Origin of the sequence: Clostridium drakei (genome assembly GCF_000633595.2) — a bacterium.
GTDB lineage: Bacteria > Bacillota > Clostridia > Clostridiales > Clostridiaceae > Clostridium_AM > Clostridium_AM drakei.
Genome location: NZ_JIBU02000015.1, coordinates 1 through 57,671, shown reverse-complemented (window position 1 = coordinate 57,671; position 57,671 = coordinate 1). Strand labels below are relative to the sequence as shown.

At 29.9% G+C, this 57,671-nt stretch carries 50 protein-coding genes (1 of these 50 running past the window's edge); 11 read left to right on the top strand and 39 right to left on the bottom strand.

The window, feature by feature from the left end; genetic code table 11:
- The 11 genes from EG57_RS0209235 to EG57_RS0209180 form a co-directional block, all read right to left on the bottom strand.
- Positions 1-357, bottom strand: the 5' portion of a protein-coding gene (locus EG57_RS0209235) for a TVP38/TMEM64 family protein (RefSeq protein ID WP_032076941.1). Its footprint begins 273 nt before the window's first position; only the first 357 of its 630 coding nucleotides appear in the window; it begins with the start codon at positions 355-357; its stop codon lies beyond the left edge, outside the window.
- 300 nt (positions 358-657) lie between these two features.
- Positions 658-1,215 carry a class I SAM-dependent methyltransferase gene (locus EG57_RS0209230; RefSeq protein WP_032076940.1) on the bottom strand — a complete coding sequence of 186 codons (558 nt, stop codon included), beginning with the start codon at positions 1,213-1,215 and terminating at the stop codon, positions 658-660.
- Positions 1,216-1,368: 153 nt separating this feature from the next.
- The gene (gene ppnP / locus EG57_RS0209225; protein WP_029162776.1) at positions 1,369-1,650 is read right to left on the bottom strand and encodes a pyrimidine/purine nucleoside phosphorylase; all 282 of its coding nucleotides are present in this window, start codon (positions 1,648-1,650) and stop codon (positions 1,369-1,371) included.
- 49 nt (positions 1,651-1,699) lie between these two features.
- Entirely contained in the window at positions 1,700-2,506 is an 807-nt protein-coding gene (proC, locus tag EG57_RS0209220) for a pyrroline-5-carboxylate reductase (protein ID WP_032076939.1), read from the bottom strand.
- 78 nt (positions 2,507-2,584) lie between these two features.
- Entirely contained in the window at positions 2,585-4,963 is a 2,379-nt protein-coding gene (gene hypD / locus EG57_RS0209215; protein ID WP_032076938.1) for a trans-4-hydroxy-L-proline dehydratase, read from the bottom strand.
- A gap of 6 nt (positions 4,964-4,969) precedes the next feature.
- On the bottom strand, positions 4,970-5,872 hold the full coding sequence (locus EG57_RS0209210; RefSeq protein WP_032076937.1) for a trans-4-hydroxy-L-proline dehydratase activase: 903 nt from the start codon (positions 5,870-5,872) through the stop codon (positions 4,970-4,972).
- A 40-nt stretch (positions 5,873-5,912) separates the two neighbouring features.
- Positions 5,913-6,485, bottom strand: a complete 573-nt coding sequence (locus tag EG57_RS0209205; RefSeq protein WP_032076948.1) for a helix-turn-helix domain-containing protein — start codon at positions 6,483-6,485, stop codon at positions 5,913-5,915.
- 364 nt (positions 6,486-6,849) lie between these two features.
- A complete protein-coding gene (gene carB / locus EG57_RS0209195) occupies positions 6,850-10,056 on the bottom strand; it encodes a carbamoyl-phosphate synthase large subunit (RefSeq protein ID WP_032076935.1) in 3,207 nt (1,068 codons plus the stop codon).
- A gap of 46 nt (positions 10,057-10,102) precedes the next feature.
- Complete coding sequence (locus EG57_RS0209190) at positions 10,103-11,152, bottom strand: carbamoyl phosphate synthase small subunit (RefSeq protein WP_032076934.1); 1,050 nt, start codon at positions 11,150-11,152, stop codon at positions 10,103-10,105.
- Positions 11,153-11,479: 327 nt separating this feature from the next.
- On the bottom strand, positions 11,480-12,832 hold the full coding sequence (locus tag EG57_RS0209185) for an aspartate aminotransferase family protein (protein WP_032076933.1): 1,353 nt from the start codon (positions 12,830-12,832) through the stop codon (positions 11,480-11,482).
- A gap of 182 nt (positions 12,833-13,014) precedes the next feature.
- Positions 13,015-13,566 carry a helix-turn-helix domain-containing protein gene (locus tag EG57_RS0209180; protein WP_029162768.1) on the bottom strand — a complete coding sequence of 184 codons (552 nt, stop codon included), beginning with the start codon at positions 13,564-13,566 and terminating at the stop codon, positions 13,015-13,017.
- Between the two features lie 1,031 nt (positions 13,567-14,597).
- Between EG57_RS0209180 and EG57_RS0209175 the strand changes: the two genes are divergently transcribed.
- Positions 14,598-15,797: a hypothetical protein gene (locus EG57_RS0209175; protein ID WP_032076932.1), complete on the top strand. Its 1,200-nt coding sequence runs from the start codon at positions 14,598-14,600 to the stop codon at positions 15,795-15,797.
- Between the two features lie 47 nt (positions 15,798-15,844).
- Positions 15,845-17,011 (top strand): M20 metallopeptidase family protein, encoded by a 1,167-nt coding sequence (locus EG57_RS0209170; RefSeq protein WP_084572199.1) that lies wholly within the window; start codon positions 15,845-15,847, stop codon positions 17,009-17,011.
- A gap of 67 nt (positions 17,012-17,078) precedes the next feature.
- Here EG57_RS0209170 and EG57_RS0209165 read toward each other — a convergent pair whose 3' ends face one another.
- The 8 genes from EG57_RS0209165 to EG57_RS0209130 all read right to left on the bottom strand — a co-directional run bounded on the left by EG57_RS0209165 (position 17,079) and on the right by EG57_RS0209130 (position 24,535).
- Positions 17,079-17,678, bottom strand: a complete 600-nt coding sequence (locus EG57_RS0209165; RefSeq protein WP_032076931.1) for a class I SAM-dependent DNA methyltransferase — start codon at positions 17,676-17,678, stop codon at positions 17,079-17,081.
- A gap of 25 nt (positions 17,679-17,703) precedes the next feature.
- Positions 17,704-18,555, bottom strand: a complete 852-nt coding sequence (locus EG57_RS0209160) for a hypothetical protein (RefSeq protein ID WP_032076930.1) — start codon at positions 18,553-18,555, stop codon at positions 17,704-17,706.
- A complete protein-coding gene (locus tag EG57_RS0209155) occupies positions 18,536-19,099 on the bottom strand; it encodes an RNA polymerase sigma factor (protein ID WP_032076929.1) in 564 nt (187 codons plus the stop codon). The genes EG57_RS0209160 and EG57_RS0209155 overlap by 20 nt, the downstream gene beginning before the upstream one ends.
- 166 nt (positions 19,100-19,265) lie before the next feature.
- Positions 19,266-20,252, bottom strand: coding sequence for an ABC transporter permease subunit (locus EG57_RS0209150; protein WP_032076928.1), 987 nt, complete (start codon positions 20,250-20,252; stop codon positions 19,266-19,268).
- Between the two features lie 203 nt (positions 20,253-20,455).
- Positions 20,456-21,319, bottom strand: a complete 864-nt coding sequence (locus EG57_RS0209145) for an ABC transporter ATP-binding protein (RefSeq protein ID WP_032076927.1) — start codon at positions 21,317-21,319, stop codon at positions 20,456-20,458.
- An 88-nt stretch (positions 21,320-21,407) separates the two neighbouring features.
- On the bottom strand, positions 21,408-22,898 hold the full coding sequence (locus EG57_RS0209140; protein ID WP_032076926.1) for an ABC transporter permease: 1,491 nt from the start codon (positions 22,896-22,898) through the stop codon (positions 21,408-21,410).
- A 4-nt stretch (positions 22,899-22,902) separates the two neighbouring features.
- Positions 22,903-23,640 carry a hypothetical protein gene (locus EG57_RS0209135; protein ID WP_032076925.1) on the bottom strand — a complete coding sequence of 246 codons (738 nt, stop codon included), beginning with the start codon at positions 23,638-23,640 and terminating at the stop codon, positions 22,903-22,905.
- Positions 23,633-24,535, bottom strand: a complete 903-nt coding sequence (locus EG57_RS0209130) for an ABC transporter ATP-binding protein (RefSeq protein ID WP_032076924.1) — start codon at positions 24,533-24,535, stop codon at positions 23,633-23,635. The genes EG57_RS0209135 and EG57_RS0209130 overlap by 8 nt, the downstream gene beginning before the upstream one ends.
- Before the next feature lie 177 nt (positions 24,536-24,712).
- Here EG57_RS0209130 and EG57_RS0209125 point away from each other — a divergent pair, with 177 nt between their 5' ends.
- Together EG57_RS0209125 and EG57_RS25795 are read left to right on the top strand one after the other, a co-directional pair.
- The gene (locus EG57_RS0209125) at positions 24,713-25,246 is read left to right on the top strand and encodes a sigma-70 family RNA polymerase sigma factor (RefSeq protein ID WP_200880538.1); all 534 of its coding nucleotides are present in this window, start codon (positions 24,713-24,715) and stop codon (positions 25,244-25,246) included.
- A 13-nt stretch (positions 25,247-25,259) separates the two neighbouring features.
- Complete coding sequence (locus EG57_RS25795) at positions 25,260-26,660, top strand: DUF4179 domain-containing protein (protein WP_084572198.1); 1,401 nt, start codon at positions 25,260-25,262, stop codon at positions 26,658-26,660.
- A 124-nt stretch (positions 26,661-26,784) separates the two neighbouring features.
- Here the strand turns inward: EG57_RS25795 and EG57_RS0209115 are convergent, their stop codons facing one another.
- The 6 genes from EG57_RS0209115 to EG57_RS0209090 all read right to left on the bottom strand — a co-directional run bounded on the left by EG57_RS0209115 (position 26,785) and on the right by EG57_RS0209090 (position 32,676).
- Entirely contained in the window at positions 26,785-27,711 is a 927-nt protein-coding gene (locus EG57_RS0209115) for a ketopantoate reductase family protein (protein ID WP_032076923.1), read from the bottom strand.
- A gap of 2 nt (positions 27,712-27,713) precedes the next feature.
- Positions 27,714-28,346 (bottom strand): TetR/AcrR family transcriptional regulator, encoded by a 633-nt coding sequence (locus EG57_RS0209110; protein WP_032076922.1) that lies wholly within the window; start codon positions 28,344-28,346, stop codon positions 27,714-27,716.
- Positions 28,347-29,026: 680 nt separating this feature from the next.
- On the bottom strand, positions 29,027-29,596 hold the full coding sequence (locus EG57_RS0209105; protein ID WP_032076921.1) for an ANTAR domain-containing response regulator: 570 nt from the start codon (positions 29,594-29,596) through the stop codon (positions 29,027-29,029).
- 41 nt (positions 29,597-29,637) lie between these two features.
- Positions 29,638-30,972 (bottom strand): type I glutamate--ammonia ligase, encoded by a 1,335-nt coding sequence (gene glnA, locus EG57_RS0209100; protein WP_032076920.1) that lies wholly within the window; start codon positions 30,970-30,972, stop codon positions 29,638-29,640.
- A gap of 24 nt (positions 30,973-30,996) precedes the next feature.
- Positions 30,997-31,362 carry a P-II family nitrogen regulator gene (locus EG57_RS0209095; protein ID WP_007062231.1) on the bottom strand — a complete coding sequence of 122 codons (366 nt, stop codon included), beginning with the start codon at positions 31,360-31,362 and terminating at the stop codon, positions 30,997-30,999.
- A gap of 72 nt (positions 31,363-31,434) precedes the next feature.
- Positions 31,435-32,676, bottom strand: coding sequence for an ammonium transporter (locus EG57_RS0209090; RefSeq protein ID WP_029162753.1), 1,242 nt, complete (start codon positions 32,674-32,676; stop codon positions 31,435-31,437).
- Between the two features lie 380 nt (positions 32,677-33,056).
- Between EG57_RS0209090 and EG57_RS0209085 the strand changes: the two genes are divergently transcribed.
- Positions 33,057-33,332, top strand: a complete 276-nt coding sequence (locus EG57_RS0209085; protein ID WP_032076919.1) for a DUF5661 family protein — start codon at positions 33,057-33,059, stop codon at positions 33,330-33,332.
- Positions 33,333-33,467: 135 nt separating this feature from the next.
- Here EG57_RS0209085 and EG57_RS0209080 read toward each other — a convergent pair whose 3' ends face one another.
- From EG57_RS0209080 to nudC, 7 genes are all read right to left on the bottom strand, one after another.
- On the bottom strand, positions 33,468-34,802 hold the full coding sequence (locus tag EG57_RS0209080; protein WP_242859829.1) for a RuBisCO large subunit C-terminal-like domain-containing protein: 1,335 nt from the start codon (positions 34,800-34,802) through the stop codon (positions 33,468-33,470).
- 29 nt (positions 34,803-34,831) lie between these two features.
- A complete protein-coding gene (locus EG57_RS0209075) occupies positions 34,832-35,200 on the bottom strand; it encodes a DUF1667 domain-containing protein (protein ID WP_032076917.1) in 369 nt (122 codons plus the stop codon).
- Between the two features lie 13 nt (positions 35,201-35,213).
- Entirely contained in the window at positions 35,214-36,479 is a 1,266-nt protein-coding gene (locus EG57_RS0209070; RefSeq protein WP_032076916.1) for an NAD(P)/FAD-dependent oxidoreductase, read from the bottom strand.
- Positions 36,460-37,959 carry an NAD(P)/FAD-dependent oxidoreductase gene (locus EG57_RS0209065; RefSeq protein ID WP_032076915.1) on the bottom strand — a complete coding sequence of 500 codons (1,500 nt, stop codon included), beginning with the start codon at positions 37,957-37,959 and terminating at the stop codon, positions 36,460-36,462. The genes EG57_RS0209070 and EG57_RS0209065 overlap by 20 nt, the downstream gene beginning before the upstream one ends.
- Positions 37,960-38,016: 57 nt before the next feature.
- On the bottom strand, positions 38,017-39,510 hold the full coding sequence (glpK, locus tag EG57_RS0209060; RefSeq protein ID WP_032076914.1) for a glycerol kinase GlpK: 1,494 nt from the start codon (positions 39,508-39,510) through the stop codon (positions 38,017-38,019).
- 96 nt (positions 39,511-39,606) lie between these two features.
- Positions 39,607-40,605, bottom strand: a complete 999-nt coding sequence (locus tag EG57_RS0209055) for a sugar-binding transcriptional regulator (protein WP_032076913.1) — start codon at positions 40,603-40,605, stop codon at positions 39,607-39,609.
- 241 nt (positions 40,606-40,846) lie between these two features.
- Positions 40,847-41,689, bottom strand: coding sequence for an NAD(+) diphosphatase (gene nudC, locus EG57_RS0209050; protein WP_032076912.1), 843 nt, complete (start codon positions 41,687-41,689; stop codon positions 40,847-40,849).
- Positions 41,690-41,956: 267 nt separating this feature from the next.
- Here nudC and EG57_RS0209045 point away from each other — a divergent pair, with 267 nt between their 5' ends.
- Positions 41,957-43,705 carry a methyl-accepting chemotaxis protein gene (locus tag EG57_RS0209045; protein WP_032076911.1) on the top strand — a complete coding sequence of 583 codons (1,749 nt, stop codon included), beginning with the start codon at positions 41,957-41,959 and terminating at the stop codon, positions 43,703-43,705.
- 60 nt (positions 43,706-43,765) lie between these two features.
- Here the strand turns inward: EG57_RS0209045 and EG57_RS0209040 are convergent, their stop codons facing one another.
- Positions 43,766-44,473, bottom strand: a complete 708-nt coding sequence (locus EG57_RS0209040; protein ID WP_029162743.1) for a histidine phosphatase family protein — start codon at positions 44,471-44,473, stop codon at positions 43,766-43,768.
- 233 nt (positions 44,474-44,706) lie between these two features.
- Here EG57_RS0209040 and EG57_RS0209035 point away from each other — a divergent pair, with 233 nt between their 5' ends.
- The gene (locus EG57_RS0209035) at positions 44,707-46,635 is read left to right on the top strand and encodes an FUSC family protein (protein ID WP_029162742.1); all 1,929 of its coding nucleotides are present in this window, start codon (positions 44,707-44,709) and stop codon (positions 46,633-46,635) included.
- Between the two features lie 50 nt (positions 46,636-46,685).
- Here EG57_RS0209035 and EG57_RS0209030 read toward each other — a convergent pair whose 3' ends face one another.
- A complete protein-coding gene (locus EG57_RS0209030) occupies positions 46,686-48,692 on the bottom strand; it encodes a methyl-accepting chemotaxis protein (protein WP_052037811.1) in 2,007 nt (668 codons plus the stop codon).
- A 102-nt stretch (positions 48,693-48,794) separates the two neighbouring features.
- Positions 48,795-49,679 carry a LysR family transcriptional regulator gene (locus tag EG57_RS0209025; RefSeq protein ID WP_032076910.1) on the bottom strand — a complete coding sequence of 295 codons (885 nt, stop codon included), beginning with the start codon at positions 49,677-49,679 and terminating at the stop codon, positions 48,795-48,797.
- Between the two features lie 200 nt (positions 49,680-49,879).
- On the opposite strand from EG57_RS0209025, the gene EG57_RS0209020 reads away from it, so the two are divergent.
- Together EG57_RS0209020 and EG57_RS0209015 are read left to right on the top strand one after the other, a co-directional pair.
- Positions 49,880-50,290, top strand: coding sequence for a C-GCAxxG-C-C family protein (locus EG57_RS0209020; protein ID WP_032076909.1), 411 nt, complete (start codon positions 49,880-49,882; stop codon positions 50,288-50,290).
- A 66-nt stretch (positions 50,291-50,356) separates the two neighbouring features.
- Positions 50,357-51,025: an epoxyqueuosine reductase gene (locus tag EG57_RS0209015; RefSeq protein WP_032076908.1), complete on the top strand. Its 669-nt coding sequence runs from the start codon at positions 50,357-50,359 to the stop codon at positions 51,023-51,025.
- A gap of 62 nt (positions 51,026-51,087) precedes the next feature.
- Here the strand turns inward: EG57_RS0209015 and EG57_RS0209010 are convergent, their stop codons facing one another.
- The 3 genes from EG57_RS0209010 to EG57_RS0209000 form a co-directional block, all read right to left on the bottom strand.
- Positions 51,088-52,182 carry a protease complex subunit PrcB family protein gene (locus tag EG57_RS0209010; RefSeq protein ID WP_032076907.1) on the bottom strand — a complete coding sequence of 365 codons (1,095 nt, stop codon included), beginning with the start codon at positions 52,180-52,182 and terminating at the stop codon, positions 51,088-51,090.
- Positions 52,183-52,289: 107 nt separating this feature from the next.
- A complete protein-coding gene (locus EG57_RS0209005) occupies positions 52,290-53,228 on the bottom strand; it encodes a DUF4367 domain-containing protein (protein WP_032076906.1) in 939 nt (312 codons plus the stop codon).
- Positions 53,218-53,733 (bottom strand): sigma-70 family RNA polymerase sigma factor, encoded by a 516-nt coding sequence (locus EG57_RS0209000; protein WP_032076905.1) that lies wholly within the window; start codon positions 53,731-53,733, stop codon positions 53,218-53,220. The genes EG57_RS0209005 and EG57_RS0209000 overlap by 11 nt, the downstream gene beginning before the upstream one ends.
- A gap of 253 nt (positions 53,734-53,986) precedes the next feature.
- On the opposite strand from EG57_RS0209000, the gene EG57_RS0208995 reads away from it, so the two are divergent.
- Complete coding sequence (locus tag EG57_RS0208995; protein WP_032076904.1) at positions 53,987-54,658, top strand: cyclase family protein; 672 nt, start codon at positions 53,987-53,989, stop codon at positions 54,656-54,658.
- An 845-nt stretch (positions 54,659-55,503) separates the two neighbouring features.
- On the opposite strand, the gene EG57_RS0208990 is transcribed toward EG57_RS0208995, so the two are convergent.
- Positions 55,504-56,718: a Bcr/CflA family efflux MFS transporter gene (locus EG57_RS0208990; protein WP_032076903.1), complete on the bottom strand. Its 1,215-nt coding sequence runs from the start codon at positions 56,716-56,718 to the stop codon at positions 55,504-55,506.
- A gap of 362 nt (positions 56,719-57,080) precedes the next feature.
- On the opposite strand from EG57_RS0208990, the gene EG57_RS0208985 reads away from it, so the two are divergent.
- Positions 57,081-57,551 carry a methylated-DNA--[protein]-cysteine S-methyltransferase gene (locus tag EG57_RS0208985; RefSeq protein ID WP_032076943.1) on the top strand — a complete coding sequence of 157 codons (471 nt, stop codon included), beginning with the start codon at positions 57,081-57,083 and terminating at the stop codon, positions 57,549-57,551.
- Positions 57,552-57,671 lie beyond the last annotated feature (120 nt).

Genomic DNA, 57,671 nt, shown 5'->3' with positions numbered 1-57,671 from the left:
TAATGAATATATTTTGGGATATTTATTAATTATCTTTTCTTGATAACCCATACCAATTGTAGCCTTAACAAATAGAAACAAGAAAATCTCACTTAATAAATTTGCTATAGTAACTAAAATAAATGCTTCTAAAGGATTAAATAATATTCCAGCACTGATGATAAAAACAGTACAAGGCACAAGCGTAAAAATTCTAAATGAAGCAATTATTAAAAATAATAAAGCACTGTACTTAGGATATGCTTGTAATAATTTAGTGATTTTGTTTCCTCCATCAATATACAATTGATATTTGAAAAATACAGCTAAAATTGCTATCCAACATAAAAAAATTATACCTTTAAATAACTTATTCATTATTCCCACCTCTATTTTTGTATTTAAAAATTTATATATTTCTTTTTTCTAACTATGAAATTTATTATATATACTATTTATTAAATAAAGGTAAGGAAAAACATTAAGAATTATTAAGATTTTTCTTAGGCAATTCAATATTAAAACTAATTATATTACCACTACACTCTGCCCAAATTCTTCCTCCATGGAGCTCTATAATTTTCTTTGAAATCTCATTATAATATATCTTAATCTTATGATGCAAATGCCGCTAAACGCTCTCTATTCTCAAAATTGAAAAAACAAAAATACTTTTGTCTAATTTTTACACTTTAAAACATAAGCTGGTGGCAAATTTAAAAGTACCTTTTTTATTTTGATTTTATCAAAATATGTTCTAAAGAGCTTCATTTTAAATAAAGTATATTGAAAAGTTATAAACTCTCCTTTGTCTTTTAATATTTCTTTTGTAACTGATAATATTTTTTTGCTCATATCATATGGTAAGCTTGCAAATGGAAGACCTGAAACTATATAGTCAACCTTATCAATACTATACTTATCTAAACATTCTTTCAAGTTCTCTGCTGAATCATTTATAAGTATGAAATTTGTTTTATCTTTAAATTTATCTTTTAGAATTTTATAAAAATCTATATTATATTCTATAGCTATAAATATAGTGCTATCCTTTTTTCTATTTAATATTTTTTCTGTAAAAACCCCTGTTCCTGGTCCATATTCAACAATGCAGGAAGCATTTAAAAAATCAATGTCCTCAACCATCCTATATGCTAATTTCTCCGAGCTCGGTGCTATAGCCCCCACTGTTTTAGGATTTTTTATATATTGTTTTATAAAATTACTAATTTCCATTTTATCTTCACCCCTATGTTAATATGAGACAAGTATAAAATGGAAACATTAAGCTTTTACGCAGAAAAATATTAAGAATTCTTAAGAATTTTAGATTTCTACTAATAAAAAGAGACACTAACTATAAGTGTCTCTAAATAAACTTTCCTATTTTTATTTGTATAAGCAAAGATATGCTGTTTCTTCTTCTACTTTTACCCCAAATTTTTTATTTGCTGCTACAGTAAAAGTTTCATTTTGTTTAAATTGCTTCCACTCTTCACTTTCTGGAAGCTTTATACACATACTCCCACTGGTTACTGTCATAATTTCTATAGTTGAAGTTCCAAATTCATATTCTCCTATTGCCATAACTCCTATAGTTGCAGGACCTTCTGCTGTATTAAATGCTATGGACTTCACTTTTCCCTCAAAGTATTCATTTGTTTTAAACATAAGCATTCTCCTCTACATGTCAAAAATATTTAAATCCAATTTATAAATTTTACTTTGACATTTCCTTAGATTTTTTTGTACAGCTCTTCATAGCAGCCATAACTGCAGCTCTTAAGCCTTTTTCTTCCAATACTTCTACTGCTTCTATTGTAGTTCCTCCTGGAGAGCAAACCATATCTTTTAGTGCTCCTGGATGCATTCCTGTTTCCAAAACCATTTTTGCTGAACCAAGCACTGATTGTGCTGCAAATTTATAAGCTTGAGCTCTTGGCATACCATCTAACACAGCGGCATCTGCCATAGCCTCAATGAACATATATACATAAGCTGGTGACGAACCACTTACTGATGTTACAGCATCCATTAATTTTTCTGGTACTATTTCCGCTTTACCAAAGCTTTCAAAAATACTAACTATTTCTCCTATTTCTTCTTTAGTTACCACTTCATTGGGACATAATGCAGCCATTCCTTCTCCTACTAAAGCTGGAGTATTTGGCATTACTCTAACTACCTTTAGCTTTCTTCCAAAAGCTTCTTCAGTGCCACTTATAGCTTTTCCTGCTGCAATGGTCACTATTATTACATTTTCCTTTACCTTATCTTTTATTTGTTCAATTATCACTGGATATAAATTGGGTTTTATTGACAAAATCAAAATATCAGAAGCTCTAGCTACATCATTATTATCTGTAGTTGTTTTTATCCCATACTTTTCAGCACATGCTTCCAAATTTTTTTCATTTAAGTCTCCTACCATTATATTGTCTGGGGAAGATAAACCTGCTTTAATTATTCCCCCTATCATTGCTCCTCCCATATTTCCACAACCTATAAAACCTATAACTTTATTCATAACTTATTTTTAGTAAGAAAGCATAATATAAATATCAATTCCTTACTAAAATTCACTTCCTTTCCTAACTATATTAAACTAGCAAACAGCGCATCCATCAAAGGATTGTTCAGTTCTCTCTATTATTTCTCCTTGTAATACCTTATCAAGATTATTAAAGTAATCACTATATCCTGCAACACGAACTATAAGATCTCTATAGTCATCAGGATTTTTTTGAGCTGCCAAAAGAGTTTCTCTACTTACTATATTAAACTGAATATGATGTCCATCTAGTGTAAAATACGACCTTACTAGGCTTGCTAAATTATTTAGTCCTTCTTCTCCTTGTACTACACTTGGATCAAATTTCTGATTTAATAAAGTTCCTCCAGTCCTCAAATGATCCATCTTGGATGCTGATTTAACTACTGCTGTAGGTCCATTTACATCTGCACCCTTTTCAGGTGAAATACCTTCTGAAACTGGAACATGAGCTTTTCTTCCATTAGCACTAGCTCCCATAACTGAACCAAAGTAAACATGACACGTAGTTGGAAGCATATCTATTCTATGAACTCCACCTCTTCCATTTTTTCTTCCATTTACTTCATTATAGTAAGCATCAAATATTGTTCTCATTACAGCATCTGCATAATCATCATCATTACCATATTTAGGAGTCTTATTTTTCACTAAATTTAAAATATCTTCATGTCCTTCAAAGTTGTCTTTTAAAGCTCCCATTAATTCCTTCATAGTTATATTCTTTTTATCAAACACCTGACATTTTATAGATGATAAACTGTCAGTAATAGTTCCTATACCAACCCCTTGAATGTAGCTGGTATTATATCTTGCACCACCCGCATTATAATCTTTTCCCTTTGAAATACAATCATCTGTTACTATAGAAAGGAATGGAACTGGCATTAATGTAGCGTATAACTTTTCAATTACCCTATTACCTTTAACCTTTATATCAACAAAGTGCTTAAGTTGTTTCTTAAAAGCGTCAAATACTTGTTCATAACTTTCAAATTTTGTAACATCTCCCGTTTCAACTCCAAGTTTTTTACCTGTCATTATATCAATACCATTGTTTAATGTTATTTCAAGTATCTTTGGAAGATTAAAATATCCAGTTAAAATGTAAGCTTCTTTACCAAAGGCTCCTGCTTCAACACATCCGCTAGTTCCTCCAGATCTAGCATCCTCTATAGTTTTACCTGCTCTAACTAGCTCTTGAACTACAGCATCAGCATTAAACATTGATGGTTGACCCCATCCTTTTCTTGAAACTTCACAAGCTCTCTTTACAAATTTTTGTGGACTCTTTTTACTTATCTGTACATTAGAACTTGGTTGTAATAATCTCATTTCATCTATTACATCAAGTAAAAGATAGCTTACATCATTAACTCCATCCAAACCATCTGGTCTTACTCCACCTACATTAATATTAGCAAAATCCGTATAAGTTCCACTTTCCTTTAAAGTTACTCCAACCTTAGGAGGTGCTGGTTGATTATTAAATTTAACCCAGAAGCACTGTAACAATTCTTCTGCTTTTTCATGAGTTAAAGCACCTTCTTCCACTTCCTTTTCATAAAATGGAATTAAATGTTGATCTAATCTTCCTGGATTATAAGCATCCCATGGATTTAATTCTGATATAACACATAAATGAACAAACCAATACATTTGAAGAGCTTCTCTAAAGTTTTTTGGAGCATTTGCTGGTACATTACTACATACTTCTGAAATCTCCAAAAGTTCTTTTTTTCTTTGCTCATCCTTTTCATTTTGTGCTAACTCCTTAGCATACTCTGAATATCGCTTACCTAAAATCATTATTGCATCACAAGCTATGCTCATAGCTTCCAATTGATTTTTTTTATCTAAAGCTCCATCATCTTCATAATAATCAAGCTTTGAAATAGCTTCTTCAATATCCTTTTTAAAATCTAAAAATCCCTTTTTATATATCTTTCCATCTCCTGCAGTATGTCCTGGACCTCTTTGTTCCATGAATTCTGTAAATAATCCTGCTGCATAGCAATCCTTCCATTCTTCAGACATGCTGTTTAAAATTTTATATCTCATAGATCTTTCTTTCCAATATGGAATTATAACTTCATCCTGTATTTTTTTAGCTTCTTCATCTACCTTGAAGGATATCTTTTCTCTCACATCCATTATGTCAAAATCCTCTAAAGTATGGCAACAAAGTTCTGGATAAGTTGAAGTTGCTGCAGGTTCTTCTCCTCTTTCTCCAACTATTAATTCTCCATCATTAACATAAAGCTTTTTCTTGCTCATTAGTTCTTTTAAAACCAATGCTCTAAGTACTGGGATAGACACTTTACCTTCATATTTTTTGTAAACTTCGCTTTCGATTTGTGCTCTCTCCATAGAAATACGTGGAACTGCATTTAAACTCTGCTGTCTTAATTTTTTTACTCTTTCAGTGATCATAATTAATTATCCCCCTATCTTAATTTTTATTCCAGATTTTTTGAATTTATTTGATATTTCCTCCATGACTTTGTCAGATGGCTTTTCCATGCCAGATAACTCATAAGTCATTTTAAGTCTTCTATATTTATCCATACCCATTTTATGATATGGTAATAAATTGACCTGTTCTGCATTTATATGTGATAAAAATTCAATAGCTGAATCTATATGATAGGCATCATCATTAACTCCTGCAACGATTGGCATTCTAACAAATATTCTACATCCCCTATCTGAAAGCTTTTTTAAGTTTTCAAGAATATTAGTATTTTCTGAGCCAATGTATTTAATATGTTTTTCATTATCCATAATTTTCACATCATACAAGAATAAATCTACTTTATCTAATATTTTCTCCAAGCTTTCCCAAGGCACACATCCACTGGTATCCACTGTAGTATGAATTCCTTTTTCCTTACACTTTTTCAAAACCTCATTTAAAAAATCTATATGTATCAGTGGTTCTCCTCCTGAAAATGTAACACCTCCACCAGATTCATCATAAAATACTTCATCTTTCATTATTTCCTTCATGAGTTCTGATACTGTAATATCCTTGCCTACATACTCTCTTGCAGTATTTGGGCAAAAATCAGTACACTTTCCACAAAGTACACACTTTTCTTCATCAACAACAGAATAACCTTCCTTAATTGAAATGGCATTTTCAGGACATCTTTTTGCACAAATACCACATCCTGTGCATCTTTCTTCGAAGAACATTATTTCATGCTTTGGATTTTGAGTTTCAGGATTATGACACCACCAACATTTGAGTGGACATCCTTTAAAAAAGACTGTAGTTCTAATACCTGGACCATCATGAATAGAGTATTTTTGAATATTTATTATAGTACTTGAGTTCACATCCATCCCCCCTAGTATATTACATTAACTTTATAAAAAACTATTCTTTAGTTTCCTTTTTAAACATATTCGGAGTGTGTACTGTAAGCAGCTTAACTGTTTTACTTGTGTAATTTGCCCAATTATGAACAAGATTTGAGTCATAATGAGCACTATCTCCAGGAAACAATTCTTGCTGTTCATTATTGATAAGCAGTGTGAGAATCCCTTCTAAAACATAAACAAATTCCTCACCTTCATGTTGATATGAAGTTAACGGTTCTTTACTACTGGTTGGAAGTATTTCTATTAATCTTGGTAGAAGATTTTTATTTTCTATATCATTAGTTAAATGATAATGTATGAATTGATTATTTTCTACTTGAAATACTTCTTTTTCATAACTTCTAAGTATAATTTTCTTATTGTGATTTGATTCATTAATGAAGTATGATAAATTAACATCTAAAGCCTTTGCAATATTGTTCAAAGAATCTATAGCTACTGCTGTAAGCCCTCTCTCCAATTGTGATAAAAATCCAATAGATAAATTAGTTTTCGCACTTAATTCCTTTAAGGTCAAATTTTTATTAGTTCTAAGTTCTTTTATTTTTTTACCTACATCTTCTGTCATAACTTTGCCTCGTTTCCTTATTAAAAACAAAAAATAAACATGTAATTTAATCTTGTTATATATCATAATTTTCTTAATATTTATAATAATATTATAGTATATATTTGTTAAAAAGTCTACTATATTTTTTAATATATTAAAAAATATTTCATATTTATAAATATATACAGAAGTATATGACATATATATTTATTCACATTAAATTTTTTTGCTTTTAATTTCATATATATGAAATTAAAAAATAAAATTTTCACACAAACTAAACCATATAATAACTTTTTTATAGGAGAATTTTCCTTTATCCTATAATACAAAAAAGTGATGATAGTTTTAACCATCATCACTTTCCATATTAAACTAAATCTTATTTTGCTAAATCAAATACTTCTAGGTTTTCATCTTTTATTCCTTTGATTTTAACATCTACCATTGCTTTAAGAGTATCTAACGCTGTTACTACTCCTATATTCCTTTCAATAGCAGCTCTTCTTATATGGAATCCGTCTCTTTTTGAATCATTTCCTTTAGTTGGAGTATTTACTACTAAATCCACTTCTCCGCTTTTTACAGCATCTATTATATTAGGATGCTGTTCTGAAAGCTTTCTAACTTCTCTAACCTTTAAACCTGCATTTCTCAAAAGTTTTGCTGTATTTTTAGTTGCTACAAATTTAATTCCTAATTTATGCATTTCTTTTGCTATGGCTAAGAACTCCTTCTTATCATGATCATTTATAGTAGCAAGTACAGTAATCTTTTCTTCTTTAGCAAGCATATTAGCTGCCTCAAACCCTTTATATAAAGCCTCTTCTATTGTCCTTCCAACTCCTAAAACCTCTCCTGTAGATCTCATTTCAGGTCCTAAACAAACTTCAACATTTGGAAGTTTTTGAGTTGAAAATACTGGAACCTTTACAGATATAATTTCTGGTTCCTTATAAATATCCACACCATAACCTAAATCCTTCAATTGTTCTCCAAGCATTACTCTAGTTGCCAAATCCACTATAGGAACTTTACTTACCTTACTTATATATGGTACAGTTCTTGATGCCCTAGGGTTAACTTCTATTACATAAAGATTTCCTTCGAATTCTATAAATTGTATATTTATCATACCCTTAATGCCTATTTCCAAAGCAATTTTTTTAGTATAATCAAGTATTTTTTCTTTCATTTCAGCAGTTATATTTTGACTTGGATACATAGTTATACTATCTCCAGAATGAACTCCTGCTCTCTCCAAATGTTCCATTACACCTGGTATTAATACATCTTTACCATCTGATATAGCGTCTACTTCTATTTCTCTTCCCATTAAATATTTATCAATAAGTATTGGATTTTTCTTATCTTTTTCAAAAGCACTTGATAAATAGTATACGAGCTCTTTTTCATCATGAGTTATTTCCATACCCTGACCCCCAATTACATAGGAAGGTCTTACAAGTACAGGGAATCCTAATTTTTTAGCTTCTTCTAATCCTTCTTCAGTGTTCCAAATTCCCTTTCCCTTAGGTCTTGATATTCCTAACTTCTCAAGTAATTCATCAAATCTTTCTCTATCCTCTGCCATATCTATTTGATCTGCAGTAGTTCCAAGAGTTAGTATATTCTTTTCCTTTAAAAACTTGGCAAGCTTAATAGCTGTTTGTCCACCGAACTGTAGAATTACACCATTTGGATTTTCCTTTTCTATTATATTTAAAACATCTTCTTCTGTAAGTGGTTCAAAGTATAGCTTATCAGACACATTAAAATCTGTACTAACAGTTTCAGGGTTATTATTTACTATTATTGTTTCTATTCCTAACTTTTTAAGTGCCATTACACAGTGTACTGAAGCATAATCAAATTCTATACCCTGTCCTATTCTTATTGGTCCTGATCCTATAACCATTACCTTCTTTTCATAGGAAACTTTTACTTCATCATAAGTGTCATAAGTTGAATAATAATATGGTGATCGAGCTTCAAACTCTCCCCCACAAGTATCTACCATTTTATAAACTGGTTTTATTCCCCATACACTTCTAAGTTTATATATATCATCTGGGCTTACTTTAAGCATATCTGCTATGCCCTTATCAGAAAAGCCTTTTTTCTTTAATTTGTGAAACCATTCTTTATCCAAATCACCTATTTTACTAAGCTTTAATCTTTGTTCTTCTTCAACGATCCATTTAAATTTTTCAATAAAGAATTTATCTATACCTGTTATTTGAACAATCATATCTACCCTATATTCACGTCTAAGCATTTCTGCTAAGGCAAATATTCTTTCATCATCAGGCGACATAACTCTTTCCTTTAGTTCTGACATGCTAAATTCTTTAAATTTTTTATGATCCAATGAGTATTTTCCTATTTCTAAGGATCTTATTCCCTTTAAAAATGCTGCTTCAAAATTGCTTCCTATAGCCATAATTTCACCAGTAGCCATCATTTTAGTTCCAAGCACTCTATCTGCTCCCTGGAATTTGTCAAAAGGCCACTTTGGAATTTTAACTACTACATAATCTAGCGATGGTTCAAAGCAAGCATATGTCATTTGAGTAACTGCATTTAATATTTCATCCAACCCATATCCTAAAGCTATCTTTGCTGCTACTTTAGCTATTGGATAACCAGTTGCCTTGGAAGCTAGTGCTGAAGAACGGCTTACTCTTGGATTTATTTCTATTACTGCATATTCAAAGGAATGTGGATTAAGTGCAAGCTGAACATTACATCCACCTTCTATACCTACAGCATTTATTATATCTATAGATGCAGATCTAAGCATCTGATATTCTTTATCTGATAGAGTTTGACTTGGCGCTACTACTATACTGTCACCTGTATGAATACCTACTGGATCTATATTTTCCATGTTACATACTGTAATGCAGTTTCCAAAGCTGTCTCTCATTACTTCATACTCTATTTCCTTCCATCCTTTAACACTTTTTTCAAGAAGTACTTGACCTATAGAGCTCAATTGAAGTCCAGATTCTAATATTTCTTCTAATTCTTCTTCATTTTCTGCTATTCCACCGCCAGTACCGCCTAAAGTATAGGCTGGTCTAACTATAACTGGATATCCTATTTTACTTGCAAAAGCCATACCGCTTTCCATATCAGTTATTATTTCACTTTGAATAACTGGCTGACCTATTCTATTCATCATATTTCTAAAGAGTTCTCTATCTTCACCCTCTTTTATTGATTCTATGGATGTACCAATTACCTTTACATTATATTTATCAAGTATTCCTTTATCATAAAGTTCTACTGCTAAATTTAATCCTGTCTGTCCTCCCATACCTGCAAGCAAACTGTCTGGTCTTTCTTCTTTTATAACCTTTTCCACAAATTCCAATGTTAATGGCTCTAAATAAACTTTATCCGCTGTTTCCTTATCTGTCATTATCGTAGCTGGATTACTGTTTATTAATACAACCTCTATTCCTTCTTCCTTCAATGCTTCACAAGCTTGAGTTCCAGAATAGTCAAATTCCGCTGCTTGTCCTATAACTATTGGACCTGAACCTATAACTAAAACTTTTTTTATATTTTTATTTAATGGCATATCTGCTACCTCCCAAAATTACGTATTTAAATACTACCTATACTTTTTATTCTGCGTACTTCATAAATCTATCAAATATATAATCGCTGTCCTTAGGTCCTGGACATGCTTCTGGATGGAATTGTACTGAGAATATACGTAAGCTTTTGTGTTTCATTCCTTCTATAGTTCCATCATTAACACTTATATGAGTTACTTCCATATCTTCTGGAAGCATGTCTACATAATACCCATGATTTTGAGAAGTTATATGAACTTTATTTTCTTCTAAATCCTTAACTGGATGATTACAGCCTCTATGTCCAAATTTAAGCTTGCCTGTTTTTCCACCAAAGCTTAAAGCTAAAAGTTGATGTCCTAAACATATTCCTACAATTGGCTTTTTGCCTACAAGCTGCTTTATATTTTCTATAACATCTTTTAAATCCTGAGGGTCTCCAGGTCCATTAGATAGAAAAATCAAATCAGGATTTAATTTTAAAATTTCTTCTGCCTTTGTATTGGAAGGTAAAACCGTTACTTTACAGCCTCTTTTTACAAAGGATCTCACTATATTTTGCTTTATTCCAAAATCCATAATAGCAACATGCTTGCCTTTTCCTTCTATTACATACTTTTCTTTAACAGTTACACTTTGAACCGCTCCCTTATTAGAAAAAGCTTTTATCTTGCTTTTAATTTCACCATATTCAACATCTTCTAGTGTAATTATGCCTTTCATAGTTCCACTATCTCTTAAAATTTTAGTTAAAGCTCTTGTATCTATTCCTTCTAACCCTATAATATTATTTTGTTTTAAATAATCCTCTAATTCTAATTCAGATCTAAAATTGCTTGAAGCATTGCATTTTTCTCTAACTATAAACCCCTTAACCTTTGGTGTTTTAGATTCCATATCTTCTAAATTTATACCATAGTTACCTATAAGCGGATATGTCATTGTTACAATTTGACCATAATAAGATGGATCTGTAAGAATTTCTTGATATCCTGTCATTCCAGTATTAAATACAACTTCTCCAACACTATCCTTTAAGCATCCAAATGCGCTACCATAAAATGTTGTTCCATTTTCTAATATAAGCTTTGCTTTCATATAATAGACCTCCCTTAATTTTTGTCTCGTAAAAATACACTTTTGAATAAAATATTCTTTGGTGAAGGCCTTACAACCCCTTTTAAACAAAAAGGGCAATAAAAAGATTACACACTAAAATACAATCTCCCTATTACCCTTATACATACTATTTAAATATAAATTTATCCAATTTTTTTCTGCACAATAAAAACACATTATTATACCTCTTTCTGGCCTCTCTGGACCAATTTAAAGTGTATTTTTTTACTCTAATTCTTTTTCACTCATAATTCTAATTTATAATTTTAAATATGTCAAGGATAAAATTAAGCATTTCTAATCTTTCTACCAGCCTTTAGCTACTTCAAGTACCTCATCTGGAATATCGCCTCTTAAATATTCAACTATTGAAGCTTCAATAATATCAAGTGCTTTATCCATTTGTTCTCTGGTTATTACAAGAGGCGGTTGAACACGAAGCACATTATTTGCAAAGAAAGTAAGCAATACACCCTTTTCCCAACATCTGTAACAAATCTTTGCAGCTGCTTCTTTATCTCTCTCTTTTGTATTTATATTTTTGACTAAATCAACCCCAATATTTAGACCAATGCCTCTCACATCTCCAATTAAAGGATACTTGTTCTTCATTTTGTTAAAACATTCCTTGGTATACTCGCCTAACTTTGTGCTATATTCCAGAAGTCCCTCTTCTTTTATAACCTTAATTGTTGCAAGTGCTGCTTTGCAACATATTGGATTCCCCATAGTTGTAAAAGTATGTGCAGGAGGACCTAAGCTTTCCATAATTTCTGCTCTTGCTATAATTGCACTCATTGGCATTCCAGATGCTATTGATTTTCCAACAACTATTATGTCTGGTTCCACATTAAAATTTTCTATACCAAACCACTTCCCTGTTCTTCCAAAGCCTTGCTGCACTTCATCAACGGCAAACAAAATTCCTTTATCTTTACATATGCTATATAACTTTTCAACATACTTTCGAGGCGGCACAATAAGTCCTGCATCTCCTTGTATAGCCTCCATTACTACTACTGCTACTTCTTCTTCAGGTATATAATTTTTGAAGCTTTCCTCCAATTCTTCAATACATTCTAAATTACAGCTTTCTTCCTTCTTACCAAATTTGCAGCGATAACAATGAGGATAATTTATATAGTGAACATCAGAAACTAATGGTCCAATCTTACGACGCATATTCAAACTTATAGCAGAAATTGAAAGAGCTCCATAAGTAGAACCATGATATGCTCCAACAAAGGAAATTATTTTACTTCTACCTGTATAAGCTCTAGCCAATTTTATCATCCCATCATTGGAATCAGAACCTGTAAGACCAAATATAACCTTCTTTTTAAAATTTCCAGGTGTGATTTCTGTTAATTCTTTAGCCAACTCAACAAGAGACTCGTGATATGTGTAAACTGGAGTATAATGTATAATTTCCTTAGCTTGTTCCGTTATAGCCTCTACAACCTTTGGATGACAGTGCCCTATATTAGTTGCTGCTGCACTTGACAACATATCTATATACTCATTGCCATCCTCATCTTCAATTATTGCTCCCCTGCCACGCTTTATAACCAATGGATAATAAGGAACTCTACAAGCAGCCCCAACTACTTCATTATCTTGTTTCACAATATTCTTACAATTTTCTATATTTGCCCCCATAGTACCCCCTCCTAAAAAAATATTAATTATTTGTTATTTTTTTAAGTATTACTTAATAGCCATTTACTAACTATTCTATTATATGCTGAGTAGACTTTCAAGTATTTATTAAATTTTTAAGTTATACTTACTTTCTATAAAAATAAAAAAACTGTACTCTTTTTCAAGAATACAGCTTTTAATCAATATATTGGCGGACACATACTACTAATTCCTATAATCCTTTTAGACGTTGGATTATAAAATTTATGCGGTATATTTTCCTGTATATAAATACTATCACCTTTATTTAGAGTATACTTCTCTTGTGCTAAATATAATTCTATGGTACCTTCAATTATGAATATGCATTCATCTGCTGGATGTATCATAAATTCATCACTACTCCAACTGCAAGGTTCCAATTGAAAGTGTATAATCTCCATTTTTGAATTTATTTCCTTATCCGATGCCATAGGTGTAACAAATTCATATATAATACTTGAATTGGGGAGCTCTAATTTTTTTCTTTTATCACTTTTAATAAGCACACTTTGCTTCTTTTCATCAGTTAAAAATGTATAAATTGGTACTTCCAGTGACAAAGAAATCTTTCTTAAGGATGAAAGAGAAGGATCAATAATATTTCTTTCAATTTGAGAAAGATAGCTAGCTGTAAGTCCTGTTTTATCAGCTAGTTCATTTAAGGTTAATCCTTTTTCTTGTCTTATTTCTCTAATTTTAGGTCCTAACAAAAGTAACTCCTCCCTGTCTATTTAGCGTACTTTTTTATAGTAATTAAACTTTCTAAGTTTTTTAACACATCAAGTTCATTATACTTTATTTTATATTATTTTTTTGTAATAGTAAATAAATTTAAGTTTTAATTTGTCTTTACAACTTCATAATCATAAATAGGCTTTTCTATAAAACTGATACTATAATTGTTTCAATATATACTTTCAGCATTTACTTTTGAAATTCTACTATAATTTTTCATTCTATTATTGCTTTATTCACCAAACCGTTTTACATTATTAGATAATTTATGTAAAATAATTCTAACAATTTTCCAAATAAAGTATTATAAAATTTTCATATGAATGACTAAAACCTGCAAATTGAGTAAAAAACATTCATAAAATATAGTGATTATTTGTTTTTTCAGATAAACTCACCTATAAATAGAATTAATTCTATCATTAATAATTTAAAATTTATATAAAACTCCAGAAGTATTTTCCCAAATTTTTCATAGTATTATGTTTATTTGAAAATTAATTTTTATAAAAACGTTTTAAAATAAATATATCAATTAGTAATGACTATTATATGAATAAAAATATTCATTAATTTATATTTTTCAAAATCAGTTTCATGTAAATATGTAATTATTTATATAAAATATACTTTTTTTAATAAAAATTGAATAATTTCATGATTTAATATTCATTTTTTGAAATAATTAATGTTATTTTTATATTTTTGACATAATATAAAATCTTGTTTCAAAAATCGTGAATTTTTCAATATTATAGATATACTACTAGCTTATTTTCATTCATCAAATTATTTTTATCACATTTAACGTTTAAAAATAATTTAATTTTCATTATTCTAACTTAAGCATTATTTTTACTAATGTTATGTATACTATAAATAATTTATTAAAAATCGTTTGTTAATATGGGGCTTTAACATTCATTTTTATAAATCCTATCATTAGTAAAAAATACAAGCTTGTACTTTTGATATTAAATTTAGAAATAAGTAAGGGGGCAATTTAATGAAATTTAACGTAATTCAATGTTTTTTTGTTGTAATGTTAATTATGGTTATAGGAGAAATAGCATCTAATAAAACAAAAGCTTTTATTCCTTCCGTATTTGTATCAGCAGTTTTATTTATTATAGGTTTTTGGACAATCTTACCTAAAGATATAGTTGCACAAGCATCCTTTGGTCCAAGCTTTGTTTCAGTAGCTATGAGCTTACTGTTAGTTCATCTTGGAACATTAATGAGCTTAAGAAAGTTAGTTGATCAATGGAAATCAGTTACAGTATCTATAGCTGGTGTGTGTGGCATAATGCTTTTAACTATGACTATAGGTAGAGCTTTATTTGGATGGCATACTGTTGTAGCAGCAACTCCTCCGTTAACAGGCGGAATTGTAGCAGCTTTACTAATGTCAGAAGCTGTTAAAGCAAAAGGTTTGATGGATCTAGCCGTACTTCCTATAGCAATGTATATAATGCATGGCTTTATAGGATATCCTCTCACTTCTTATTGTTTGAAAAAAGAAAGCAACAGGCTTTTGAGTGACTTCAGAAAAAATGGGGTTAATGAAGATTTATTGAAAAGCAGCAATGAAGTTGCAGTTGCACACGAGGAAACTCAGAGAAAAAAACTTATTCCTCCATTACCTGAAAAATATCAGACAACATATATTATACTTTTAAAGATTATGTTAGTTGCACTACTTGCAAACTTTGTTTCAAACTTAACTAATCAAGCTGTAAATCAGTATATAATATGCTTAATTTTTGGTGTTGCATTCTGCGAACTAGGCTTCTTAGAGGAAACTGCACTAGTTAAAGCTGGAGTTTTTGGATGGCTTATAACTGGATTAATGGCATATATTTTCTCTGGACTTTCATCTGTTACTCCTCAGGCACTTTCAAAAATGATATTACCTTTAATAACATTAATCATATTAGGTGTACTAGGAATGTTTATAATGTCAATGATTGTTGGAAAATTTATGGGATTTACCAAGGAAATGGGTTTTGCCTGTGCCTTAACAGCATTGTTTGGCTTCCCTGCAGATTATATTTTAACTAATGAAGCATGTAAATCAGTATGTAAAACTGATGCTGAAAAAAATTATATATTAGATATCATTCTTCCTAGAATGTTGGTTGGTGGATTTACCACTGTATCTATAGCTTCAGTAGTTATAGCTGGCATATTTGTAAAATTGTTGTAATATAATTATCTGAATTTTTCGATTATAAATATAGAGGAGGACTTTTGATGAATACATTAGAAAAAGCAAAAAATATACAAGATTGGGTTTTAAAATTTAGAAGAGATTTTCATAGACACCCTGAACCATCCTTTAAAGAATTTAGAACTTCTAAAATTATTGCAGAAGAATTAGCTAACCTTGGAATAGAAGTATCTCACATAGGCGAAACCGGTGTTTTAGGTACATTAAATGGAGAAAAAAAAGGAAATGTTATAGCATTACGTGCTGACATGGATGGATTATCTGTTACTGAGGATACAGGTCTTCCATTTACTTCAGAAAATCCAGGGTTTATGCATGGATGTGGACATGACTGCCATGTTTCAATGCTTCTTGGAGCAGCTAAACTTTTATCTGAAATGAAAGCTGAGTTAAAAGGAACTGTTAAGTTTATATTTCAGCCTGCAGAAGAAGTCGCTGATGGAGCTAACCAAATGATCAAAGGTGGGGTTTTAAAAAATCCTGATGTGGATTTTATATTTGGAATGCATATATGGTCAGATGTACCTGTAGGAAAAGTTTCCATTAAAGAAGGTCCAATGATGGCTTCTGGAGACATATGGAATCTTACTATAAAAGGTAAATCATGTCACGGTTCATCTCCATGGCAGGGAGTAGACGCAGTAACTTGTGCTGCAGCTGTAATACAAGGTGTTCAAACCTTAGTAAGTAGATTTAATGATGTTAGATCACCTATTGTAATCAACATTGGCACTATAAAAGGAGGAGAGCGTTTTAATGTAACTCCTGGTACTGTAGAGATGACTGGAATGAATAGGGCTTTTAGTGCTGATAACCGCAAAAAAATGCCTAAATGGATTGAAGATATGGTTAAGAACATATGCAAAGGCTATAATTGTGATTATGAATTTAGCTATGATTTTATCTGCGCACCTACAATAAATGATGTAAAATCAGCAAGATTGGTTAAAAACTCTTTAACTAAATTAGTAGGAGAAGAAAATATTCCTGAATTTGAAAAAGTTATGGGATCAGAAGATTTCTCTGCATACCTTGAACAAGTTCCTGGAGCTCTATTACTTCTAGGATGTCGTAATGAAGCTAAGGACTGCTGTTATTCACATCATTCTAACCATTTTAAAGTTGATGAGGATGCTTTACCTATAGGTGTTGCTGCTTATGTTCAAGTAGCATTAGATTATTTAAAATAGATTAAAAATAGCTCTGCACCAATGAGCTTAAGTGCAGAGCTATTTTACATATCAAGTGATTCTTTTACTAATATAGTTCCTTTGATTTTTCGCCAATACATATATAATATTCGCTATTATCCTCAGTATATATTATATTAAATCCATGTTCATTCATAATTTTAGAAGTTTCATTTACCTCCACAAGGTCATTAGAATGAATATGATCTTCTATTCCATTATGTCTGCTGTTTATTTTTTCCCTACTTTCAATATGAGCAATAACTGCTTTTCCACCTTTCTTAAGAATAAAATTTGCTTTTTTAAAAAAAGCTTCCCTATCATTAAAATGAGGATAACATGAATAAGCTATTATACAATCATATTTTTCCAAAGGGTTATAAGAATTAAAATCTCCTACATAAAAACTCAAATTTTTATAATCATTCTTTTTCTTGGATACTTCTATCATTTTTTCAGACAAATCTAAAGCTACTAGTTTTCCACTTTCACCAATTTCTTTCTCAATATAAGGTATAATTATGCCTGTACCACTTCCTATATCAAGAACATGATTTCCTTTTTCTAATTTAATTTTATCAAAAACATGATTAACTTTTTCTCCTGGATGACAACACATGCTGTCCCACTTTTCTGCTAGGTTGTTGAAAAATTCCCTATTATCCATAATACCCTCCCCTTCTTAAGTGATTTTATCCATAGGTTTTTTTCATACTTTTCAATATATTATAAAGCATAATCCCTGAAATTAAAATCAATATTAAGTTTACAATAACATAATTTAAATTATTATGCATTTGGATTACTTTTTCAAGATCTCCACTACTATAATTAATTTTCGAAAATCCCTTAAGCATTATGCTATAAATGAACCAAACACTTACATTTGCTATAACACTATGAATTGTTCCTTTTTTATAGAAAAAGTAAAGTGCAATACAATAAGATATTAAAAGTGGAGAAAGCCAAGTTAAAATTAAAAAAGTCCACATATTAACCTGCCACATTATATAATTAATAACTGTCATAGCAGTTACAAAAGCTATATTATATACAAGTATTATAACAGTTCTTGCTAATGTAATTTCATACAGTGAATATTTACAGGCCATTTCCATTTCAAGCATATTATAATAACTACCTCTGTACAAATAATATATGGATAGAATAGAAACTATAGGTGCTATGAGCATAAAACTGAATCCTTCAGGATTTCTTAAAATTATATATCCTAATGCCAATATAATAAATGAAGCTAGCCAAAATCTTTCATCAAAAAGTGAAATTTGATGCGTTATATTAAGCAGCAATTTTTTTATGCTGCTACATGCATTTTCCTTGCCATATGTCTCTTGAACGTTTTCTTCCTCATACTTAAGCTCCACTGCCCCCATTATATTATTAAACAAGTTTTTTGGTGTTTCTATTTCAGGCTGTTTACTAAAAAAAGCTTCAATGTCATCAATATCCTGTAAACTTATTTCTTCATCTGCATTTTCATGCTCTATATCTTTTAAAATATTTTTATTGAGATTTTGCTTCATCTAGACCACCTCCTACTTTATTCAGTCTGCTCTTTATTAACTTTATACCTTGATATAACCTGCTTTTTACTGTATTTATGTTACTATCAGTAATAATAGCAATATCCTCAATGGATAGCTGTTCACAAAATCTAAGCTTTACTACTTCCTTTTGAGCATCACTAAGTCCTTCAAGCATATCATCTATATTATTATTAAAAAGCTTATACTCAATAACATTAGTTTTTTCTTTTATATTCTCATCTAAAACCGTAACTTTATTTCTATTTCTATAAGTTTTTCCTCTAGTATAATCAATAATGGAATTATATGCAATTTTATATAACCAAGGCTTAAATAAATATTCTTTCGAATAACTTTTTCTTTTTTCATAAATCTTGCAGAACACTTCCTGACACAAATCTTGTGCCATATGATAATCATTTATCTTATTATATATATATCTAAAAATAATTTTATAATAACGTGCTACAATAGATTCCATATTTTGATTTTTGCCTTCTTTAATTTCTTCAAATAGCTCTTCATCACTTATAGAATCCATAATTTATTTTTAGTGATTCATCCAAATACCAGAACTTCACTAAAATTCACTTCCTTTCTTTTTATGTTCTTTCTTATTTACATACTAACCCCCATTTAATTTAAACTCCATACATGTACTCTTGTGTTTTAGTCCAATGGCATCATAAAACTTATGAGCTTCCTCATTAATTTCCACCTGATTCTATACTCTTATAAATATGAATTCCTAATAAATATAAAATAACATTTTGAATAAAAAAAGTAGCTAGTCCAATTTTTATATTATAAGTAGGCTCTCCTCTTATGTACGACTCACTTACATAATAAAATGAAATAAAAAAATATTTAGAAAAACCTATTCCATTTTCTATGGTGAAATAGAAAGGAGCTGCATTAACTACCATTAGTGCTCCTATTATATAAGAAGTTACAACATCTCTAGCAACTGTTGAAATAAAAATAAACATTACTGCTGCTGATACACAAATTATAAATGCAAAAGCAATTTTTAATAATAATAATTCCTTTATACTTCTCTCTACCACCGCATCCCCATATTCTAATATAGATCTCATTGAACCAGATAAATCTGAAAACCCCATTAAGCACCCACTGAAAATAAAAGAAAATAATAAATTAGAAAGAAATATCAAACCCATAGCTGTTAATATAGCCATATATTTTGAACGATATAAAGTACCCCTACTCACATATGAAGAAAACTGCATTTCTATAATATTTCTTTTTCTTTCAATGCATACAATATCACAACAAAATAAAAACATTATAGGAAGCCAGTAATAATAGTCAAAAATACACTTATATAAAGAGCAGGAAAAATTTTTTTTAGGTGATGGGATTTTATGATTTTCATAAAACTGTAAATAAAACTTATCTATATACTTCTCTGTTTTCAGTTCATTAGGCGTAGCATTATCATAAAACGCTGAATGAACTCCATTGTTTAATTCCTCTAAATTTTTTCTATAGCCATCAATTTTAGTACTATATGATTTCTTATTAGCCTCATATATAGAGTTATAATTTGGAAACTTTCTATACTCACTTAAAATATTATAGGCTGATAAAATAAGTATTGCTATTAAAGCCAATTTGAATCTGTAGGATGTTACTATTTTATAAAGTTCAGCTTTATATACATTTAAAAACATTACATTTCTCCTAATTAAAACTATTTATCTAACCGCTACCATTTCCAATTTCCCCATCTTCTCAAGTATGTGATAGCTACTTTACACCACTTATAAGTTCTTCTAAGACTCATATGTAGAGAGGCATTTCTCACAGGCAAACTTCACTTGAGTCTAGGAATCACTTGATCTAATGAAGTTTATTTATCATATAATTACCTTCTTCAAGACTTTATTTGATAATAATAAGTATAAACATCTTCTAAATTTGGCTCTACCATTGTTGACTTTTCTTCTGGCTTATCACCTAATATTCTAACTGCTATACCACTTTTTTTATTCATGCTGTGACTTACAATATATTTCTTTTTTAGCTTAGGTACCATTTCCAAACTTGTCAATACTTCATAAACTTTGCCTTCTAATTCTGATAAAGCTTCTTCAGGTGATATATGCGAAATAACCTGTCCTTCTCTCATAAATACTATATCTGTAGCTGCTGCTTCTAAATCTGATACAATATGAGTTGATAAAATAACCAACCTGCTTTTGCTTATTGTAATTAAAAAATCTCTAAATTTTATTCTCTCATCTGGATCTAGAGAAGCTGTAGGCTCATCCAAAATTAATATTTTAGGATCATTTAAAAGCGCTTGTGCAATTCCTATTCTCTTTTTCATACCTCCTGAAAATGTCTTTAATTTCTTTTTCTTTACATGCGAAAGAGATACAATGTCCAAAATTTCATCTATTTTATAATCTATTTTTTCTTTACTTATTCCCTTTAAAACAGAAAAATACCTTAGAAACTTCTCTGCAGTTTGATTAGGATATACCCCAAAATCCTGAGGTAAATATCCTATAATGTCTCTATAACCTTTTCCCATTTCAAATATATCTTTTCCATTAAAATATATATTTCCACTGTTTGGAGCACTTATAGTAGCTAAAATTCTAAGAAGTGTAGTTTTACCAGCTCCATTAGGTGCTAAAATTCCTATAATGCCATTTTTTAATGTTAAGGATATATTATTTAAAGCAACATTTTTACCATAATTCTTATTAAGATTTTTTGTTTCAAATTTCAACATATCACTTCCTATACCTTTGTACACTTATTTGATTTATTTTTTGTAAAAAAGTTGAGTTAACTAATTGTATTATTGACTTCCTATATTAATCCCCCTCTACTACTCCTCTGTTATTATAATACTTTTGATGATAAATTTTAACTTCATTATAAATTTTTAGAACTTCATCTACAGAATTACTCTTATAATACTTTTTTATAATATTTTCTATATCATCATAAGAAACACTTCTTTCACTGTGCTGTATATCTTTTAGAAGCTTTATCATGTTTTCGTGATTTTCTTTATCTAGTTTATACAATAAAACCTTGGATATAGTATCTAAACTATACAGCCCATGTTTTTCTTTTTCGCTTTCCTTAAAACTTTTCAAATCCTCTTCCAATTGTTTTTCATACTCTTCTTTAGTTAAATATATAGGTTGAACAATCATAGTATTTTCCTTCAATTTACCTTCTATATTAGGGCTTATATACAAACTATAAATGTAATTTTCCCATGCATCTTTTAATATTTCATTTTCCTTAGTGTTTTTAACATTTTTAAATATTGGTTCCATTAAAATTTTCCCTATACTTTCATACCAATACTCTCCTTCATAATCAACATTATTAAAGGATTTCAAAGATTTTATAGGCATTATATATGCATTATTCATATAACTTTTTTCCAATGAGTTTTTTTGTTTTAAATTAAATGTATAAAATTCACTTAAGCATATATTTTCATGAAACATATTTTCAAGACTTGCTGCTTCTGCATTACATGTTCTAAATAATTCTTCTCCACGCTTGTTATCCAAATTTTTATAGTGCAAATTGATATTTTCTCCCTGTAAAACCTTCCAATTGTTATCCTTCCAAAACTCCATTTTTGAAAAAAAGTAATTGTATGAAAATAAGCAAATTAAAGAGATTATAATTACAGCTGATGTACCTTTATATATAAGACTTTTTCTTAAATGCTCACCTTTACTTATAAGAAAAAGATTTAAAATCATAAATATAACTATTAATACAGTCATAAATAATATATTTGACCAAACTTGAACTGACTTTTCCAGTAAATTTATATTAAGTGCTAATAGTGGATGACTTTCATGCCAGTTAATATTTAACATCATCTCTAAAGACCATAAACTTAAAGCTGCACCATACCCAATTAAAGTTTTTCCTGTAATATTACTAAACAGAAGTGCTATTAAACTTAATATAGTTGAATATAACATTAATGCTATAAAACCAAAGAAAGATTTTTCAAAGCCCATAATCACAGCAGAGGTATATATACCAGCAAGTACAATTTCGGATACTACCCAAGTTGATATATATTTTTGTATCAATATCTTATATTTAGGAGTCCTTGATGTAAAAATGAGAAAATCCGTTCCATTTTCAATTTCACTAGAAAAAATATTTCCAGAAAAAAATACAGGTAAAAGAGCTATTATAGAATCCATCACATACCATTCTTTAACCATATTACACAGATTAAATACTAAAACTATTAGCATAAATGTTGCTGCAAGCCCAAACATAATCCTGGACTGCTGCTTTAAATGATATTTTAAAATCATGAGATCACCTTCTATTCATTAATTTTTCAGTAGAAAATTTTAATATGGAAATTATAATTAATACAAAAGCCAAAATTGTTATAAAAGTTCTGTTTATCATAATGATATTTATAGTTTCTGGTGAAAGAGCCTTTCCTATATACAAATTGTCCATATAAATTCCAGATATCATTAAACTAATTTTAGGAGTATTGTCACCGCTTAAACATAAAAATAAAATCATGGGAATAAATATGGTTAAAGGCTTAATATTAAACATAATGTCAATGAAATACGCAAAGGCTGCCATTGCCAAATACGAAGCTGCTGAATAAAGTATAAAATACTTAAAAAATGGAATTGGTGAATACGGTGTTTGCTTAAAATATAAAGGCATTAACATCCATATTGCATTTTCTAAAATACAGAAAAATAAGCAATAGCAGTAGGCACCTAAAAATTTACCTACAGCATATATTTTCCCTGTAATATGCTGAGAAAAAATTATTACTGGCATTTCTGTTATTTCATCCTTATAGTAAACTGACATAACTATAATAGGTATAACCATAACACCTAAAATAACTAATGCATGATTACACTGATATGCAGCATATAGAACATTCCATTGTTCATTCCTTTCAATAGGACTATATACAAAAATAGGTGCTATTAATAATGTAATAATGCAAATAATTGTAATCCAATTTTTCAAAAGACTTTTGAATTCCTGTTTTGCTATTACAAAAATCTGTTTAAACATAATTCTTTTCCCCTTTTCCATATTTCATAAAATACATATAAGCATCTTCTAAATTGGGCTCCATATCCATTCCATAACCTTCCTCTTGAAAATCCCCCCCCACAACCCTTAAAAACTTTCCAGAGGATGTCCTTTTTACAGAAATAACTTCATATTTATCCTTTAATTTTAGTATTTCTTCATCACTTAAAACTTTAAATTCGCTTACTTTTCCCTTAGCTTTTAGAATAAAATCTATTGGAGATCCTAAATATTCTATACTACCTTTATTAAGAAGTCCTATTCTTTCACAAGAACTTGATATATCCTCAACAATATGAGTTGATAAAATAACACATTTTTGTTTACTCAACTCCACAAGAAGCATTCTAAAACGAACTCTTTCCTCAGGATCAAGACCTGCAGTTGGTTCATCTACAATCAAAATTTTAGGATCTTTTAATATAGCATTGGCAATACCAAGTCTTCTCTTCATTCCACCTGAAAAACCTCCAACCTTTTTATTTCTTGCCTCCCAAAGATTTACCTTATTCAATACTTCTTCTATCTTTCTATTTCTAGTTTTCCTGCTGCCTATATTATTAATTTGACCCATATAATCTAAAAATTCCAATGCAGTTAAATTAGGATATATTGAAAAATCTTGCGGCAAGTATCCTACTATATCTCTAACCTCCAGCGAATGAGTCCTTGTGTCATAACCATCCACCATTACCCTGCCTTTATCTGGTATAATAAGTGTAATAAGACTTTTCATAAGGGTACTTTTTCCTGCACCATTAGGACCTAAAAGTCCAAACATTCCTTCTCCAATTTTTAAATTTACATTATTTAATGCATAAAACTTTTTGTTGTATATTTTACATACATTTTCAAAGGCAATTATATCTTTCATTTACTATATCCTCCTAAATCAAATAATTTTTTGTATCTCAATTATTTAATACGAAAAAAATAAGCTAAAAGTTTTTAAAAAAAATTTTTCTTTTTTTGCGAACATTTAGTATGTTTCATTCATCTAATAAGTGTAAAGTTCCTTAGCTAAGGGAAACAGACAAAAGGAGGTACAGGCGTGGAATTAGTTTCAAAAATGGATTCTAGTAAAAATATAAAAGCGTATATAAAGCTGGCTAAAAAAGGTGATAGGGATGCTTTTATACGAATAATAGAAAATAGTAAGGCATCTATGTATAGAATAGCTGTAGGTATTCTAAATAGCCCACAGGATGTAGAAGATGCTTTTCAAAATACTATAATAAAATCCTATGAAGGCATAATTCATTTAAAGAAAAATGAATATTTTAAAACGTGGCTTATAAGAATTTTAATAAATGAATGTAATGCCATATTAAGATCTAACCATAAGATCATTCCTATAGAAGAAGTTCAGGATAATGCTAAAGTTACAAATGAATTTTCTAAATTAGAACTTACTAGTGCTGTTAACTCCCTTTCTGAGGATTTAAGAATTGTAACAACCCTGTTTTATTTTGAAGATATTCCTCAAAAGGATATAGCAAAAATTTTAGATATTCCTGAAGGAACAGTTCGTTCCAGGCTTTCAAGAGCACGAAATAAACTTTATGAAATGTTGAAAGAATATTAGGAGGTATTTTGAAATGGACAAGAATTCAATTTTTGATGATATATTAAAAGAAAAAGCAAAAAATGAAGATTTTATATTACCAGAAAACTTAAATTTAAAAATAAAAAATACTTTAGATAATTTACCTAAAAGAAAGAATAAAACTTTAAAGAAAAGTGCAATTGCAGCAGCAATTATGCTGTTGTGCGGAATAGGTATTACTGCAGCAAATCCTGCTCTTGCACGAAATTTACCTGTAGTAAGTTCAGTTTTTCAATTTTTAAGTGACAATAATATTATTGATAAAGATTATGTAACATACAGTTCTGAACTAAATATGAGTAAAACCTCTAACGATACAACTGTGACAATAAACAGCATAGTTTATGATGGTATAGATTTAAACATTGGATATACCATTCAAAGTGAAAATGAAATTAAGGAAATCCCCGTCATAATGAGTGAAACAAGTATGAAAATTAATGGAAAAGACATAGGTTTTGGCGGAGGAGACACTGGTAAATTCAAAGATAAAAAAACTTATGTCGGAGTAGCCAGTGTTAATATGGTAAAGGATTATCTTCCAAAAGAACACCGTAATTTCATAGTAGGCGGAAATGTTACTATACCAGACAATTTCACTATGGATCTTAATATAAAAAGTATAAAGATGCTTTCTAAAGATATTGCAGGAAACTGGGATTTCAAATTTAAAGTATCCAATGAAAAAATTAAGACTAATGTAAAATCCATAAAACCTAATATAGATTTATCTTCTTTAAGACCAGGACTAAAAGTAAATGAAATTTTAATAACCCCAATAAATACGGCCTTAAGAACTTCAGAAACAAAAGATAATGATTTTAACGACTGCTATCTGGTTTTTGATGACAAAGGAAGATCTTTGACGGCTAAAGGCAGCAACACAAGTGGTTCAGCAAATACTCATACTTATTATTCACAAATTCTTTTTAGAAATGCATATGAAGACAGCAAAACTTTAACTTTTATTCCCTATGTTGTCAGTTCACAAGAATTTTTAAAATGGAAAAATAGTCATAGCAAGGCAATGTTTCATTTTACCACTAAAGAAACTCCATTAAATTTAAATGGCACTACTACTCTATCTGAAGGAAAAATAGGTGAATATAAAATAACTGGAATAGAATTTTTAAATGACAAAACATTACTTCACTATGAATGTACTAATCTTCTTTCTGCAATGTCCCCTTACGAAATGGACATAATAGATTCTAATAGTAAAGAGTATAATTTAACTAAGGATATTGTAAAAGAAACAGATCCTTTGAATCATAAATATACAGCACAATTGCCTGTTTTGAATAAAAATGACCAATTTAAATTAAAAGCTGTTGATCTTGAAAAGAAATATACAATTAAAGAAGATATGAAGTTTACTATTAAAATTAAATAGTATAAAAATTATGCAACACAATTTAAATTGCAGTAGAAGTTTGAATTTTAACTTTTATTCCATGATATATGGTAAGTGTTTAATCACTACATAAAAGTTAAAATTCAAACTAAAACTAAAAAAATTAAATCAATTTATTTAATTTTTCCATATTAGGCATATTCACTCCTAATTCTTTTCCTGTATTAAATATTTGTTTAAAATTGCTCTTCATTTCATCAATCGCCAGTACTGCATGAGCTGTATATCGCTGCATAATAGGGTTATTTTCAAAATTATGCTTAAACATTCTGTAAAGAATAAAAAATGGTATTTTAGTCATTTTAGTTTCTGAAAAATCTTTAAGATTAACCCCACGTTTTTCACATATTTTGTAACTTTCAGCCATTGCCTTAAAGCAAATGCTAACAAGTTTTTTATCCCTAATACATTCGTTAAGACTGTTATATTGTGAAAGTCCAACTCCTAAAGGAGCTGATCCAACATTGTGTATCCACAACCAGTGCAATACATTTTTCGGAATTTCAGGTATAATGCCACACTCTTTAAACATTATAGTGGTGCTGTTAAGAAGTTGTTTCTGATTTTCATATACAGAGCCTAGCATAACATCATTTCCTATATTTCCAAAGAGCAGTTCTCCTTTAAAAGTACCTCCACCCCCTGAATATCCCATAATATAATTCTCTTTGTTTAAAATATTATCAATTTTTCTAGTTCCTTCCCAGTTCAATGTAAAAATCAAATAGTTTTCATTAGGTGCTTCTTTTGTAAGGGCTTTAAGAGTTTCATACAATTGATAGGTATTTACTGGAACAATTATCAAATCGTAATGGCAATCTATTTTATCTACACATCTATAAGTGTATTCTCCTTTTGTGTACATATTTTTTTTATCTTCACGTTCGTCAATAATATCAAAAGGTATTGTTTTATTATTTATATCATTAAGCTTATTTTTACGTACAAAATGAATAACCTCATTTTTATTTGAAAGAGCTTGTGCATATAACGTTCCAATTACACCTGTTCCAATAATTAATATTTTCATTACTAATCCTCCATTTTAATTATTCTACTTATAAAATTAAAGGTATTTTTATCAGCACCTAAGATTTTTTCAAGAATATTTTCAAAAGCCATAACTTTTAAAACTGATGACTTTTCATCCCATTTAAACAAATCTTTATCTAAATAAAAATTTGAAAGAGTTAAAATCATTTCTGCTGTCTCAAGAGGATACTTTACATTAAAAACTCCTTCACTGATTCCCTGAATAATTATTTCTGCATAAAGAGGTGCAAATTTTTTAGTAATACTCACCATTAGCTTTTCATGAAATATTGTATTAGATGGAGAATTAATTTTTTTATATTGCTCATCATTACTACTACTTGTTTCAATTCCAATTAAGATTAACTGTTTCAGTTTATCCTTAGCTTTCAATCCTTCTGGAAGTTTTTCCTTTATCTCATTAAGCCAAAGATTAGTGTGCATTTCTATGGTTGCATCTGCACATTCTTCTTTCGAAGAAAAATAATGATAAAAAGAACCTTTAGATGTATTCAGTGTTTTAATAATAAATGAAAGAGTCGTATTTTCATAACCATTTATAATAAATATATTCCATAATTTTTCAAGCAGTTCGTTTCTTTTATTATTAAAATTTTTATTTGTCCTTGTCATATATACCTCCTATCATAATTAGACTGTCGGTCTAATTATAAATATAAATATAATTTTTGTCAATAAAGGTATCTTATTTCAGGAATACATATTGATTATAAATCAAATAAAATATTACAATTAATAAAAAAATTTAGTATCCCTTTTTCCTTAACTTGCTTAGAAATTGATTTAATTTGTTACATAAAAAAGGCTAACACATTAGCCTATTTTTTATGCTAATATGCCAGCCCTTTTAACTCTATAAATTATTTATTTTTTATATAATCCATTTATTATTACCCATATATATTTTTAAATTATACTAATTTGTTTAAAACTATCCCTCTTTTATGATTCCCCTGATTTTTTAAATTACTTTACTCAACTTTCGCAATTTTAAAATAACACAGTACAATTTAGTTGGCAGTTAACAAATTGACAGTTGATAGTTAAATTTGATTTTTCCCAGCTAAACTGTAAGAAATCTAAAATAATATAAAGATCTATAAACTTAAGTCAGTTTATCTTATATCCAAATTAAGATTCTTTTATGTCAGCACAAAATCTGCATTTACTATCAATTTTTCACTGCGAATTGTCAATTACTTTCATATTGTATTATTTTTATATAAACTTAAAATTTTGCATATGCGAAAGTTAAATTATTTTACTCTTTATGATTATCCCACTTTCATTATTTATCCATACTTTTTTATAACCTTCTCCGCCAGTACATCCATAGATATACAATAATCCATACTTTTTTTTCTTAAATATTTATAAGCTTCATTTTCTGAAATTTTCAATTTCTCCATGACTATTCCCTTAGCTCTATCTATCTTTTTTCTATTTACTAATTCAGTTTCTAAATGCTGAATTTTTTCTTGAAGACTATTAACCTTATCAATGTTATTTATACTAAATTCTACAGTTTGATATAATTGTTCTGAATTTATAGGTCTAACTATATATGCAAAAATATTCATTGTTTTCAATTTTTCATAAAATGCAGAATCAATATTACTTGTAGAAAATATAACACTGGATATTCTATCTTCTTCTATTATTTTAGCTGTTTTATATCCATTAATCCCTAGTAAGTTAATATCCATAATTACTAAATGCGGATATATTCTTCTACTAAGCCTTAAAGCTTCACCACCATCGCCTGCTTGATAAACATTGTATCCTCTCTTTTTTAGAAGTTCACTAATAAGCTTTCTACACGTACTATCACTATCAGCAACTACTATCTTATAATTATTCATAATATCACTCCGAAAAGAACTAATCTATTATGATAGCCAATTTAAAATTTTCTTAAATATCTATCAAGCTCCCATTGGGATACATATTTAGAATATTCATTCCATTCATATAATGCTGCTTCAGCAAATCTCTTATAAGCATACTGTCCAAGTGAGGATTTTATTACTTCATCTTGAGACAAAGCCTTTATAGCTTCATGTAAATTAGCAGGTAATAATTCTATGCCTCTTTCTTTAATTTCTTCATTTTCCATTTCATAAGCATTGCTAGTGACTTGCTCTGGTGGCTCTATTTTATTTTTTATTCCATCTAATCCTGATTTCAAAGTAGCAGCTAAAGCTAAATATGGATTAGCACAAGGATCAGGGCTTCTAAGTTCAATTCTTGTACCTTCTCCTCTTTCTGCTGGTATCCTAATTAGTGGACTTCTATTACTTGCAGACCAAGCAATTATTACTGGTGCTTCATACCCCGGAACTAATCTTTTATAGGAATTTACTGTAGGATTAGTTAAAGCCGTAAAAGCTTTAGCATGTTTCATTAATCCACCTAAAAAATAATAAGCACTATTTGAAAGTTCCAACTTATTCTTCTCATCGTAAAAAGCATTTTTAGAATCCAGTGTAGATAGAGACATATTAAGATGCATACCTGAACCACTAATACCATACTTAGGCTTTGGCATAAATGTAGCATGAAGTCCATGTCTTTGAGCTATAATTCTAACCACCATTTTAAAAGTCATTATATTATCTGCTGTTACTAGTGCATCATCATACTTAAAATCTATTTCATGCTGTCCTGGTGCCACCTCATGATGAGATGTTTCAATTTTAAAGCCCATTTCTTGAAGTGCCATAGTAATCTCATTTCTTGCATTTCCTCCTAAGTCTATAGGCGCAAGATCAAAATACCCTGCATCATCATGAGTTTCAAGTGATGGATTTCCTTTTTCATCCGTATGGAATAAGAAAAACTCACATTCCGGCCCAACCTGCATTTTATATCCCATATCTTTAGCTTCTCTTATCAATTTCTTTAATACATTTCTAGGACATCCTTCAAAAGGAGTACCATCAATATTGTATATATCACATATTAATCGCGCCTCCTTATGGATATTAGTCCATGGAAAAATAGTAAAAGTTGATAAATCAGGACTAAGATACATATCTGACTCTTCAATTCTTACAAAACCATCTATTGAAGATCCATCAAACATCACCTTATTATTTAATGCTTTTTCCAGTTGATCTGATGTAATAGATACATTTTTCATGGCGCCCATTATATCTGTAAACTGCAAATGTATAAATTTTACATCAAGTTCTTCAACTTTTCTTAAAAGTTCTTCTCTTTCAGATTGCTTATTCAAGGTTTTTCTCCTTCCTTCTCATTCCTAATCTTCATTATACTGTAGAGCATCTCTTCCTTCCGCTCCATTGCTTATACGTATAACATTTGCTACATCATAAATAAATATTTTTCCATCCCCAAAATTACCTGTATGAAGTACTTTTTTTGCAGTTTCAACTACAGTCTCCACTGGAACTTCACAAACTACAATTTCTATTTTTATTTTTTGTAGTAAATTAATATCTACAGTTCTTCCCCTATAAAATTCTTTATGACCCTTTTGCATTCCACAGCCTAATACATTAGAAACTGTCATACCTGCAATGCCTATTTTGCTTAATTCTTCTTTTAAATCTTCGAACTTGCTTGGAGAAGTAATAATATCAATTTTAGTTAACTTTTTATCCAATTCATATTCCTCCTCTTTTTTATTATTATATCATATACTTAAGCTAAAAATTAATGTATAAAAATTATAGGACTAAAATTGTGAACTTACAGAACCATAAGCTTCCTCTCCATGTATTGAAACATCCAAACCACTCTTTTCATCTTCTTCACTTACTCTTATATTTAAGAACTTATCTATTACCTTCAATATTACAAATGTCATAACTGCAGCATATGCAATAGTGGCTGCAATTGCTATTAACTGAATTAATAATAACTTTGGATTTCCATGCAACAATCCATTTGCTCCAGCTGGGTTTATTCCTGTTGTAGCAAATATTCCAGTAGCTATTCCACCCCAGATTCCTCCAACTCCATGGCAGCCAAAAGCATCTAATGAATCATCATATTTAAATTTCTGTTTAATAAATGTTACAGCACAGAAACATACACATCCTCCTACTGCTCCTATTAATATTGAAGCTAATGGAGTTACAAAGCCTGCTCCTGGAGTTATAGCTACAAGTCCTGCTACAGCTCCACTTACAAGTCCCAGTGATGTTATTTTCTTTCTGTACAAATATTCACAAAAACTCCAACATACAGCTGATGCTGCTGCAGAGGTATTAGTAGTTACAAAAGCATTTAATGCTATATCATTAACTGATAATGCACTACCTACATTAAATCCAAACCAACCAAACCAAAGAAGTGCAGCTCCTAAAATGGTCATCGGTATATGATGAGGTGTAATACTTTCTAACTTTCTTCTCCTTCCAAGCATTATAGCTGCAACTAATGCTGATACACCTGAACTAATATGAACAACATCTCCTCCTGCAAAATCTAAAGCACCTAAGTTTCTTATCCAGCCACCGACTCCCCATACCCAGTGTGCAAGTGGATCATAAACCAAGGTTGACCATGCTAAAAGGAATATTACAAATGCAGAAAATTTCATTCTTTCAGCAATTGCCCCTGATATTAAAGCAGGTGTTATTATTGCAAACATAAGCTGGAACATCATAAACAATTGATGTGGTATAGTAGCAGAATAATCTGCATTAGGACTAAATCCTACGCCCTTTAATCCTGCCCATTGGAAATTTCCTAAAAGTCCTCCAATGTCACCTCCAAAGCTCAAACTGTATCCAATTAGTATCCATTGTATCGATATTATTGCAATGGCTGCATAGCTTTGCATTGTTGTACTTAAAACATTTTTTCTTCTAACCATACCCCCATAAAATAAGGCCAGTCCTGGTGTCATTAACATAACTAACGTAGTTGCAAAAATCATAAAACCTGTATCTGCTGCGCTTATATTGTTCATTGCCAAGCCCCCTTTAAATTTTTTAGAATTAATTTAAGTTTTGTAAAAATTAAGCTAAATAGTAAGTAAAACTAAAAGGCGTCTACAAATAAGAGAACTTAAAATTCTCATTATTTAAGACGCCATTGCCTTTCAAACTATTAACTTTTATATTTGTATTTTATGATTATATTACCTTTATTGATAAATGTCAATATGTTTTTTTGATAATTTTAAAATTAAACCATTACAAAAATGATAAATTCGCAAAACGCTTTAAAAAGCTAATTGTTTTATTTTAGTCAAATTTCTGTAGCATTTTAATTAAGCTCGAATAAAATGTATTAACAGTATAAAAATCAAATATCAAAATATGAAGATAATAAAAGGAGAAGCATATTATGAGTGATGAATTACACTTTAGTAAAAAGCGTGCTAGAAAAGTAGGTAAAATATTAGGGATAGATTGGAAAAAAATAGATTTTACACAGTTTTATATGGGAATAAATGTTGAATTAGAGCATGGCTCAAGATTTGGATGTGCAACTAATGTATCCAGCGATAGCCCTGTAATATCAGGAAGAATTGCTCTTGCTCATTTACTTGAAATACCAGATTATTATACCAGATTGGATGCTATGGAAGAAGAAGCAATGAAAGAAATGAATAAAATTTAAAAAAGACACAAATAGCAAGCTGCCTTCAACAGGCTGTGAAAAATATAACCACTTGTAAATAACCATTCAAAGTATTTGCAAGTGGTTTATTATATATATATTAGTAAAATCTTAAAACATGATAATTTGTCCTATCTATATTGCATAATTGTCCTTGAGGTTTTCTTTGCCATACATACCCCATGTTTCAAGTGAAACACGTAATTCTTCATGATCTTTAGCTGCTTCTTTTAAAGGAATATTATTCATACATGCATCAATTATATACCTGAATGCCTTTGCTCCTGCTTGAGGTCCCATTTTATGACCATGTATGCCAGCTCCTACTCCAAGCAAAATATCATAACCTGCATCATCTAAAATTTTTGGTATTATTCCTGGTATAACTCCACCTCCCACAAATGGAAGAGTTGGTTTTATATCATACAGCTTACCAGTACAAGTAGTAATACTCTTTCTATATTTAAATGGAACTATATCAAATTTTCCATAAGGCAACTCTATAAGCAATGTATCCGCTCCACACATTCTCGTTAATTTAGTAAGTACTGTAGAACTTACTCCTTGATATGGTGAAACAGTCCAAGAAGCACCAAAACAACAATGGGATAATATAGGTACATTTATCTTAGGATCTTCTGCTAAGTATCTAAGAGCAGATAATCCAATTCCAAAAGTATCAACCATTAAACAATTAGCTCCTGCATTTATTGCTTTCATGGCATTATCTTTAAGCCTGGATATTTCATCAGTTATATTTACAGCATAAAGAGTTTTTTCACCTTTTATCTTATCAGCTTTTGCTGCTGCAGCCATGTTCTTTTCTACACGTTCTTCAAGATTATTAAATACTCTACTTCCTCCTATCAATTCGTCATCTTTTATAATATCCACTCCACCAACTGCTGCTTCATAAAATAATTTAGCTCCAACATCAGGTGTATAACCTGTACAAGGTTTAATCATATTATTAAGAAGAGGTCTTTCCTTAACTCCTAAAATATCTCTTATTCCTTGAATACCAAACTTTGGCCCCTGGAACTTACATGCAAAGCTTTTAGGGAAATCAATATCCAGTATTCTTAAATTTGGCATAGCAGTTACATTGCCAAGAATTGTTGCAAAGAGTAATGGAATGTTATCATCAATGTTTGCAACTGGAAAACCTATTCTTACGACATAAAATCTAGTTCCATCATCAGGTACATTTTGATTTACATTAAACTGATTTTCATAATCAGGAACCTCATATATGCCAATTATTTTTGAAGCATATTTAGCTCTAACTTCATCTGTTTCTGCAGGAACATCTATCCATGAACCCGTTGTCTGTTCAATACCTATACTTGATGCTTTAATAATAGGATCCTCATCTTTAGAAGTACCAATCAAATAAGTTGCTACAACTAGATCATCAATATTTACGCCTTCATAATTTGGATTTAACATAGGACTATAAAATCTGTTCATAAATATTACCTCCATTTTGTACTTAATTTTTATATTCTACTTATTGGTTCTGTAGTAATAAGAGCTACCCCTGTTTGCGCTATATTATCTTTTATAATAGTTCCTATCTTTAGAGGAGCTTCTACTTCCAGTTCATTTATTTCATGCATACATTCAAATATTTTATTTTTAGGAATAGGATCTTTTGTTTTAACAGAAACAACAAGTAATTCACCAAACTTAACTTTAACAGTACTAGTCAGTATCCTTTTAGGTGCTGTAAATTCATTTTTTGCATATTCAAGACCATTTTTGCAGCTATATCCCTCAATAGCTTTAATGCTACTTTTATCATGACTTATACTTATGCTGCATCCTTTTGGACAACCAATGCAAACTATTTTTGTCTCTTTACTCACTTTTCTCACCCCCCTATTTGGAAATAGAAACTTCAATTATATCTAAATCATCTGAGAAAAGCTTTACAGGTACAGAAAGTGTTATCATTGAACCAGGAGTTACTATTTCTTTCTTGAAGTTTGCAATTATACTATGATTATTGTCTTTTAACACCACACCTATATTGTCATCAGGTTGTCTTACACGCATATATAGCTTAATATTTTTCTGCTTTAAATCATCAAATTCTATAAATTGTGGAACGACATAAGCAATATTATTACCATGCTTAACTTCTATCTTTTTTTGTCTAACTTTTAGCTGACTATTTATATATTCTGCAGCTGCTCTACCTGCAATTTCACCTTCAGCAGTGACATTATCAACTAAATCATGAACATGGAGTACATTTCCACAGGCAAACACCCAAGAGACATTGGTTCTGCGTTTTTCATTTACCATTGCTCCCTTTGTTACAGGGTCAAAGTTAATATCTATTTTCTTAGACAATTCATTTTCAGGTACTAAGCCAACTGAAAGTAACAAGGTGTCACAATTTATATATTTTTCTGTTTCTCTAATTGGTTTTAAATGATTGTCAACTTTAGCAATTGTTACTCCTTCTAATCTTTCCTTGCCATGAATTTCAGTAACAGTATGATTTAAGAGTAATGGTATATTAAAATCATCTAAACACTGTACTTTGTTACGAACTAATCCAGTTGAATAAGGCATTATTTCAAGAACGCCTTTAACATTAGCACCTTCTAAAGTTAGTCTTCTGGCCATTATAAGTCCGATATCACCAGAACCTAATATAACAACTTCCCTACCAGGCATAAAGCCTTCCACATTTACATATCTTTGAGCTGTTCCAGCAGCCATAATCCCTGATGGTCGTTCTCCAGGTATAGTTAAAGCTTCACGAGTCCTTTCCCTACATCCCATAGCTAAGATAAGAGCTTTAGTCTCAACCTCAAATAATCCATCAATGCTGTTTACTGCAGCTATTTTTTTATCTTCAAATATGTCAATAACCATTGTATTAAGTTTTATATCAATATCTGTTTTCTGTATATTATCTATAAACCGCTGAGCATATTCAGGACCAGTGAGCTCTTCTTTAAAGTATTGGAGTCCAAAACCATTATGAATACATTGTTTCAAAATGCCACCTAAATGAGAACCTCTCTCACAAATTAATATTTTTTCTACTCCATTTTTTTTGGACTCTAATGCTGCCGATAGACCAGCTGGACCTCCTCCAATTATTACAAGATCATAATCTAATCTTTTCATAACTTTTTTCCCCCTTAGGCAAGGATAATTCTTTACTCTTTGAAATTAACACATAGGATCCTTTTCCCTTTTTTGTTACCTCAAGAGGTGATATATCTAATTCTTGGCTCAAAATATTTAATACTCTTGGACCACAAAACCCTCCTTGACAGCGTCCCATACCAGCCCTTGTTCTGCGTTTTATTGCATCTATGCTGGCAGCAGGAATTGGACGATGAATTGCATCTATTATTTCACCCTTACTAACTGTTTCACATCTACAAATAATTGTTCCATAATCAGGATTCTTTTTTATTAGCTCACTTCTTTCCTCATAAGGAAGATCTCTTAGTATAATTGGCTTATGACGATCTTTTCTATAATTCTTTTTTTCTGTGAAGTCCAAATCATAATCTAATCCTCTTACTAAATCCTCAACCATACTTGCTATAGCAGGTGAAGAGGATAATCCTGGTGATTGTATTCCAGCTACATTTATAAAGCCTTTTATCGTTTTAGCATATCCGATGATAAAATCTTCAGAGGTCGCTGCTGCCCTTAAACCTGAAAATGTGGTAATTACATCCCCCATTCGAGGCAAATTTGGAAAAATATGATGTATTGTATTATTATATATCTCTTCAAAACCCTCATATGTGGTAGCAAGATTTTCTTTATCATCAATTGTTTGAGCATTAGAACCTCCCAGAATATTCCCCTCTGTTGTAGGCAAGATTATCATTCCTTTGGAAATTTTGCTAGGTGCAGAGTATATGGCATGTTTAACAAGATAATTCCATTTCTTATCATATAAAAAATATTGACCTTTCCTAGGCTTAATTTCAAAATCAATGTCTTCAACCATGCTTGCAATTTTATCTGCATACAAACCAGCAGCATTTATTACCACCTTAGCTTCAATTACACCCTGACTTGTTTTAACTACCTCTACTTTTTTATCTTTAATAATAATATCCTGAACTTCAGTATTTAATAAAACTTTCACTCCATTTATTACAGCATTCTCAGCTAAAGCTATTGTCAATTCAAAAGGGTTAATTATTCCTGTATTGGGATTTAACAATCCAAATTTTACTTTTGGATTAATATATGGTTCTAATTCTAGAAGTTCATCTCTCCCAATAATCTTTAAACTCTTTATTCCATTTTTATTTCCATTTTCTAATTGTTCTTTCATTACCTTCATATCTTCATCTTCAAATCCAACAACAATTGAACCAAGCTTTTTTGTATATTGTACATACAAATCACTACATAATTTTTCAAAATAAGGATTAGCTTTTAAAACCAATTTTCCTTTTAACTTATTAACATCTACATTGTAACCATCATGTATCATTGATGAATTTGCCTTACTTGCCCCCATGCAAATATCACTTTCTTTTTCAACCAGTACTATATCTAAATTATACTTTGCCAATTGATGTGCAATTGCTGTCCCAATGACACCACCACCAATTATTAGTACATCAGTTTTCATTATTCACTCCCCTTTTCACTTCAAAGGCATATTTGTCAATAACTATTGCATCTTGATTTACCTGTCTTTACTCCATACTAATGCTGCATTAACTGCTCGTTTCCATCCTTTATAAAGTTTAGAACGTTCATTTTCATCAATTATAGGTTTAAATACTTTCTCAATTTTTCTATGACAAGCAATATCTTCTTCACTTTCCCAATATCCAACTGCTAGTCCAGCTAGATATGCGGCACCAGCAGCTGTTGTTTCAACATTCTCAGGTCTTTCAACAGGAATACCTATAATATCTGAAGTGAATTGCGTAATAAGATTATTTCTGCAAGCTCCTCCATCTACTTTTAAAACTTGTACCTTTTCACCCATATCTTCATTTAAGGCATCAATCAAGTCTCTTGTTTGATAGCCTAATGATTCAGATGTGGCACGAACAATATTATTTTTGTTAGTTCCTCTGGTAATTCCAACAATAACACCTCTTGCATATGGATCCCAATATGGAGCAGCAAATCCCGTAAAGGCTGGAACTACATATAATTCTTCGGAAGTATGAACCTTTTCAGCAAAATGTTCAGAATCAGAAGATTCTTCGATAAATCCCATTTCATCACGTAACCATTGAATAGAAGATCCTGCATTATAAACAGTACCTTCAAATAAATAATCTACTTTTCCATCTAATCCCCATCCAATAGTAGTTAATAATCCATTTTTTGATATCTTCGGTTTATTACCTATGTTTAATGTCAATACACCTGCAGTACCAAAAGTAATTTTAGACATTCCTTTTTTAAAACAGCATTGTCCAAAAGTAGCTGCTTGTTGATCTCCTGCAACTCCTGTAATTGGTATTACCTTACTAAAAATATTTGTAGCCGTAGCAAAATATCCGCTGCTAGGCTTAACTTCTGGCAGCATAGATGCAGGTATATTTAGCATTTTTAACAATTCATCATCCCATTTTAACTCATTTATATTAAATAATAACGTTCTAGAAGCATTGCTGTAATCGGTTACATGGGTTTTGCCATTAGTAAGATTCCATATTATCCAGCCGTCAATATTAGAAAAATAGAGTTCACCATTTTCTGCTTTAGCTTGAGCACCTTCCACATTGTCTAATATCCATCTTACCTTTGTTCCAGAAAAATATGGATCTAACAATAGACCTGTTTTTTCTTTAACCATTGATTCAAAGCCTTTGCTCTTTAAATCAGCACAATATTCTGCAGTTCTTCTATCTGCCCAAACAATAGCATTATAAAGAGGTTTTCCCGTATTCTTATCCCAAACAACAGTTGTTTCTCTCTGATTAGTTATACCAATAGCTTTAATTTCTGAATCAGAAATATTTCCACTCTGTAAAGCTTTTTTTATAACCTCTATTGTTGTAGTCCATATTTCATTAGCATCATGTTCTAGCCATCCTGATTTAGGATAGTACTGATTAAATTCTTTATCTGCTATACTAATGCATTCACCTTCATGGTTTAATACAATTGCTCTTGCACTGGTTGTCCCTTCGTCAATAGTCAAAATATATTCGCCCATTTTACTAGACACTCCCCTTTACTCATTTTAAATAATATAAAACATGATTTTGTATTTTAAGCACAAACTGTTAATAAACACATTTTAAATATGTTACTAACTTGCTTTACCTACTAATTTCATAATTGAATTTCCAAGTGAGTAGTCTATTATAAGTACATCAATTAAATTACCCTTTAATGCTGATAAGATAGTATAAGCTTTGTTATCATCTGCCGCTATAGTTATTTTTGTTTCTATTTTCTTAAAGCTTTCCAAATCTATAGCTATTGTTCTTTCTTTTAAGTCAGTTTTACATTCCTTCCCATTTGCATCAAAAAATCTAAGCGCTATATCGCCAACTACATTCTTATTTTTCAATTTTTCCAGTTCAGACTCATTTATATATTCTTTTTTTGATAGCTTTGAATCCAAATTTGGATAGAATGAACCAATCCCATTAATTGAAATATTAACTTTATCAAACATATTAAATACTTTTGCAATACTTTTCTCTTTTTTCATATATTCTGCAATGGCCCTATTGCTCATAAGACCTTCAGCTAATATATAGTATTTTTTCCCACTAAATGCTTTTGCCATCCTGGATACAAGAGTCCTTACATCTAACTCATTTTCACAGCAAGATATACTTCCATGAAGTGTTACAAATGTTGCATCTACTTTTTGACATGGATTTAAGTAGTTTATCAAGTAGTACATTGTACTTCCCCATGAAACCCCTAAAACATCATCCTTCTTTATAATCCTTTGTAAATATCTTGCACCTTCTAAAGCTACTAATTTTTTTCTATTTTCTGCATTAAATTTTTCATTTTCTACATGACTAACTGCAGGGTCTGGAGCTATTATTACATCTTTTAAGCCAAAAGTTTCTTTAAGCTTTTCTTCCAAATGTATGCATTCAATATATGGATCTTTGATAACAAATTCAATGATTTTTTCATCTTTTGCTTTCTTAATGAAACGTGATACTGTAGTAATGGACACTTGTAATTTATCTGATATTTCGTTTTGAGACAAACCTTTTATGTAATAAAGATACGCTGCTTTTAAAATTATAAAGGTTGACTGGTTGTATTCCCTAAGCAACATGTTGTCCCTCCCCATTTTTTATGGTAATTAAACATATTATGAATATATAACTTTGTACTCAATATTTGTTATATAATCCTTACAACTTAAGATGTTACCTATTTGAATTAATACCCTTTATCAGTTTTATTTTACATCTATTTTGAATATATACAATATTGAAAATATTTTCTATATAGATAATTTTTTACACAACAGAAAACACCACAAAATTCAAATTGAATAATGTGGTGCATTAATTTTACTTTGAACAATACTTTTCTCTATACCAATCTATAATTTCTCTTGCTATGCTCATTTTAGATGGTAATTCAATGGTATCAAGCTCCTTAAACCAGTCTGCTTTGGTTATTTCCTCACCATCAACGCATATTTCTCCACTTTCATATTCAGCCACGAAGCCTATCATTAAAGAATTTGGGAAAGGCCAAGGCTGACTTGAAAAGTATTTTATATTTTTGACTTTTATCCCTACTTCTTCAGATATTTCTCTTCTAACACATTCTTCAAGAGTTTCACCAGGTTCTACAAAGCCGGCAATAATACTGTGTCTGTTTCCTGGAAAAGACTTGTTATGTGCCATAAGTATTTGTCCATCTTTTATTACTGCTGTTATTACTGCTGGCGAAATACGAGGATAACTTATAAAACCACATTTAGGACAAATTTTACCATATTCACCTTCAATTGTATCTGTAAGGCTTCCACATCTTCCACAGTATTTGTGAGTTTCGTCCCATTTAATAATCTGAAGTGCTTTTCCTGATAATAAGAATATATCTTCATCTAAATAGTCATATAAGGATCTTAGTGGTTTAAAATTCATGCTGTTATCCTGTAATTCAATAGAGCTTGTATTTACAGCATAACAATTATGTTCATTTAAAATCCCCATGTAATGCACACTTTTGAAAGGAACATTCAATTCTTCTATACTTATTGCAGTAGGTATGATAACTTGATTATCTATTATCTTTACTAAAAGTTTATCAGAATTAAATATAAACCAATATGTATTATCATCATTTTCTCTAACTTGTTCATATTTAGGTACATATCTTTTGTAAATACTTTCTCTTTTCATTATTTGTTACAATTCCACCTTTCTTAAACTATATAATTCAACTTTGGAATGTGTAAAGTTTCCATCTAGTTTCAACATTTTTCATTAGTTGATCATTTTTATTTTTCTATGTAAAAGTCACAACATATTTATTATATTAAACAAATTTTTCATAAAAAGCAAATATAACTAAATAATTAACAATTTAATCTCTAGATTCTATAGCTTTAAATTCCAATTCATTGTAAAATTGTTATTATAGAATAGAAAAGCGGAGGAATGTTACTTATGAAAAAATGGAAGTTAAGCAATATTAAGTTGAGTGTAAAGATGATATTTAGTCTAATAATCCCTATTGCCTCACTAATATTAATCTCATGTATTTCTATAAAATACATAAACCAAATTCACAATGGATTAATTAAAAATATATATGAAGAAACACATATGAGCGAATATTGGCTGCTTAATGCTGATAGGGACTTTTATCAAGCATTAACTGATCAAATGGAAATGGAAAGTACCTCAGATCCAAAAACTTTAAAAGATGCAAAGGCTTCTTATTTAGAAAACCAAAAACAAACTATTGATAGAGTACATAAAGCAAGGGATATAATATATAGCGACAAAGCTAAATTTGAAAATCTGAAAAATAAGGATTCAAATTTAACATTAATTCAGTTATTTGATTCCTTCGATAAAGATTTTTCCAATTGGTCAAAGCTTTTTGATCCTGATAAAAATATATTAATTAGCAAGGCAGAGTATCTTAAAAATTTTGATCTAGCTAGAGAAAGAATCAATCAAATTGAAGGAATAATGGATGACTATAATTCCAGTGTAATTAGTGAAAGTCGTTCTTTAGTAAACTCCATTATAAATATAATTCTTATTGTTTCATTGTGTACAATTTTCCTTTCAATTTTGCTAGGATCATATTTGATTATCAACATAAAGAAAAGAACCAATGTATCCATAGCATTGATGAAAAAAACAGCAAAATTTGATCTAAAATATGATAAAAGCTATGAGCAATACTTATCAGAAAAAGATGAATTTGCAGAAATTATCAATGCAGAATCAAATATAAGAAATGAATTCAGAAGTATTATAAAAAAAGTTGTTGAAGAAACTATAGTTTTAAAAGATGCTATTAAGACAGTAAATGAAAATATATTTTCTCTTAAAGATGAAATAGAAGATATATCCTCTACCACAGAAGAATTATCTGCTGGTATGGAAGAAACTGCAGCATCTACCCAAGAGACAACAGCTGCTAGTTCTGAGATAGAGAAACATATTGAAGCTATTTCTAGCAAAGCTGCCTTAGGTTCAAAATCAGTTGAAAGTATAAATGAAAGAGCTTCTAAATTAAAGAATGATTTTTCAATATCACACAATAATACCTCTGAAATGCTTAATACGGTAAAAGAAAAATTAAAGAACTCTTTGGCACAATCTAAATCTGTAAATCAAATTAATGAATTATCAGATTCTATATTAGAAATAACTGCACAAACAAATCTACTAGCACTTAATGCTTCTATAGAAGCTGCAAGGGCTGGTGAAGCAGGAAAAGGATTTGCTGTTGTTGCTGATGAAATAAGAAACCTTGCAGAAACTTCAAGGACATCGGTTAGTGAAATTCAAAAAATAACAAAAGTAGTTATTGACTGTGTAGAAAATTTAACCAATAATTCAAATGAGCTGCTTAAATTTGTAGAAAATGATGTTACTTGTGACTACCAAACAATGTTAGATGCTACAGATCAATATAAACTTGATGCTGACCTTGTTAATGATTTAGTAAATAACTTTAGTTCAACTTCTAAAGAACTAGTATCTTCTGTTGAAAATATAGTACTAACTATGAATGGTATAGCTGAAGCCACAAATGAAGGTGCACTTGGTACAAGCAATATTGCTGAAAAGGTATCCTCAGTAGTGAGCAAAGCAAATGAAATAAAAGAAAGCATTAATTCCACTGAAGAAGGTTTTAATGCTCTCAATAATATGATTTCAAAATTTAATGTATAAGTAAAATTCATATACTATAATAACCAACTACAAAATAGCAGTGTTCATAATTGAACACTGCTATTTTATCTTCATAGCCTTGCCTTTTTCACTATACCTAGTATCATTTACAGATTCAACCTTAAAAGTTCCATTTTCATATACAACTTTAGATATACTAGAATTATCCAAAGCTCTCAAAACAAAGCTCTTGTCCAAGTAATCAATGATCAATCTAATTACTCCTCCATGAGCTACTACAAGTACATTTCCTCCATTATCTTTTGAATTTTCTTCACATATATCCTTTAAGTTATTCATTACCCTTTTTATTATAATGTCATAACTTTCAGCTTCTTTTGTTTCATCTAAAGCAGCACAAGCATTGCAATATTCTTTTTGGAAATCATATTTTGCTTCTGCTTCTTTAATTGAAGTTACATTAAGATAATTAAGTATATCATTAAACATTATATCTTGAAATTCTCCTTCATATTTTCCAAAATACACTTCTCTTAAACCTTCAATTTCTTTCAATTTCAAATTTGTACTTGACTTATTTTCACTTATAACAATTTTGGCAGTTTTTATTGCTCTACCTAAATCACTGCTGTAAGCTGCTTTAAAATTCACATCACTAAGTCCCAATCCAGTATTTACAGCAACCTCTATGCCTTCTTTGGTAAGAACACCATCACACCAACCTTGAGTTCTCTCAGCCTTATTTAAAATAGTTTGTCCATGTCTCATTAAATATAAAGTAACTTTTCCTTTATTCTTATCTGTCATATTTTCCTCCACAATCATACATGAAATTTGTGCCAATATATTCGATTATGATTATTATAACCCATATCTAATATCATTTCATCCTATAACCATATGAATTTAAAAGTTTTACAAAACATATACAATTTCACAAATTTTTATATGGTATTGACAGTGTACTTAATATAAGGTATTTTAAATAATGGATTCTTACAATTAACTTTAAAATCAATTTATAGTAGAGAAGGTGAAAGATGTTTAAAAAGAGTAAACAAAATTTATCTAATGATAACTCTTTTCTAACAATATTAAAACAATCATTTCAAATTAGAAAAGGCCCTTTTCCCTGGAACAAGGCTGTAGGTGCTGCTATATCTGCAGGATTTCCAGTTATCATAGGCTTAATATTTGGTCAACTTCATTTAGGTTTATTAGGTGCCATAGGAAGTTTTTCATATTTATATACTTTTAATGAACCCTATGCTCAACGTGCAAAAAAAATATTTTTTGTTGTAATTGGAATAAGTCTTTCAGTTGCTTTAGGTACATTACTATCTCCTTATCCTATCTTAATCATTTTTACAGTAGGTTTAATTGGAGCAGCTGCAACTTTCATATTTGGTGTACTTAAGATACCAGGTCCAGCAGCAATATTCTTCGTATTAAGTTTTTTAATGACGACAGGAATGACTATTGATCCATCATCAGCACCTATACGTACTACTGTAGTCTTTGCAAGCGGATGTTTTGCATGGATAGTTAGTATGATAGGCTGGTTTCGTAATCCACATAATCCTGAAATAAAAACACTTAAGGAAGTATATTTATCTTTAGCAGAATTTAGTGAAGCTATTGGTAATGATAATATTAATAACGCCAGGCAGCGTGCTGTCAATGCTTTAAAAGAATCAGAAGAAACCATTTTAACAGGTTATATTCCATGGAAAAATTCATTCTTTTTTAATAGATTAGTTCTTCTAAATGAACAAGCTAATAAATTATTTTTAGAAATGCTTGAATTATGCTCTAATAAAAATACTAAATTACCAAAGGAATTTGGTGAACTAATAAGAACCCTATATACAGGAATTGAATTGGTAGATAGCGATGTTATTAAACTAAATCCAATATCTAGCGAACTAGATAAAAATTATCATAAATTTTTGGAAATAATTTATGATATAGAGGCTATTATTAATATACCATTAGAATATATTGGACATAGTATCAAAATTTCAAAACCTTCGTTAAAAATGAAACTTATTAAAGCTTGTAATAGAGATTCAATGGTATTTGTCAATGCAGTTAGATTTGGATTTATTCTTTCAATATCAACTATTATAGCTTTTAAATTTTCATTTACAAGACCTTATTGGATTACATTATCCTGTGCCTCTGTAATGCTTGGTTCAACCATTTTATCTACCTTCCACAGATCAATTCAGCGTTCCTGTGGTACTATTGCTGGCATAATCATAGCCCTTGTTATTTTTAAACTTCAGCCACAAGGTTTTATGATAGTTATAATTAATATGTGTTTGACAGCATTGACAGAACTTTTTATTGCTAAAAATTATGCTTTAGCTGCAATATTCATAACACCAAATGCACTGCTTATAGCAGAAACCTCAACTCAGATACATAATGTTTCTTATTTCGCAGCAGCACGTATTACAGACATATTTATTGGATCTGTAATTGGGCTTATTGGTACTTACATTATTGGACGTCGTTCAGCTTCCAGCAGACTACCAGATTTGATGGTAAAGTTAATACGAAGTCAAGCTAGAGTATTGGTTCGTTTAGCATCTAAAGCTAAAGAAAACAATGATAATACAGAGTGGATAAAGGAAAAAATGAAAATAAATCTTATGAATTTTAAAATGGCATATAACACAGCATTAGGTGAAATTCCTAACGATGAAAAAATGCTTCAAATGATGTGGCCTGCAGTTTTTTCATTGGAACATATAAGTTATATACTGGAATATGGATACATAGCAAATGGGTCTTTAAAAATATCAGATGAGAATTTAGCACAATTACTTCTTGTATTTGAAACAATGGCAACAGCTATTGAACAAAGACTACCTGTACAACCTAAAAAAGTTCCTATTATGGAGGAACTTCCAAAAATTTGCAAGGAGATTAATATACTTCAAGAAGCACTAAGTATTAAATAATTTTATTTTCAGAGGACAATTGTCCTCTGAAAAATTGTTCCATAATATATTTATACTTTGAACTTTGAAACTGTATTCGCTAAAGAATCAGATTTTTCTTTTGCCTTTTCAGTTAATTCTACAACATGACCTGACATTTTAGTTATCTGAGAAGTTTCACCTGCAATATTTTGAGCTCCAGTTGCTTGTTCATTTCCACTATCAGATATTTCCTGCATCAATTTTGATACATTTTGAACTGATGTAAGGAGTTTATGGGAAGTATTACTAAAATCTCTTACCATGTTACTTATATCTGAAAAATTCTCACTGGATTTTTCATGAGATACTACAATTTCATTATAATCAGGTAAAATCTTCTTATCTATAAATTCCAATATTTCATAAGCACCAGAGGACAAGTTTTCTACGGCTTCTAAAATATTTTTAGTAACTTCCTGTATTCTGGTTACAGTGTCTTTAGAATCATCAGAAAGGCTCCTTATTTCATCTGCTACAACAGCAAATCCTTTACCCGCCTCTCCTGCTCTTGCGGCTTCAATAGATGCATTTAGTGCTAGTAAATTAGTATTTTCCATAATGGCAAGAATTGCTGAAGACAATTCATTGATCTTGGAAACCTCTTTTGAATCTTTAATAGCATTTTCCAAACTTTCTTTTGTATTTTTGTATATGCTCATTATACTCTCTCTAGATTTTATGGCCTTTTGCTTCATTTCTTCTGACATATTAGTTGCTTTTAAAACACTTTCAGAACTATGTTCAGCTTTTTGTGATATAGATTCTGCATCCTTTTCTATTGTATTTGATATGTCATTTATTTCTTCAGCAGATTCAGCAGTCTTCTCTGTTGTATCCGATAGCTGTTCTGTAGTTGCTGATATTTCTTCTATGCTTTTATTGAGATTTTCCATTTCCATATTAATTTGTTTCATATTTTCAGTTACATTTGAAGATTGCTCTATTATATTTCTAATTACATTTCCCTGAATCTCCTGCATATCCTTTACTGCAGAAGCAAGTATACCAGATTCATCTTCCATTTTCAATAGCTTTTCAGGTACTGGTACTGTAAAATCACCAGATGCTACTATTTTTAAATGCTTTGTAATTGCATTTATAGGTTTTGCTATAAATGAAGTAATAAAAAATGCTATTAATACTCCTATTAATACAAACATGATAGTAGTAAATGCCTCCAATTTTTCATTTTTTGTAAGGCTTTCCATAACTTCAGCTTTAGGCACAGATATACCTAATGACCAATTTGTACCTTTAACAGGTGCATATCCAATATATTTTTTTGTTCCATCCCTATATGTATAACCAGCTGCACCACTCTTACCTTCCATCATATAAGTTTCAAACTTCATAAGTTCCTGCAAGCTTGGATCATTTTTACTTTTTTCAATTACATTCTCCATTTTACGTACAAGAGATATATCCTTATTTGCTACTGTATGTCCATTTTTGCTTATCATAAAAGTTGTTCCAGTTTTCCCATACTTGATATTGCTAGTTAATTTGCTCAATTCACTTCCATCACGAGTAGCAATTAAAACTCCTTTAACTTTTCCATCCTCCTTAATTGGAACAGCGTAAGACATAACAAGTCTGTTATCTGCCTTACCCAAAACAGGATCTGAAACTGAGCTCTTGCCTTGAAGTGCTTGTTTATAGTTTTCCCTATCATATAAATTTGCTTTCACTCCATCTGTAAATATAACATTACCACTAGCGTCACCTATACCCATACTTATATGACCACTTCTCTTAACCTCATCTTTTAAAATATTTAGTTTTTGATCTGTAGATAGTGTATCACTCTTTATGTAATAATTTCCTGCCAAGCCTTCCATTACATCCAATTGACCTTCAACTTTAGTCTCAACAAACTTTGCAGACTGCTCTGCCATTTGGAGTAAAGATTCAGTAGCATTAGAAGCTAATGTATTATAAGATTCTATAAAAGATACTGTACCAAGTCCTATACAAATAATTAAAATCAATACTCCAAAAGAGATTGCCATTTTTGTCTTAATACTTTTAAACTTCAAATTAATTCCTCCCCTTCCTCTCGTTATCATTTTATTGAAATTATATATCAAATGATAACTATTGTTATTTATATTTTACACTATATTAATTATTTTTCAACATTAATTATTTTTTAACAATACAATATTCTTTAAAGCCTCCATAGGTGCTGACATCCACTTATCTACATGATATATCAGTTTAGCATGTATATTAATATCATCAATTTCCACTGGAAGCGCTACAAGCTCACCATTTTCAATTTCCTTCTTTACTACTATTCTTGGCAAAAGAGTGATACCAAGTCCTTTTTTTACACACTGTTTTATAGCTTCTATACTGCCAAGCTCCATAATAGTATCTACCTTTATATTTAGTTTTTTAAGCAAATTTTTCAATTCCATACTATATCCACTTTCTGATTCAGTAAGGATAAAAGCTTGGTCCTCAAGTTCATGCATGCTAATTTTTTTCAAAGCAGCAAGTGGACAATCTGGTGCTGAAACAAAAACAGTAGAATCATCAAATATATCAATTTGAGAAAGATATTTTCTTTTAGACTCATCATGAAGACTAAACGCAACATCAACAAAGTTTTTCTCTAACAATTCAGGAAATTCAAGACAATCTGCCATTTTCAATATTATACGCACCTGAGGATAAATTTTGGTGTATTCCTTGAGCAATGGTGGAAGCCAAAACACACATAAGGTTTCTGCCGCACCTATTCTTAAAGTACCGTGAATCTTTTCTCCTTTATTAAACAGTTCATGAATTTCCTCATCATCTTGAATTATCTTTTCAGCTGGTGAAATTAGCTTTTTTCCTTCCTCATTTAAAAACACCTTTCTTCCAAGCCTTTCAAAAAGCTTTACTCCAAGTTCCTGTTCCAAATTGCGTATATGATCTGAAACAGTAGATTGAGAATAGTTAAGTTCTTCAGCAGCTGCTCTAAAATTCAACAATCTGGCTACTACCATAAAAGTTTGAAGTTGTTTTATATCCAATATACCACATCCAATCGTAAAAATAGATTAAATTGATTAAAATAATCGACTTATCAATTTATATATTTTATGATACACTGATAAAAAATACAAGTTAAATTTTATAAAATCAAAGTATAAGAACGTCATGTCAAAACTAAAAAAATTGTGTCATATTATGCTCAATTAGTGTATTAATTAGAAAGAGAGGATTAAATAAAATGATAGCTAAAATAAAAGAAAGTGTACATCACTTTTATTGGGATTTAGATATTAATTGTGCAAGAACTACATTATATTGTTTAAGTGAATTGATGAGTATACCAGTTAACAAACAGACAATTCAGTCTGCTATTGGACTACATGGAGCAGGTGGCTACAGATCACAATGTGGTCTAGTAGAAGGTTCTCTTATGTTTATAGGCATTTTCTTTTCTCAAAATGGGAAAAACGATGATGAAATATCTGATATATGTTATAAATTTGCAGAAAGATTTACTAAAGAATTCTCATCATTAACATGTTACCATTTACGACCAAATGGATTTCAGGAAAATGATCCACCGCATGCTTGTGAAGAATTAACTGTAAAGGCTATTGAATTCACCTATAACTTTATAAAATCAGCATAATTAAAGAAAGGAAGTGAATTTTGGTGAGAATTTAGTTATTATAATATATACTCTCACTAAAAATTTATGGATAATAATTATATAAAAAAATTAGCTTACTCATTTGGTGCCGATGTATGTGGAATTGGAAGTATAGACAGATTTAAAGATGCTCCAAAGGGTTTTCATCCTCTAGATATTTATTCTGAAGCAAAATCAGTTATATCAATTGGTAAACACTTTCCTGCAAGCTTATTTGCTGCAAGCACTAAAGCTCCTTATACTCTTGTAAAAAATAAATCAATTCAATTGTTAGATGACATTGCCATTAAACTAACTTTTCATATTGAGGAGCAAGGTTACAAGGCAATTCCAATTCCATGTGATGAACCTTATGAATATTGGGATTCAGAAAACAAACATGGAAGAGGAATATTGTCACTAAAGCATGCAGCTCAAGCTTGTGGTATAGGATGTATTGGTAAAAATACATTATTACTAAATGAAAAATACGGAAACAGACTTTATCTTGGAGCAGTGATTACAAATATAGAATTAGCTTCAGATGCTTTATCACGTAATTTGTGTATTGAAAGCTGTAATCTTTGTTTAAAATGCTGTCCTCAATCTGCACTAGATGGCACTACAATAATTCAAAAGAAATGTAGACAATCCTGTATATCCTCAACTCCTGGTGGTGGATTTATATATTCCTGCTGTACTTGCAGAGAAGTATGTCCTTTTTCAAAAATATAACAAAGTCCCATTAAAGCTTATATTTTAAAGCTTTAATGGAACTCTATTTTCATTTCAGTTTTCTATTTTATAATAAAGCTATCCATTATTTGAAAGTTCATTCTAAAACCTTTTAAAGCAGAATTATCAGTACCATTTATTTTATTTGTTATAAAAATGTAATAATTTTTTCCCAGTTCATAAGGTTTATATGGAGTTATGCTTATAGATTTTTTATCTTCCAACAAACGTACTGCTGTTGGAATTATATTTCCATTGCTATCTGTCACATATACATTTAAATCATTTACATTTTCTTCTTTAAGTTGTTGATTAAAACATATTGTCCACTGCTTATTTTGAGAAACATTTGAGTAACTCTTTAAATCCTGCCAGTTTTTATCCTTTAAACAATTTATATCTACAGGTAAATTTATTTTACTTAAAGGAAATGCGGATTTTTCATTATATTTTTGCGGAGTTCCCAGTGCATATTGTACACTTACATTACTATTTAATTTTAAATCCTTTATTTTGTTTTTCCATTCATCATTGTTATTAACATAAAAAAGCTCTGATTCATTATTTTCATTTTGAATTTCTAAAAATATAAAATCATTTGTTTTATATATATTTTTTAATTGACCTAAGATGAAAGAAGAACCTATTATTAAATTTCCATCACCTTTTTTATCACCTATCAAATCATAAACTTTTCCTGAAGAATTTTTTACACTTACGTTTGGAGACGATACTTGAGTCTTTATTATAGTATAGGGATAAGTTACCATCTGATTTACTAATGCATTTTTATCTGGGTTTGTTTCTTTTACCAATATATTTGCTTTTCCATCTGCATCCTTTACAGAATCCACTTTAATACTGTAACCACCAGTAGGTTTTTCTCCTGACATAACAGCCACATACAGATTATTTGAAGTACTGTCTAAATAATAAACAAATCCTTCAGTCCCCTTATATGTGTCTATGACTTTTGTTAAAGCTTCTGGAGCACTATTATCTGTTATCACTTCAAACTTAATATTATCATAAATCTGTGGCTGCTGACTAACATAGTTTGTATCTGTAATTATGCCAGCTCCTTTTACTGAAATAGGCATAGATACTGCACATACAGCTAATGCAATACAGATAGGTATTAATTTTTTTCTAATCATTTATAAATCTCCTTCCAAATCAATATAGTTTTTACTATTTCTCACTATTGATTTCACTATTTTGACGTATATAAGAGAATTTACGCTCCATATCTTTTCATCAATAATTATTTTATGGATTTGGCTATATCTATCAAGGAGTTTTCAGGTAAATTACCACTTAAAGTATATTGTATATTACTATTTATCCAGCTGATTTTCCTATTTGTGTTATTTTCATCTTTAACAGAAGTTTCATACCCCTTATTGTTTCCAACATATATAATTTTATCTTCTTGCATATTGGACAAGCTTTTACTTTGCAATATTTCGAAATAGAAGGCATCAGAACTATAACTCAACTTAACACATTTTTCATTATTATCTGGAATAGATATATTAGTAAGAGCAAATCCTTTTGGAACATAAGAAGGAAGTAAAATTTTACCTTCAAAATATTCTTCAGCAGCTTCTATATCTAAAGGTCTTTCCACACAACTCAAATTAACTCCTTGTGGAGCAGTTTTGTCAGCATCTTTATCAATATCATTTTTAGCATTTTTTAAATTATCTTCAGAGGGATTTAAAGATTTATTATTAGTATTATTTGAATTTTGTGAAGGTGTATCCACCTTTTTAATTGCTGTATCAGTATTTTTAATATCAACTGGTAATTTGGTATTTTCAATTATTGTATTAGAATTTATTTTTTTATTTTTCGTTTCAGAATCATACTTTTCTTCATCATTTAAAGTTGAATCTTTAGAATGATCCTCTTTCTTATTTTCTACAATTTTGGGAAGTTCTTTATCTTTTTTTATATTATTTTCATCTTCATGCTTTACTGAATTATAAGCAACATTAGTATTATGTGAAAAATGATTATATAGTCCAAAAGTAACTATTAAAGCAGCAATTGAAATAGTAGAAACAATTAATGGGTTTAATTTAAAAAATCTCTTATTATTGCATTTTTCCAAGGTTTTTCTTTCTAATTCATCAGTTACACAAATATCTTCAAGAATTTCATCTGATATTTGTTTAAAATTCTCCAACTTATCCTTCATATTCAATCTTCCCACCTATATTAGATTTTAACACAGTTCTAGCTCGAAAAAGCCGGCTGCGTACAGTTCCTTCTGGTATTTTCAACATGCTGCTTATATCCCCAGTGGACAATCCTTCATAATAATAAAGAATTATAATTTCCTTATGTTTACGAGGTAAATTCATAACTTCCTTTAACAATTTTTCATTTTCAATCTTAGTTATAACTTTAGTATCTACATTTTCACAAACATCTGACATTGAATCATCACTAATGTCCTTAAACATAACAACTTTTTTAAACCAGGAAACTCTAAGTATGTCTTTGCAGGTATTCATAGTAATAGATATAATCCATGTTTTTTCACTACTTTGATTTTTGAATTTATCAAAATTTTTATAAACCTTGATAAATACCTCCTGAAAAGCATCTTCTGCTAGATACCTATCTTTTAAATATATATAAGCAATTCGCAGCACATCGTTTCCATAGCTGCGCATTAACCTTTTTATTTCTTCATTCATATTTCAACAACATCCATTCAAGATATTTTTTCTTTTAGCCGATCGCTACCATCTCTAATCCTCCTACTTGAGTCTAAGAATCACTTGATAAATAGTTCTCAAGCTTAAATAAACTTTCTTAAATTAGACGTATAGAATTTTAATTACGCTTCATAAATAGATAAAAAAATATATCATTTTTTACAAACACTAAATAAGGATTTTTTATTTACAAAATATGTTATAATTGCTATAAAGAAAGTGAGGGCTTTTTATGAATATAATCGATTTGACACATACTATTTCAGAAAATATGCCTGTCTATCCAGGTACAGAAAGACCTAAATTAGAAGTTGCAAGTACATATGAACAAAATGGCTTTAAAGAAACTTTAATTACAATGTTTTCTCACACAGGAACTCACATGGACTCACCTGCACATTTATTTTTCCAAGGAACTACTCTAGACTCGTTTTCTTCAAAACAGTTTGTAGGAAAAGGTTTAGTTATTGATTGTAGTGATTTAAGACATGGAGAAAAAATCACCATGAAATATATTGAAGCTGTAAAAGAAAAGGCAGAAAAAGCAGAATTTATTCTTTTCCATACTGGCTGGGATAAATATTGGAATACAAGCTCCTATTTTGGAGAATATCCTTATATCTCAGAAGAAATTGCTGAATATTTATTGAACAGCAGCAAGAAAGGCGTAGGTCTAGATGTTATAGGTATTGACCCTATTTCAGACGAAAATTTGACTATCCACAAAAAACTTTTATCCAAAAATAATATAGTTATCATTGAAAACTTAACCAATTTGGACGAGATTGGGGATGATTTATTTACCTTTTGTGCACTCCCATTAAAATTCAAGAACTCTGACGGAGCACCTGTTAGAGCAATTGCCATTTTGGATGATAACAAACAAAACTTTAACTTGATATAATAAGCATAATGCGATGCAAGAGTGCAGTGGAAGTTTGGATTTTAATTTTTACTCCATGATATATGATAAGTGTGTCATCACGGCTAAATGTTTTAATTATTCTAAAGCTCGAAGTTTTTGAAAGTCTAAGAACTTTGTCAAACTCGGTTCCCTCAGACAGGACTAAAGTTCTAAGACTTTCAAAAACTTCAAGCTAAGAATAATACTAAAACAATTTAGCTAATGTGATAACACACTTATCATATATCACTGCATAAAAGTTAAAATTCAAACTAGTACCTTCAAATGTACGCACCTAATTGCATTGTTATAGGTAATTTTAGTAAGCAAAAATTATATTCACAATCATAACTTATAATGTTAAAAAATTAATGCAAAGTATGATATTGTACTAATGTATTTAGTAAAAATATACTTGCTTTCTACTTTATAAAAACACCTTAAAAGAGATTGATCATTTAGGTTGTTGAAAAAATATATAAATATTTCAAATACAGGTAATAAGTATTATGTGTACACGTAATGCACTAAGAAGTAACTTTCAACTGTATGTAGACTGATATATGCTGTGAAGGAAGATTCGAACGAATTTTAAAAGTTCTTTGCTTGAGATATTGAAAAATATCGTAATTTTTGCCAGGAAGGCAAAAGCTCCGAAAGCGACAGGACGTGGCATTTGAGGAGGTAGATATTTTTCAATATCTCAAGCATTAGAACTTTAAAATGAAGTGAGTTTTCCTTTACAGCATATATCAGCCGGAATACAGTTGAAAGTTACTTCGCTTACATGCGCTTATGTAACATTATACTTAAACTATGAAAGTTGAGTTCTTTGTTATTTTAATTTAAATTCCTTTTACCTCAATTTTAGATTTTCCTAAAGCTATCCAGCCAATTAATGCAATTAAGGTAGCTCCAATTAAAATAATTCCCATACCTACTACTACGTTACTCCAACCTAGGGTACCAAGTAACATACCTCCACTTCCAAAAATTGTACCTACAGCATTTATTAATGAGCTAGCAGAGCCTGTATCCTTTTTTTGCTGCTCTAATAAAATACTCGTACTTAATGGACGGATAGCACCTTCAATAAGCGTAAAAGGTAAAAATGAAATTAAGAACAACCATGGAGAATATGTTCCCACCATTATTAAAGAAATTCCGCTAACTAACGTTATCAAAAAACATACATTAGAAAACTTTTTTACTGTAGTTTTACATGCTATTTTTAAGTAAACAACAGGTCCTAGCATAGCAAAGAAAGAATTAGCAGCAAAAAAATAACTATAAACCTGCTCATTTAAGTGGAAATACTTAACGTACACATAGGATGATACTGATATGTAAGCCATATATGGTGCCATAAATAGTGAAAAAATGATTAATACACTTATAAAGCCTGGATTTTTTCCCACTACAAACAAACGAGTTATAGATCCTTTTATACTTCCATTATAACGCTCACTTTTTGGTAAAGTTTCTTCAAATAATATTGCTGCAATTAAATTTAAAATTCCTATAATCATCAATACCAAAAATGTATCTCTCCAATTACCAAATTTCAATATAATTGCTCCTATTATAGGTGCAGCCATTGGTGCTATAACAGACATACCTTGAACCACAGCTAATATAGTGTCCCTAGTTTCTCCATTGAAACAATCTTTAATTAGTGCCATTGAAACCACTATAATACTTCCTGCTCCTAAGGCTTGGACGATACGAAATGCGATTAATTGATAAATGGTGCTTGACACAGCACAAAGCCCACTAGCAATAGTGTAAATTAAAATTCCAATAATTAATATAGGTTTTCGACCATACTTGTCGCTAAAAGGTCCAAAAATGAAAATACCTACTGCAAAGAAAAAGAAAAAACAAACCAATGTTAAATTTACAATAGAAGATGATGCATTAAAATATTCCCCCATAGTAGGTAATGATGGTAAATATAAATCAATTGATAGAGGAATAAACATATTCATAACTGCAATAAATATAATAAGTCCTTTAACTCCCAAATACTTCTGTGTTCCACGAATAACTGTTTTCGCCATTTATCTTCCCCCTTATATAAAAAAACCGGATAAGAAATTAAATCTCTTATCCGGTTACATAAACCCTCCGAGTTATATTGAATATAACATTTTCACAAATAGTTGTCAATCTTTGCCTCTATCTATACTAATCATTTATTTTCTCAATTCGAAAAACATTTATTACATCCACATCTGGACAACAAAAACGAAAATCTCCATCTTTGCATCAAAAATATTTAATTTCAATAAGAATCCACTGATTTATGCTCATTATTAATGGAAATTTTTTATATATGTTAAAAAAATATTTTGAAAGACAACAGCATTTTAATATAGTAAAATATATCTATGGAATAACCATAGATATGGAGGTATTACTTATGAAAAATATGTTCTGCTATGAAACAAAAATCGGTAAAATAAGCATTGTTGAAAATGGCTCATCTATTACTCATATGCATCTTGGAGAAATTACTTTTCCTGATGCAACTGTACTTGAAACCCCATTAATAAAAAAAGCATTTAAACAACTCCAAGAATATCTAAATGGAACTAGAAAAATTTTTGATTTGCCCCTAGCACCTGAAGGAACAGAATTTCAACAAAAAGTATGGAATGCATTGCAGCAAATTCCATATGGTAAAACCTGCAGTTACAAGGACATAGCAAAAAATATAGGTAATATAAATGCTTGTCGTGCAGTTGGCATGGCTAATAATAAAAATCCCATTGCTATTTTTATTCCCTGCCATCGTGTTATTGGCTCCAATGGTAATTTAATTGGTTATGCAGGTGGTTTAGAGATGAAAGAGCAACTTTTAAACTTAGAAAAACAAAATATGGACAAGTAATCTTTTGAATTAATGAATAGTATAAAAATATTACGACGTAAGCATATGTAAGCGAAGTAACTTTCAACTGTATTCCGGCTGATATATGCTGTGAAGGAAAACTCACTTCATTAAGAAGTT

What these genes read in the sequence shown, in the direction of transcription:
- EG57_RS0209230 (WP_032076940.1), bottom strand. Translation starts at nt 1,215, where the DNA reads ATGGAAATTAGTAATTTTATAAAACAATATATAAAAAATCCTAAAACA.
- ppnP (WP_029162776.1), bottom strand. Translation starts at nt 1,650, where the DNA reads ATGTTTAAAACAAATGAATACTTTGAGGGAAAAGTGAAGTCCATAGCA.
- proC (WP_032076939.1), bottom strand. Translation starts at nt 2,506, where the DNA reads ATGAATAAAGTTATAGGTTTTATAGGTTGTGGAAATATGGGAGGAGCA.
- hypD (WP_032076938.1), bottom strand. Translation starts at nt 4,963, where the DNA reads ATGATCACTGAAAGAGTAAAAAAATTAAGACAGCAGAGTTTAAATGCA.
- EG57_RS0209205 (WP_032076948.1), bottom strand. Translation starts at nt 6,485, where the DNA reads ATGACAGAAGATGTAGGTAAAAAAATAAAAGAACTTAGAACTAATAAA.
- carB (WP_032076935.1), bottom strand. Translation starts at nt 10,056, where the DNA reads ATGCCATTAAATAAAAATATAAAAAAAGTTTTAGTTATAGGTTCAGGT.
- EG57_RS0209190 (WP_032076934.1), bottom strand. Translation starts at nt 11,152, where the DNA reads ATGAAAGCAAAGCTTATATTAGAAAATGGAACAACATTTTATGGTAGC.
- EG57_RS0209185 (WP_032076933.1), bottom strand. Translation starts at nt 12,832, where the DNA reads ATGGGGGCAAATATAGAAAATTGTAAGAATATTGTGAAACAAGATAAT.
- EG57_RS0209175 (WP_032076932.1), top strand. Translation starts at nt 14,598, where the DNA reads ATGAAATTTAACGTAATTCAATGTTTTTTTGTTGTAATGTTAATTATG.
- EG57_RS0209170 (WP_084572199.1), top strand. Translation starts at nt 15,845, where the DNA reads ATGAATACATTAGAAAAAGCAAAAAATATACAAGATTGGGTTTTAAAA.
- EG57_RS0209165 (WP_032076931.1), bottom strand. Translation starts at nt 17,678, where the DNA reads ATGGATAATAGGGAATTTTTCAACAACCTAGCAGAAAAGTGGGACAGC.
- EG57_RS0209160 (WP_032076930.1), bottom strand. Translation starts at nt 18,555, where the DNA reads ATGAAGCAAAATCTCAATAAAAATATTTTAAAAGATATAGAGCATGAA.
- EG57_RS0209155 (WP_032076929.1), bottom strand. Translation starts at nt 19,099, where the DNA reads ATGGATTCTATAAGTGATGAAGAGCTATTTGAAGAAATTAAAGAAGGC.
- EG57_RS0209150 (WP_032076928.1), bottom strand. Translation starts at nt 20,252, where the DNA reads ATGTTTTTAAATGTATATAAAGCTGAACTTTATAAAATAGTAACATCC.
- EG57_RS0209140 (WP_032076926.1), bottom strand. Translation starts at nt 22,898, where the DNA reads ATGATTTTAAAATATCATTTAAAGCAGCAGTCCAGGATTATGTTTGGG.
- EG57_RS0209135 (WP_032076925.1), bottom strand. Translation starts at nt 23,640, where the DNA reads ATGTTTAAACAGATTTTTGTAATAGCAAAACAGGAATTCAAAAGTCTT.
- EG57_RS0209130 (WP_032076924.1), bottom strand. Translation starts at nt 24,535, where the DNA reads ATGAAAGATATAATTGCCTTTGAAAATGTATGTAAAATATACAACAAA.
- EG57_RS25795 (WP_084572198.1), top strand. Translation starts at nt 25,260, where the DNA reads ATGGACAAGAATTCAATTTTTGATGATATATTAAAAGAAAAAGCAAAA.
- EG57_RS0209115 (WP_032076923.1), bottom strand. Translation starts at nt 27,711, where the DNA reads ATGAAAATATTAATTATTGGAACAGGTGTAATTGGAACGTTATATGCA.
- EG57_RS0209110 (WP_032076922.1), bottom strand. Translation starts at nt 28,346, where the DNA reads ATGACAAGGACAAATAAAAATTTTAATAATAAAAGAAACGAACTGCTT.
- EG57_RS0209105 (WP_032076921.1), bottom strand. Translation starts at nt 29,596, where the DNA reads ATGAATAATTATAAGATAGTAGTTGCTGATAGTGATAGTACGTGTAGA.
- EG57_RS0209090 (WP_029162753.1), bottom strand. Translation starts at nt 32,676, where the DNA reads ATGAACAATATAAGCGCAGCAGATACAGGTTTTATGATTTTTGCAACT.
- EG57_RS0209085 (WP_032076919.1), top strand. Translation starts at nt 33,057, where the DNA reads ATGAGTGATGAATTACACTTTAGTAAAAAGCGTGCTAGAAAAGTAGGT.
- EG57_RS0209080 (WP_242859829.1), bottom strand. Translation starts at nt 34,802, where the DNA reads ATGAACAGATTTTATAGTCCTATGTTAAATCCAAATTATGAAGGCGTA.
- EG57_RS0209070 (WP_032076916.1), bottom strand. Translation starts at nt 36,479, where the DNA reads ATGAAAAGATTAGATTATGATCTTGTAATAATTGGAGGAGGTCCAGCT.
- EG57_RS0209065 (WP_032076915.1), bottom strand. Translation starts at nt 37,959, where the DNA reads ATGAAAACTGATGTACTAATAATTGGTGGTGGTGTCATTGGGACAGCA.
- glpK (WP_032076914.1), bottom strand. Translation starts at nt 39,510, where the DNA reads ATGGGCGAATATATTTTGACTATTGACGAAGGGACAACCAGTGCAAGA.
- EG57_RS0209055 (WP_032076913.1), bottom strand. Translation starts at nt 40,605, where the DNA reads ATGTTGCTTAGGGAATACAACCAGTCAACCTTTATAATTTTAAAAGCA.
- nudC (WP_032076912.1), bottom strand. Translation starts at nt 41,689, where the DNA reads ATGAAAAGAGAAAGTATTTACAAAAGATATGTACCTAAATATGAACAA.
- EG57_RS0209045 (WP_032076911.1), top strand. Translation starts at nt 41,957, where the DNA reads ATGAAAAAATGGAAGTTAAGCAATATTAAGTTGAGTGTAAAGATGATA.
- EG57_RS0209040 (WP_029162743.1), bottom strand. Translation starts at nt 44,473, where the DNA reads ATGACAGATAAGAATAAAGGAAAAGTTACTTTATATTTAATGAGACAT.
- EG57_RS0209035 (WP_029162742.1), top strand. Translation starts at nt 44,707, where the DNA reads ATGTTTAAAAAGAGTAAACAAAATTTATCTAATGATAACTCTTTTCTA.
- EG57_RS0209020 (WP_032076909.1), top strand. Translation starts at nt 49,880, where the DNA reads ATGATAGCTAAAATAAAAGAAAGTGTACATCACTTTTATTGGGATTTA.
- EG57_RS0209015 (WP_032076908.1), top strand. Translation starts at nt 50,357, where the DNA reads ATGGATAATAATTATATAAAAAAATTAGCTTACTCATTTGGTGCCGAT.
- EG57_RS0209010 (WP_032076907.1), bottom strand. Translation starts at nt 52,182, where the DNA reads ATGATTAGAAAAAAATTAATACCTATCTGTATTGCATTAGCTGTATGT.
- EG57_RS0209005 (WP_032076906.1), bottom strand. Translation starts at nt 53,228, where the DNA reads ATGAAGGATAAGTTGGAGAATTTTAAACAAATATCAGATGAAATTCTT.
- EG57_RS0209000 (WP_032076905.1), bottom strand. Translation starts at nt 53,733, where the DNA reads ATGAATGAAGAAATAAAAAGGTTAATGCGCAGCTATGGAAACGATGTG.
- EG57_RS0208995 (WP_032076904.1), top strand. Translation starts at nt 53,987, where the DNA reads ATGAATATAATCGATTTGACACATACTATTTCAGAAAATATGCCTGTC.
- EG57_RS0208990 (WP_032076903.1), bottom strand. Translation starts at nt 56,718, where the DNA reads ATGGCGAAAACAGTTATTCGTGGAACACAGAAGTATTTGGGAGTTAAA.
- EG57_RS0208985 (WP_032076943.1), top strand. Translation starts at nt 57,081, where the DNA reads ATGAAAAATATGTTCTGCTATGAAACAAAAATCGGTAAAATAAGCATT.